Source organism: Chlorogloeopsis sp. ULAP01 (genome assembly GCF_030381805.1).
Classification (GTDB): Bacteria; Cyanobacteriota; Cyanobacteriia; order Cyanobacteriales; family Nostocaceae; genus Chlorogloeopsis.
Genome location: NZ_JAUDRH010000007.1, coordinates 288,358 through 346,028, shown reverse-complemented (window position 1 = coordinate 346,028; position 57,671 = coordinate 288,358). Strand labels below are relative to the sequence as shown.

The window sequence follows — 57,671 nt, the reverse complement described above, 5'->3', positions numbered from 1 at the left end:
AAATCAATACAAGAGCGAATCGCAGGTTCCGATTTTTTTCCTGCCTTTTGTAATTATCACAAAGATAATCATCAAATTAAAATCTTTTTATTAGGAGGAGTTAATGGTGTTGCTGCAATAGCTCAAGAGCGAATTAATAGTAAGTTAGAAAGGAATATTGTTGTAGATTCTTACTCTCCATCCTGGGGATTTGAGAACAATGAGCAAGAGTGTCAGAAAATTATTGAATTGATTAATAGCTCTGGTGCAACAGTATTAGCAGTTGGAGTTGGCTCACCAAAACAAGAAAAATGGATTTATAAATACAGAAATCAACTACCAAATGTCAAAATCTTTATGGCAATAGGTACGACTATCAATTTTGAAGCAGGCAAACTTAAAAGAGCTCCAAAATGGATGAGAGAAGTAGGATTAGAGTGGTTATATAGATTAATTTTAGAGCCAAAAAGATTGTGGAAGAGATACTTGGTAGATGATATACCCTTTTTGTGGTTGATTCTCAAACAAAAACTGAATTTATATAAAATGCCATTTGTTCAAAAGCACATTTCTGAATTATATGAAAGCTCATAGAGAATAGATAATTATTACTTTGACTCATTGCTTGATCAAGCATTGAACTAGGGAGAAATAGACACAATTACAGTGGTCAATATGAATTCTAAACAAGAAGCCTCTGCCTTAGTAATCAGTGAGCGTAGTGATAAATTACAGCAGCAAAGATTAGCCAATGTAGATGATTTTGTTGATGCAAATAAGCGGGGATTAGATTTGCGATCGCTCGGTCGAATGTTACAACGCAATATTCTTTTGATTGGTAGCATTGCCAGTTTTGTTGCTGTTATCACTTTGTACTCAATTCTGGTTTCTCCTCGTAGTTACGAAGGTAATTTTCAGATTTTAGTAGAGCCTGTATCTTCAGAAGGTAAACTTACTGATCCTTCGTTCATATCGCGCAATAGAGAAATTACACCTCAGACACAAGTTGAAATAAACTATCCGTCTATACTGCAAATTTTGCAAGGGAATGAATTACTAGAGCGAGTAGCTCAAAATATTAGAGTTAAATATCCCAATGTGAACTATGAATCAATCAGAAAAAATTTAGTAGTTCAACGTATTGGGGAAAATATGCTTGACTCAACTAATATCATAGAAGTAACCTACAAGGATTCTGATCCTGAAAAAGTAGAATTCATTTTGTCAGAAATTGCAAAAGAGTATTTGAATTTTAGTCTTGAGGATAGAAAAGATCGCATTTATGGAGGTGTTAAATTTATTGATGCTCAACTTCCTCAATTGCAACAGCGAGTCAGTTTTTTAGAAGGTAATTTACAAAGACTGCAACAACGATATAATTTGAGTGATCCTGAAAGTCAAGTTGGAGAACTATCTAAACAAGTTCGCGAAATAGAAGCTCAGAAGCTAAGTGCTCAAAAAGATTTGCAAGAAAACAGGCGACTTTATGAAGACTTGCAGAAACAACTGAGGTTAACACCTGATGAAGCACTTGCTACATCCACTCTTAGTCAAGAGCCTCGTTATCAAGAACTACTTGCCCAACTTAAGAAAATAGAAACTCAAATAGCGATTGAGTCGGCAAAATATACCGAAAACAACCCATCTTTAATTACGCTGCAACAACAACAGCAAAATCTATCTCAGCTTTTGAATCAGGAAGCCCAAAATATTCTGGGGCAAAAACTCACAGCTACAGTAAATCCTCAACTATTGAATTTCCAAGATCCCACTCGCTTGGGGCTAATTAAGCAACTGGTTGATACTGCTAATAATGTTCGAGTCTTAGAGAGCCGCCTGAGTGCGATCGCTCAGTCTGAAGATTATCTAGATCGGCAAGTAAAGCAGTACCCAGCTACTATGCGCCAGTATAACGAGCTGAAACGACAGCTAGAAATTGCTACCAAGACACTCAATCAATTTTTGTTACAGCGAGAAACACTTAGAGTTGATGCAGCACAGAAGGAAGTACCCTGGAAAATTGTTTCTCAGCCCAGGATACCGCGTGATGAACAGGGTAATTTAATCGCCAAGAGCGGCAATCTCAGGAGGATAGTAATCGGGCTAGCTGCGGCTACTGTATTAGGATTGGGGGCTGCTTTCCTCAAAGAGAAATATCGTAATGTCTTCCATAGCCCTGAGGAGATTGAAGATGGAATCAACTTGCCGATTTTAGAAGTAATACCAGCAAATCAAACTGCTGTCACTGATCCCAATTCTTTGAAGGTTGTCGGTGCGATCAAAGAGACTCAAGAAGATGCTAAGTTTTTATCAGCTTTCGATTCTCTTTACGCTAGTATTCGTTTTCTGGCTGGTTCTCCTAAAGCTCAATCTATCATCGTAACTTCACCTGCGCCCGGAGATGGAAAATCTACTGTTGCCATGTATCTTGCTCAAGCTGCGGCTGATATGGGTAAGAAAACCTTGCTTGTAGATGCAAATTTTCGTAATCCTAGTCTTCATAAAAAGTTTGGCTTAGACAATATACAAGGACTAAGCAATTTAATTTCTCAGGATGTTTCGTCTCAATCATTTCTCATTCAGGCATCACCCTTACAAAAAAATCTTTTTGTACTTACCTCTGGCAAAATTTTACCATCCTCTACCAGAATGCTTGGCTCTGCTCAGATGCAGCATTTAATGGAGAAATTTCACCAAGCTTTTGATTTAGTTATTTACGATACTAGCCATCTGCTAGGATTTGCTGATGTTCCTTTACTCGCAGAACATGCAGATGGGATATTGATGGTTGTGGGAGTTGGCAAAACCAAACGTCCATTAATTACACAGGCTCTGTTACGATTGCAAATGTTGCAATTACCTGTTTTGGGTATAATTGCCAATCATGCCAACACAAGCATAAGTAGTCTGCCTAGCTCTCATAACCTCCATCCAAAGGCAAATCAGCGGGTACTTCCTGCTTCTGTAAAAAATAAAGCTAAAGATTTCGGATTCGATCGCTCGGAATTATAACTGATTCTCTATTTCTGTAGTGACATACCCATCTTTAAATAAATAAAGGTTCAACAGTTGTGATAGTTCATCACTTGGCAATCCTATTTGTTGAGATTGTCTTATTTGCGATCGCACTGGGACTTTTGGTTCCGGTTTCTGTTTTCTCTATAGAATGTATTGCAGCATTATTTCCTGAGTTTCAAATTCAGTCGTATTACGCGCTGGTACCTCGCCCTAGAGTTGATATTTTAGTTCCAGCTCACAATGAAGCAGCTGGAATCAATACCACTTTGCAATCATTGCTGCCGCAGTTAATAGAACAAGACCGTCTCATAGTCATAGCCGATAATTGTAATGATGACACAGCATCTGTAGCCCACAAAGCTGGTGCAACAGTGATTTCGCGTCAAGATCCTGAGCGTCGGGGGAAAGGCTATGCTTTAGACTACGGTTTGCAATTCATAGCCAACAATCCTCCTGATGTGGTGGTAATGGTAGATGCAGATTGTATCGTTCATTCAGGTGCGATCGCTCGGATTAGTCGTCTAGCACTAGCTACAGTACGCCCTGTTCAAGCTATTTATCTGTTGACACAACCCCCCAATCCTCAACCAAAGGATATAGTTTCAGCACTAGCATTTCTAGTTAAGAACTTAGTTCGCCCCAGGGGATTAGGAAGACTGGATCTACCTTGCTTACTAATGGGTTCGGGCATGGCTTTCCCTTGGGAAATCATTCATCAAATTCCTTTAGCCAGTAGCAATATTGTTGAAGACATTCAACTATCTATGGATCTTGCCATCAGTGGGTATCCTCCTAAATTTTGTATGGATGCTCTTGTGATGGGAACTCTCCCACAACAGCACCAAGCAGCCAAAAGTCAAAGAACACGCTGGGAACATGGTTATTTACAAACTATGCTCAAGCAAGTACCCCGACTTTTAAAAGCTTCTTATGCACAAAAGCGTTTTGATTTATTAGCGATCGCTTTCGATTTGTGTGTTCCACCACTTTCGCTGTTGGTAATGCTCTGGGCAGCAGCCATAACAGTAGCTACCTTAGCAGGAGTATTTGGGGCTTCATGGCTGCCAACTATCTTACTAGCAGTAGAAGGGCTACTGATTTGTATCTCAATTGTTGCAGTTTGGGCTAAGTTTGGTCGTACCAATTTCCCTCTGCGAACGATGCTAACCATTCCACTGTACATTCTGTGGAAGATACCCCTATATTTAGCTTTTCTATTTCAACCTCAGACAGAGTGGATTCGCACCCAACGAGATTCGGCGATCGGGGAGTAGGTAGTAATGTGAATTAGTTCTACATAAATCATGAATGATCACAACCCGAAAAAACTTCTTTCTTGGTTTCCCTATAAAGAGTCAATTGCACAGTTATTAGTGGGTTCAATTCCACTCAAAGTTGGTGTACTCCTGCGCAGAATTCTATACCGTCATATTTTTGCCCAATTTGGTAACTCAGTTACTGTTCAAACCAATGCTGAGTTTATCCATACTTTTGCAATTGCACTTGGAGATAATGTCAAAATTTCTCGCGATGTTCGCTTAGATTGCGGTGCTTCTAACAGTAAAATTACCATTGGTAATGACACCTGGCTAGAGCGTGGTGTTGATATTAAAGCCCTCGGAGGCTCTATAGAAATTGATGAATCTACTTATATTGGCCCTTATATTTGTATAGCAGGGCCTGGACAGATTAAAATTGGTAAAAACTGTCTGATTGCATCACACTCAGCAATATATGCTAACTGCCATAATTTTACCGATCCGACAATTAGAATTCAGTTCCAAGGAATAAGCCATAAAGGCATTGTGATAGAAGATGACTGTTGGATAGGTATTGGAGTCAGAATCCTAGATGGAATCACCATTGGGCAAGGAAGTGTAATTGGAGCAGGAGCAGTCGTAACTAAAGATATTCCTCCTTACTCGATTGCTGTAGGTGTGCCAGCGCGAGTAAAGCACAATCGGAAGGGCAAAACAGTGCCGCCACCCACACATAATCAACAAGATATTTACCTAGAAGCCAATAATTATTTGACTCCGCTAAGTACAAACCTAGTAGCAATTGAGCAATCAGCAAAACTCAATCGTCAATATTCCCCAAACAAAAATGATTCTGCTCTGGCTGAGTTTTTCTTAGAAAAATTGCTGTACATCATACTTGAGTACATTCGTCGGCTGATGTACGTTGATACTGGTACAGTGCTGGTAAAAACTGAAGCTCAGCAAGAATTAGCTATTATCGCCACTACTTGGATTGGAAGAAGAAAAGTCAGAAAATATTCGTATTCCCATCGGTAAGGGTTTCGCCGGGCAGATTGCGGCTAACTGCACTCACATGAATATTGGTGATTTATCTGAGGTAGAAGTTGTAAGCCCAATTCTCCGAAATAAAGGAATTCGATCAATACTTGGTGTGCCGATAATAGTTAAAAAGCGAGCGATCGGAGTTTTACATATCGGTACATTTAATCCCCGCCATTTCACTGAAAAAGAAACCGAGATACTGCAAATTTTTGCCAATCAAATTGCATACCATTTTTTTTACTGAAATTTTCCAAATTTCATTTTCAACTTCAACTGTTGTATTACACATAGATAAATTTTACCTGTTGAGTCAATATTAGGCTCTCGTTCAAACACTATCGATAAAACTCTTAGCCAACACAAACTTGTAAAAATACGAGTGAAAAACTTAAATACTAAATTAAATGAAAAAACTACTTTCTATTTGTATTCCAACATTTAATCGTGCTAAACAACTGAATAAACAGCTTGCTTGGCTTGCTCAAGATATTAAGGGCTTTGAAGATGATTGTGAAATTATTGTTTCTGACAATTGTTCAAATGACGAAACACAGAGTGTAATAAAAAAATGGCAGTCGGTATTGATACAAACAACATTTAAATCAAACAAACATGATGAAAATATCGGCTGTATCAGAAATATTACTTATTGCTTAAATGTTTCGACAAGTCGATTTACTTGGATAATTGGTGATGACGATTTAATCTTTAATAACACACTTGCTTACGTCATAAGTAAATTGAAAAGCATCCCAGATTTAGCATTACTATACCTAAATTTTTCCGATCTAAACAGGAAAACAGGTGAAGTGATATCAGAACACTGGTTTGATACTAATCTTGACAACAATAAAAATATTTATGATGGGAAAGTAACATTTCAGCATTGTATAGAAAAAAACTTTGGTAGCGTAATTTTTTTGACTGCTACTATATACTGCACAGAGCTAGCACAAACTGCTTTGCAAAAATGGTCAATTGGCATGGATAACTGGGGTTATTTGGCATATTTAGCTGGGTATTGTGCTGCTCAAGGAAATATTTTAGTAACTAAAAATAACTATATAGAATGTACTATGGGTGTTAGCTATTGGCAAGAAGACCCAAGAGCCTGGTTTAAAATTTTACATAAAGATATACCTGAAATTTATTTGAAACTTCAAGAAATAGGTTATCCTCATAAATTTTACAGGCAAATGATTTTAAACATTGTCAAAGAAGATTTAACAAAAAATAATTTATTCATAAGATTTAAATACTATTTATGGTGTTTTATACATTGGCCTTTATGGTCTATAAATATAATAATTTATTTTTTATTTTCTCTATTTTCAGCAATTTTCAATTACAAGTCTCTTAAAATTATTACTAATTTTAGACAATATCATACTGTTGTTAAATAATTAAGTGTTTTGTATGAAATTAGTTTTGTATTTTTATCGATTTTTAGAATATGCTATGACCAACTCTAAAAAAAATCAAATCAAAAATTTAGTCCTCTCAACTTTTATCTCATTTTTTCTACACATTAGAATTGATTAAAGTATACTAAAAATAAACCTAAACTTGCTTCTAATGAACAGTTAATTGTTAAAATTTGTAAGCATGAAAATTTTATATTTTCTTCTAGAAGAATTAGGTTTTACTTCCACGCCACAACTATTAAAGGCTGTACTGTCAATTTAATTTTTCACCAAATAGTAGCTAAAAAAAATGAAATTCATAGAGTTTTTTGAGCGTATTTACGTCATCAACCTACCCTATAGAGTAGACCGACGCCAAGCAATGGAAAAAGAACTGGAAAAAGCAAGAATACCATTTACTCCAGGGAAAGTTGAACTTTTTGCTGCAATTAGACCGGATAGTGCGGCTCCATTTGAAAAAATAGGATACAAGGGAGCATTTTTAAGTCATTTATCTGTACTAAAGCTAGCAAAAGAGCAAAATCTCAAAAATGTTTTGATCATGGAGGATGATTTAGCATTATCAGAATATTTTCCACAGTATGAGGATGTGCTGATTGAGCAACTACATCAAATGAACTGGGATATTGTCCACTTTGGATACTTTTGCGATCAAGTTATGAATCCAAATCAAAATACTTTCGGAAAACTTCAACCATTATCTATAGGAATAATTGGAGCTCATTTTTATGGGGTCAATAATAAAATATTTGACAGAGTTATTGATTTTTTTGAGTTATCACTTAAAATGCCTCTCGGTCACCCTGATTGTGGCCCAATTTCACCAGATGGAGTTTATAACCTCTTCCAATCAAAAAATCCAGATGTTGCTAGACTAATTTCAATACCAAGTTTTGGAGGGCAGCGGAGTTCGCGTAGTGATATTACTCCACAATGGTTTGATCAACTGCCTGTTCTCAAACAATTTGCAAGTTTAACGAGGACTTTGCTGAAAACTTAAAAATTGGTTTCATACGGGGTATAGACGCAAAATAGGTAGTAGACCAAGCGAGATGTCTGATAAAGAGTTACTTGATAATTCATGATGCTAATCATATGAATCTGTTTGTATTGTCAGAACTTTACCCTGGAAATAAACACGTTGGTTGGTCAGTACTTTATCCACTTGAAGAAGTACTATCATCTACCTTTAATGCTACATTCATTTACCCCTTACCCAACCATAAGATTCAGTTTCTAAAACGCTACAGACACCGAATTTTTAAGTCATGGTACAAAATTGATGACTTACCTACTCTCAATCAAGGGCCAAATATTCTTTTAGCTATTGGTTTAGGGCCTAGATTTCTTTTATCAATTCATGCTCTTAATTCTCTTCTCAAGAAATTTGACATACGAATAGGCTATATACTGGATGGTTTTTATTCATCTCATTTGGATAGAGATGTAATTCCATACTTAGATTACTTATTTGTAATTTGTGCTGATCTTGCTGATGCTATCAATAGAAGTACTAATTTAAGTACAGCATTTTTACCATTGGCAACTGATGTACTAAAATTAGGCTCAAATTCGATTCATCGTAGTATTGATATCGTCAGTTATGGCAGAACTGATCCCAAAATACATAAGTTTTTGCAGCGAAACTTCAATGAGGAGCACAATAACCGAATCTATTTGCACTCTACATTCTCTCAACCTGAGGTTTTTAATATCCAAGAACACACAAAACTGTTATTTAAGATTTTAAGTAGATCGAAAATTAGTTTATGCTTTGAAGCAAGTAATGTAGAACGTTTTCAAGGATACTCGCCAATTCTCATGCGCTGGTTTGAGTCTTGGTCATCTGGTTGTACTGTTGTAGGTAAAAAACCTTTTGGTAAAGGTGTGGCTAATTTGATAAACTGGCAAAATAGTACAATTGAAGTTCCAGATAATCCAGCAGATTGGTTGCCATTTTTTGAAGAATTATTGAGTGATAATGATACTTTGATTGCTAACTCACAGAGAAACTATCGCGAATGTCTAAATAGACACGATTGGCGCTATCGCATCAAGGATATGTTTAAAATTTTAGAGTTACCAATCAAAGATAATCTAAAGAATGAAATTGCTTTCTTAAGGCAAAAATCTATTGTGAACACCATGAAGTTTATCAATAAATAATTCTTAATTTGAAAAGGGTGCTTTTAACAAGCGCCCTTCATAATTTTGACAAATTTTGTAAACTTATTAAGTGCCTTTAGCTACTTGAGCGTGGCTATTACAGAATTGTCTTCAAGACAGATTTCAGTGCAGTTCCCCAGCTTTTTGAGATGTCATAAAATTGTTCTTGTACCTGCAAGCAAGCCTGACACTTTTGTTCATAAAATTTGCGATCGCTACATAACTTCAGTAATGCATCACCATAGCCTTCAACATCATCAGGCTGAACTTCAACAACAGCATCAGATACATATGATAAAGCCGGAATAACAGATGAAGTCACCACCGGACGAGCAGCTAAAACTCCCTCAGCAACCACCTGACAAAATCCTTCAATAAAAGCTGTTGTAGTTGGTACGATGACAATATGTGCTCTACTCAACATTTCACGCATCTTTGGTTGATTACAATAGCCATGACACACAAAAAATGAATCAACTTTAGATTGTTTAGCAGCAAAACGTAAAGTTTCTAGAGCCGATCCTGTTCCACAAATTTCAAATTTTATATCCTGCCTGCCTTCAGATAAAAAACGTTGAGCAATTTTCAGGAGATCAAATACACCTTTACATGGTTCGATGCGACCTACAAACAAAACTATAAACGGCAAATGCTGCTCACTTGGAGAAGCAATACCATCAAAAACTGCTCTACGGTACAGAGGCAGAAACTCAAAGATTGGTCGAGATTGGCTGCCAGCACACTCCTGAACCTGCTTAGAAATATCTGTTGAGGCTGCCAAAATAGCACTACATCCCCTCGCAAAAAAATGTCTATTTAGTCTCGCAATAAGTTTCTCTGTAGTTGTTAGGGGTATGTACTTACGCCATAGAGTACAGTGTAAAGAAGGTACTACTTTGACTCCTAAATAGGGTAGGATAGACAAAATAAACCAATGCGTTGTACCTTCATTCACAACTGCTACATTAGCCTTCCAAATCAAAGCAGAAGAAATCAACCCTATCCCATACCAAACTTGATTTAAGTGATACAGTATACCTGATGTATTCTTAAATTTTATTGGTCTGTGTTCAATCGTGAATTGACCATCACGTAAGAATTCTTTCTGACGAAATGATGAAATAATGTAAGCTTCTGCATTTAAAGTGCGACAGATATCATAAAACTGCCCAGAATAGGTAACACAGACTTGTGAGGGATCATCCTGTCCGTTCAGCCAATATTTGTATGTTCCGATGACATTGCCAGGCCCAGCTGCATACAGAATGCGAAGCGATTTTGAGCTTGAGTTAGCCATAAATAATTAACTTAGATAAATTCAGAAAAAATTATCTACTTAGATTCAAAATTCTCGATAATCTCAATATTTAGAAAATTAATAAACTTATATTCTGGCTACCAAAATAGTTGTATTCAAGGATGGGTAATATAAAAAATACTTGACATGGATTTTTGCAATTCAATCAACTCAACCTTATCCATGCAGCAACAGAGGAAAGCATCCTAAAAAATCAGAGCATGATGATGCACTCTTATAATGCTTCCTCAACTTGACATTCGTATACTCTTAATCAACTTCGGATCCTACTACAAAAAAATAAGAAACTAATAAGAAATGAATAAGGTTACAGAAAGTTTGTATGGTATCGAAAAAAATCAGTAAGTCATATCTTAATCAACTCAAATTTCTCCATTTTCTGCATCTAAAAAATAACTCTTAATCAAATCTTTATAAATAAATATGATAAAATAATCCGTAAGCTTTTGGTCAGAGGTTAATAATACTTGCAAAACGCTTTGGCAATTGAATTAAGATTAGATGAAGGTTGTACCTAAACATCGCTTTATTTTTGATTTTCTTTTTAAAATGGCGTGTGTGGGTTTTAGTGATAACTTCTTAAGAGTATAAGACCCTGTTGTCAAGTCTGAGTTTATACGGTCATAGCGAAAATTTCAGCTAGAAATTTCCCAAACTTTATTACCATTAGTAAATTGTGGTGCGGTAAAAACCAAAATTATGCTCTATTAATAATTTCTATTTAGTGGAGCATAGTAAATGAACAATAAACCTTTTGAGCTATTTGCAAGACTCAGTATTTGTTTTTTTAGTATTTTCTAGCAAGACAACCCAATATTTTGAGCAATTGCAAAATCAAGATGTCTTTAACGATCGCCTACTTAATAAATCAGTATCCCAAAGTCAGCCACAGCTTTATTCGCCGAGAAATCAACAGCTTGGAGAAACACGGCATCAAAATCCAACGATTTGCAATCCGTTCTTGCGGTAATGAACTGGTTGACGAAGCAGACATACAAGAGTTGGAGAAGACTCAGGTAGTTTTAGGAATCGGAAAAATAGGATTAGTTATTAGTTTAATTCGCGTTGCGATCGCAAGACCAATTCGTTTTTTACAAGCCTTATGGTTGGCACTGAGAGTTGGTTGGCGTTCCGAGCGGGGTATTTTGTATCATTTAATCTACCTAGCTGAAGCTTGCGTACTTTTAGGTTGGTGGGAAAAAGCATATGTAGAGCATGTTCATGCTCACTTCGGCACAAATTCCACCACAGTAGCAATGTTGTGTTCGGCAATGGGTGGCCCCCCTTACAGCTTTACCATTCACGGGCCTGAAGAATTTGATTGTGTCCAATCTTTATCTTTAGTAGAAAAAGTCAAACGAGCTGCTTTTGTAGTTACAGTTAGCTCCTTTGGTAAGAGCCAGTTATATCGCTGGTGCGATCGCTGCGAGTGGTCAAAAATTCATGTTGTTCATTGTGGTGTAGACGATGGATTTCTAGATACTACACCCACCTCCATACCATCAGAGCCACGCTTTGTCTGTGTTGCCAGATTGAGTCAAGCCAAGGGACATCTACTTTTATTAGATGCCGCAGCTCGGTTAGCACGCGAAGGCTTACAGTTCAAGCTGGTATTGATAGGCGACGGACTCTTGCGGAACGAAATTGAAAATGCGATCGCTCAACTTGGGCTGCAAAATTATGTTGAACTCATCGGTTGGGCTAGCAATGGAGAAGTTCGCCAACAGATCCTTGCTTCGCGAGCCATGGTATTGCCTAGTTTTGCCGAAGGTTTACCAGTAGTACTTATGGAAGCACTGGCACTATCTCGTCCAGTCATCAGCACTTATATAGCCGGGATTCCTGAGTTAGTCGAACCAGGAGTTTGCGGTTGGTTAGTACCACCTGGCTCAATCGAAGCATTAGTGACAGCAATGCGGGAGGCATTACAGTTACCGATAGAACAGCTAGAACACATGGGTAGCAAAGGTCAAAGCCGGGTCGTTCAAAAGCACAATATCGCTATTGAAGCTGGCAACTTAGCAGCACTCTTTCAATCTAGCAACGAGAATTTAAAAACCCAGGAGATTGATACTCCATCAACTGTTGACTATCTAAATAATCCTAATGTCGAGGTAAAGATGTTGCATTAAAAGCTAATAAGTCTTTCTACTGCTGAATTAACTCTCCTCAAAAAAACCATGACCTCATTAAAGAAGCTTGCCATTAGTGGTGCTGTTTGGACATTCGCTGGCTATGGAGCGAGCCAAATCTTGAGATTCGGCAGTAACTTAGTTCTAACCCGCTTACTCTTTCCAGAGTTATTCGGACTGATGGCACTGATTAATACCTTCATCATTGGCTTAAATCTGTTCTCAGACATTGGTATTGGTCAAAGCATCATCCAAAATGAGCGAGGAGATGAAACAGCTTTTCTCAATACTGCCTGGACATTACAAGTAATTCGCGGCTTTGTTTTGTGGCTATGTTGCGCTTTGATTGCTTGGCCGATTGCTAACTTTTACGGAGAACCTCAACTGTTATGGCTACTGCCAGTGGTTGGTTTGAACACCATTATCTCTGGCTTTAACTCCACTGCTCTGTTTACACTGAATCGGCACTTAGCTGTACGTAAACTAGCAATTTTTGAACTTAGCGTACAGACAATCTCCCTAACAGTGATGATTATCTGGGCTGCTTTGAGTCGGAGCATCTGGGCGCTTGTCATTGGTGGGCTAGTGAATGCTTTGCTTTGGATGATTGGAAGCCATCGATTGAATTCTGGGACACCTAACCACTTTGTCTGGGATCGAAATGCAGTCAAAGCCATATTATCTTTTGGTAAATGGATCTTTGTTTCGACAGCTCTATATTTTCTGGCTGAACAATCAGATCGGCTAATTCTTGGCAAATTAATTCCCATCGAGGTTTTAGGTGTGTATGGCATTGCTTTTGCACTTGCTGACATTCCGCGTCAGGTACTTTTGGCAATCAGTAGTAAGGTATTTTTTCCTGTGTTTTCTAAATCTGCTGACCTGCCCCGCGAAATTTTTCGTGCCAAAATCAAAAACAACCGCAAGCCTGTTCTGATTGCGATGGCATTGGGCTTGACAGTTATGGTTAGCTTCGGAGATTTCCTGATTTTGACCTTATACGACCAAAGATATATGCAAGCAAGTTGGATGTTTCCACTGTTAGCCTTTGGTATATGGCCTCGCATACTTACCCAAACAATTGATACATCTCTTTTTGCTATTGGCAAAGCTAAATATGCAGCGATCGCCAGCCTTGCCAAGTTTATTTTTATGATTATTGGCTTGCCTCTTGGGTTCCATCTTATGGGTATAGCCGGAGCTGTGATTGTAGTTGCACTCAATGACCTTCCTTTCTATGGAATAGTTACTTATGGTCTTTGGCGAGAGAAACTTGCCTGCTTAAAACAAGATATTCAGGCTACTTTTATATTTCTAACTTCACTCACTTTCATTATCTGTAGTCGCATTATTTTCGGATGGGGACTTCCCATCAAGTTACTATTTACTTCCTAGTTGTGATGAGTTGTTGAAGAAAATGACTATCTGTGAAATTTGCCATAATTCGCTTGATAACAAATCTTATGTTGTCAGAGAAATGATGTTTGGATTTAGAGATGAATTTGAATATTTTGAATGTGGACAATGTGGCTGCTTACAGATTAAAGATATACCCAATGATATTTCCAAATATTATCCTGACAATTTTTATGCGTTTCAATTACCTAGCGTTGAGAAGGAAAAAAATCTTAAAACTTTTCTCAGACGTCAGAGAATGAAATACTTAATTTCTGGAAATACTAATCTGGAGATTTTTTTAACAAAAATCTTGAGAAAAATGTATAGATTACCTATTTACAATTATTATGATTGGCTGAGAAAACTGAAATTGCCATTAACAGCAAAAATTCTAGATGTAGGTTGTGGAGTTGGCACATATCTTCTCAATATGCGAACTGATGGATTTATTAATGTTACAGGCGTAGATCCTTTCATAGAGAAAGATATTTTTTACGAAAATGGAGTCAAAATTTTAAAAAAATATCTAGATGAAATAGAAGGACAATTCGATTTAATATTTCTCAATCACTCCTTTGAACATATGCCCAAACCTTTAGCTGTACTTCAGAAACTATACAGTTTGTTAAATACTCAGGGTTATGTGGTCATTGGAATTCCCATAATTCCCTCTTTTGCTTGGCGAAAGTATGGTGTTAATTGGGTACAAATCGATGCTCCACGTCACTTCTTTATACATACAATTAGAAGTATGGAAATTTTGACAAGTCAAGCAGGCTTAAAATTTTTAGATGTCGAATATAATTCAAACTCTTATCAGTTTTGGGGCAGTGAGCAGATAATTAAGAATATACCGATAATGGATAGCTCATCTCATGCTTTTAATTCCAAAAAACCTATTTTTTCTCAAGAGCAAATGACGAGTTTTGAGAAAAAAGCTATAGAGTTAAATAGACAAAAAGATGGCGATCAAGCTAATTTTTATCTCTACAAACCCTAAGTAAATTAGCTCTTAAATTTATATTAGATAATCATACAGAGGAACAATTATGTATACAAACACAATGTTTTACATTGAAGCAGACTACTTAAACAAGTTAGCAATTAAATATCGAGAAGCTTACAATGAGGTAGAACCATTTCCACACATTGTTATCGATAACTTTTTGCCTGAGTTTATATTAGAAAGTATTCTTGATGAATTTCCAAAAGTAGATAAGATTGATTGGCAGAAATTTGATGCTTCGGCTGAAAAGAAATTAGCATCAAAAAATGAGTTACAAATGGGAGATACAACACGATTTCTGTTGTATCAATTAAATTCTTCAGTTTTTATTAATTTTTTAGAAACTCTTACAGGCATTGACGGGTTAATTCCCGATCCTCATTTTGAGGGAGGTGGACTTCATCAAATAGAAAGAGGTGGTTACTTAAAGATACATGCAGACTTTAATTGGCATAGAAAACTGCGACTGGATCGTCGATTAAATCTTTTACTTTATCTCAATCAAAATTGGCAAGAAGAATATGGTGGTCATCTAGAATTATGGGATCAGCAGATGAGCCACTGTGTAAAAAAAATATTACCAGTATTTAATCGATGCGTGATTTTCAATACAACAGACTCTTCTTATCATGGACATCCGGAACCATTAAATAGTCCGCAAGGGCAGACACGGAAATCACTGGCGCTGTATTACTACAGTAATGGACGACCGTCTACAGAAACTTCTAGTCCTCATTCAACTATGTTCCGGGTTCGTCCAGGAGAAAATCAATTACTAGAAAAAAATAAAAATTCTTTAGGTTTGGCAGCCAAAACTACTCTCAAAAAATTACTTCCTCCAATCTTGATTGATGCAGGAAAATACCTCAAGCACAAGACAAGAATATAAACTAAAGACTAGAAAAATATGAACCCTTTAGTATACGTTGTTATTTTCGGCTGGATTCCATTTGTACTTTTTCTGTTTAGGTGGATGCCAACTCAGAAAGCTGTGATTCTGAGTTTTATCATTGCGTGGCTATTCCTACCTGTAGTAAGTTTTGAACTGCCGGGAATACCAAACTATACTAAAATCGCTGCAACTTGTTACGGCATTCTACTGGCAACTATTGTTTTTGACATTAAACGCTTCAGTTCTTTTCGTTTTAGCTGGCTTGATGTACCAATGTTAGTTTGGTGCTTATGTCCTTTGCCATCATCAATGACTAACGATTTAGGTTTATATGATGGACTATCAGGCGTTTTTTACCAAGTTGTGACTTGGGGATTACCTTACTACTTAGGTAGATTATATCTCGGCACTTTAGATGGATTACGCAGGCTAGCTACTTATACTTTCATCGGTGGTTTGATTTATATTCCTCTATGTCTTTTTGAACTCCGGATGAGTCCGCAGTTGCATCGAGTGCTTTATGGCTTTCATGCACGTAGTGATTTTACCCAAACAATACGATATGGAGGATACAGACCAACAGTTTTTATGGAACATGGGCTGATGGTTGGTGCATGGATGATGGCGGCTGCACTAATTGGTATTTGGTTATGGAAAACACAGGCGCTCAAACAAGTTTGGGGTATTCCAATCAAGTGGCTTGTGATTGTATTGTTATTGGCCAATATATTAGTCAAATCTACAGGTGCAATACTTTTACTACTTGTTGGGTTGTTCATCCTTTTCTTTTCCACTAGGCTTCGTACCTCCATCTTGGTGTTAATGGTAATTGGGGCTATTTCGTTGCATCTATATTTGGGAGTGACTGGTAACTTTCCGGGAGAGCAGATAGTAGCTGTAGTATCTACTACCCTAAATGAAGAACGTGCACAATCAGTGCAGTTTAGATTCGATAACGAAAAAATCCTCTCAGAAAGAGCGCGGGAAAAAATAGTGTTTGGCTGGGGAGGATGGGGACGAAATGAGATTTATGACAAATGGGGTAAAAGACTCACAATTACCGATAGTTTGTGGATTATTGCTTTTGGTATTAGGGGTGTAGTTGGCTTAATCGCTGTGATGGCATCGCTATTATTACCAGCGATCGCCTTCATGCAACATTACCCTGTAAGTATTTGGAATCATCCGAAAGTCGCACCAGCCGCCGCTCTTGTCTTACTTTTAATTTTGTATACGATAGACTGTCTGCTCAACGCTTTAATCAATCCAATCTACATACTCGCCTGTGGGGGTGTAGCGGGATTAATCATCAATCAAACACAAACAAAAAATCAAATAAAACCAAATTTAGTTCAGATTCGCACTCAGCGAACTTTAAGAGATTAATATTATGTCTGATGCAATTTTATTAGAGAATCTGACTCGTCTAATTGTAGTCATCCTGAATTATCGCACTCCCAGTTTGACAATTGAGTGCTTGCGTTCGTTAGTGAGCGAGGTGCGATCGCAAAAAGGTACCCGTGTCATCGTTGCTGACAATGCTTCTGGTGACGGCTCAGTTGAACAAATTCAAGCTGCAATCGATACTGAAGGTTGGGGTGAGTGGGCATCGGTGTTGCCACTAGATCGTAATGGCGGATATGCCTTTGGCAATAACGCTGCCATTCGCTTAGGGCTGCAATCTACTCATCCGCCATCCTATTTTATGTTGCTCAATCCAGATACTATCGTTCGTCCTGGTGCTCTCAAAGCTTTGCTAGATTTTATGGATGAACATCCCGATGTAGGAATTGCAGGTAGCCGCTTAGAAGATCCTGACGGTACTCCCCAATGCTCGGCTTTTCGCTTCCACACTATTTTTAGCGAACTTGATTCTGGTTTGCGTCTGGGAGTGGTATCGAAATTACTATCAAAATGGGTAGTTGCACCTCCTGTTCGTGAAGACACCTATCAAACCGATTGGGTGTGTGGAGCAGCGATGATTATCCGCCGCCAAGTCTTTGAGTCGGTGGGTTTGCTGGATGAAAAATACTTTCTGTATTTTGAAGAAGTGGACTTTTGCTTGCAGGCAAAAAAAGCAGGCTTTCCTTGCTGGCACGTTTCTGCGGCTAGAGTTATGCATTTAGCCGGGCAAAGTACAGGAGTAACTGATACTAAACGCCCACCCAAGCGTCTACCTAAATACTGGTTTGATTCGAGGCGCAGATACTTTCTCAAAAATCATGGTTTACTCTATGCTGCTGCTGCTGATGCCATTTGGTTGTTCGCTTTTATTTTGTGGAGGTGGCGAAGAGTAATTCAACGTAAGCCAGACAAAGATCCCCCCCAAATGATGATTGATTTTCTGCTCAATAGCGTGTTCTTAAAGGGTAGTCACGTATAAGTACTCAAAAAGGGGGTAGCAAGTGCCAAGCTTTGCCAGAAAAATTGGAGTAGTTGTAATTGGGCGTAATGAGGGCGATCGCTTAATCCGTAGCCTGGATTCTGTTGTCGATACAGCCTGTGCAGTAGTTTATGTTGATTCCGGCTCTACTGATGGCAGTTGTGAGGTTGCTTCTGGGTGTGGAGTTGAGGTGGTAAATCTGGATATGTCTGTGCCGTTTACTGCTGCCAGAGCTCGCAATGCTGGTTTTGAGCGACTGCGCGAAAAGTATCCACAACTAGAGTATGTCCAGTTTGTTGACGGTGACTGCGAAGTAATCGAGGGATGGATGGAAGCAGCTTGTGAAACTTTAGATGCCAACCCTGATATTGTGGCTGTGTGTGGTTGGCGGCGCGAACGTTATCCCCAAAAAAGTGTCTATAATCGCATCTGCGATGTTGAGTGGCGGATTGGCTCAGTTGGAAATATTTCTAACTTTGGCGGAGATGTGATGATTCGCGCCGTGGCATTGGCAGCTGTGGGAGGTTACAACAGCAGCGTGATTGCTGCTGAAGATGATGAGTTGAGCGTACGCTTGCGCCAAGCCAAGGGAAAAATTCTGCGTCTTGATCGCGAGAGCACTTGGCATGATGCCAATATGCATACACTGTCGCAATGGTGGCAGCGTGCCAAGCGCTGTGGTTATGGGTATGCTCAGGTTTGCTCTCTGCATGGAGAACCGCCTGAGTGCAAGTTTGTCAAAGAAGTACGACGCGCCTTGATTTGGGGAGCGATCGCACCTTTGGGCGCACTGTTACTATTGCCTTTCACCTACGGGATTTCCTTGCTAATCTTCGGGCGCTATCCACTAGCAGCACTACGGACGATTTATCAGACTCGACAACAAGGCTTCTTGTGGGCTGACAGGGTAGCTTGGGGTTTATCTTGTGGAGTATCAGTGTTTCCCGAAGCAATAGGTGTATTTAAGTTTTACCGCGATCGCCTGACTAACAAACAATTTCAAATCATCGAGTACAAAAATTCTCAAACACCTGTATTAAAAGGAAACGGGGAAAAGGGAACAGGGAACAGGATATTGGAGATAGGGATTTAAACCCCAACACAAACTTGCAACTTATAGAAGATGGGTTTTATACCCCCATAAGGGAACAGATCGAAGCAATTCAAGCAACTGGGAGATAAGTCAATGGCTGCTAGTAAAGCACATACTAATCCTGTCACTGTCGGTATTCTTGGTGCTGGTTACATTAGTGACTACCACTTCCGAGCGCTGCGCTTGCTGCCTCACCTAGAGGTGCGAGCAGTCTGCGATCTCAATAGCAGATTAGCACAACAGTTTGCTCAGGCAAAGGGGATACAGAATGTCTACAGCGATTTCGATAAGATGTTGTCCTCTGAGCAGCTGGACGTTGTTCACATTCTTACACCACCCCATATTCACTTTACAAATGCCACTCAAGCGATTGAGGCTGGCGTTGATGCCTTGATTGAAAAGCCCCTTTGCCACAAGGTTAGTTACTGTCAACAGTTACGCAAACACAGCCAAGCTGCGGGTAGAGCGATCGCTGTCAGCAATAACTTTTTGTACTTTCCAGTGTATGAAAAATTGGTATCCGACTTACGCAGTGGTAGGTTAGGACAGATTGATCAGATTGATATTGTCTGGAATAAAGAACTTGGACAACTCAAGGGCGGACCTTTTGGGGCATGGATGCTCCAGTCTCCAAAAAATATTCTCTTTGAGGTAGCTCCCCACTCATTTGTTCACCTCATCCATCTCCTCGGACAGCCCGATGAAATTTCTGTCGATGTCCATGATAAATTGGAACTACCACGCGGGCTAGAGTTTTATCGTCGCTGGGAAATTCGAGGCTGGAAGAATAATACCAGCATCCGGCTGCGGTTTTCATTCATTGATGGATATCCAGAGCATTACATCCACGTCCGTGGCACGAATGCAGTGGCAAGAGTTGACTTTGAGAACAACACTTACATCTGTCAGGAGCATACTCCTTACCTACTTGATATTGACCGTTATGCCAATGTGGTTGCAAGCGCTCGCGATTCCGTACTGCAAGCCAGTGGCACCTTAGCGAGTTTCGTATTATCAAAAATGGGTTTATCCAAAAACTCAGGCCCTTTTCCGTACAGCATTGCTCGGACAATCGAGAGTTTCTACAATTCTAGAGGAGGGATACTTGATGAAAGAATAGATCCTGCCATCAGTGAAGCTGCGGTAGCATTAGCTGAGTGGATAGCACGTGAGGCTGATTTGCCCATCTCTTATCAGATGGTATCTACCGCTAATCAATTTGCTAACACTCCCACTCCAAAATCTACGGTATTAGTAATTGGTGGTACTGGTTTCATTGGGCAAGCACTGGTTCGCCGCTTGCGTCAAGAGGGATATGGCGTCCGCGTTCTTGCCCGCAACCCTAATAGCTGCCCATCTGAATTGCACAATCTGGGAGTTGAGTTTGCCAAAGGTGACTTTGCTGATGTCAACGCGGTGGAAGCTGCACTGGATGGCGTTCGCTATGTCTATCACCTTGCACGCGGTAACGGAAAAACATGGAGCGATTACTTAGAAACTGATGTCAAGCCCACGCGCCAGGTTGCCGAGTTGTGCCTGAAACATGGTATTGAAAAGCTATTTTATGCATCTTCGATCGCAATCTACTATGCTGGAAAAAATACCTCAACAATTACGGAAAACACTGAACCTCACCAAGGCATTATGCGCGTCGCTCCCTATGCCAGATCAAAAGCAGAAAATGAGCGATCGCTACTAGAACTTCATCACAAACAAGACTTACCTGTAACAATATTTCGTCCCGGCGTTGTACTAGGGCGTGGTGGAAGTCCTTACCACTGGGGAATTGCGGCTTGGCCATATAGTTCAGTATGTAGCCTCTATGGTGATGGAAATAACCCTCTACCAATTGTGCTTGTAGATGACGTTGCTGATGCGATGGTGCGAGCGATCGAAGTACCAGGGATTGAGGGTAAGTCTTACAACCTTACTAGTACACCTTGTATCACAGCTAACGAATATCTTGATGAGTTTGAACGCCAAGCTAGCATCAAGTTACGACGCGTACCTACATCGCCCAGGAGTTCCTACATAGAGTCCCTCCTCAAATGGGCAATCAAAAGCATCGGACGCGATCCTCATGCTGCATTTCCTAGCTATGCTGATTGTGAAGGTCGTAGCTTTGCTGCTAAATTTGACTCCTCAAAAGCCGAGCATGAACTAGGTTGGACTCCAGTTCAAGATCGCGAAACAATTATTCGTGAAGGTATACAGATTCCTGTTGCAGAGTTTTTTCAATAGTAAGTAGAAGGCAGTCCCAATGAAACAAGTTTCACCGCCAGGCATGAAAAACCTCATCCCGTCCTGTCGGACACCCCTCTCCTTAGCAAGGAGAGGGGCAGGGGTGAGGTGACTTTCAAGTCAGAGGGCAGATGGCAGATGGCAGAAGGCTCTTTTTGCCTACTTTCTAAAAGTTGCCATTTTATATTTAACTATGTCTACCTACTTAGAGTATTACTTTCAGGACTTACGCAAAAACTCTCTCAAACTCTTATTCCTTCATGTTCTTTGTGTTCTACCCTGCGGGAAGCCGCTGACGCGTCTATGTGTCCTTTGTGGTTCGTTCTTTTAAATCATATTGAGGGGTAAATGTAGTAAATCATAGCGACGAATATGGCTTATGTCTTTTTTTAATGTATTAATCACCAAGTTATATCATTGTAAAAGTGTACTCAACAGGTTATACATTCAAAAGAAAATCTTGATTTATTTCTGTCTAGCTTTGCTCAGTTTTTCAACAATCCTTAGTAGTTGTTTGCCATTAAATCAACAAACGGTTGTTACTGCTAATACAGAAAAAAGTGTTGTTACTACTGTCACTGCTAGTCCCAAAAAAACCGTTGTTACTACTGTCACTGCTAGCCCTAAAAAAAGTATTGTTACTTCTACTCCAGCCTTGGGTATTGGTCTGAATGGTATTGCTGATTGGTCAACACAATTACCTTTTTTAGATGCTTTTAAATCTTCTCGGCAATGGATTACTCAATGCGTGAATACAGAACCCGGCTGTAATGGCGAATGGGATACAAATGAATACAATTTATTGAATTTAGACAAAGATGGTTGGGTTAAATCTCTGCCAGCACCTGGTGATGCTCCCAAATATACCAGAGTTAGTACTCTATTATATAGAGAAATACCAGGTCATTATCCTTCTGGAAAATATATTGTTTTTTATGAAGGTGAAGGCGCAATCTCATATGGCTTTGATGCTCAACAAGATAAAGCTGCTTCAACTTTTGGTAGAGATGTAATTAATGTAAATTCAAAAGGAGGCGGAGGTATATTAATTACGATTTCCTCTACTGATCCAAAAAAGACAGGCAACTATATTCGTAATATTCGAGTTGTCAAAGCAGAAAACCTATCCCTCTACAATCAAGGTGAAATATTTAACCCTACTTTCATAAACAAAATTAAAAACTTTAGAGCATTTCGTTTTATGGATTGGATGCAAACGAATGGCTCAAAGCAAAAAGAGTGGTTTTCTCGGCCTAAAATAACAACTGCCTCCTATGCATTAAAAGGAGTGCCACTAGAGGTAATGATTGCTCTAGCCAATCAAGTCAATGCGGAACCGTGGTTCAATATGCCGCATATGGCTACCAATGAATACATGACTAAATTTGCCCAAATTGTTAAGCAGAAACTGAACCCAAAGTTAAAGGCTTATGTAGAGTTTTCTAATGAAGTTTGGAATGGGCAATTTCCTCAAGCTGATTACGCCTTACAACAAGGAGAAGCTAGATGGGGAAAGGATAAAGAACATATTCAAATGCAATGGTACGGTATGCGTACTGCTCAAATGTGCGATATCTGGAAAAATACCTTTGACAAACAAAAGGATCGTGTAGTTTGCGTGCTGGGTAATCATACCGGATGGCAAGGGTTAGAGAATGCGGCTTTAGATTGCCAATCTTGGGTAGCCCAAGGCAATAAACCCTGTTATCAACATGGGATTGATGCTTATGCGATCGCTGGCTATTTTGGTAGAGATTTGGGTACACCAGAAAATTCTCAAAAAGTAGAGTCTTGGTTAAATGATTCAGATGGTGGTTTTGGTAAAGCAATCCAGCATCTAAAAACAGGAAAGTTACTTGAGAAATCTCAAGATAGCTTAGTAGATAATTACAACAGCTTTCTTTATCACGCCAAGGTAGCCCAAAAAAAAGGATTGAAGCTAGTTGCTTATGAAGGTGGACAACATATTGTTGGGCATTCTGGAGTAGAAAATAACGAAAAACTGACAAATTTCTTTATTGAATTAAATCGCCATCCAGCCATGTATGACTTATATTCTCAATTACTAAATAGTTGGAAAAAAGCTGGAGGTGGATTATTTATGCATTTTGTTGATATTGGCTCACCCAGTAAATGGGGCAGTTGGGGTGCTTTAGAATATTTAGAGCAAAAAAGTTCACCTAAGTACAAGGCATTAATCGACTTTAGTCAAAATCATACAAAATCATAGTTGAATACAAATAATTTTTGAGGGTAAAGTAGCTGCAAAAAATAACTAAATGATGCCATGCATATAATATCCTCATTACCAGGCTCAACCTAGTAACGAGAACTAGAGACTCTCGCTCTCTGAATCTGATGGCAAAGTTTGAGAATTTAGTAGTAGCTATGATGTTTTGTGGAATATAATAGTTGCGAGGTAAGTGTCATGACAGGGACATATTTAAATGAAATAAGTCCAAATCAAAAGACCAAAAGTTCCTCCAAATTTTTAAGGTACATACATAACTTTCGTGGCTTTGCAATTCTTACAATTGTAGCTACACATATTATTGCGTCTTTACAGTGGAGAAATGAAACAATAGAAAAATTGGCTTACATATTAATTGGGAATGGAACTGTATACTTTGTCTTTATAGCAGGCTTTCTTTTCCAATTTTTATCTTCCAAATATGAGTACAAAAAGTATCTGAGTAAAAAGCTGCAATACGTTATTTTACCTTATTTGTTTCTATCAATACCAGCTATCAAACTTTGCTTGATTGAAAAAATTTATACTCCACCAGATTGGTTTCAGTACCATTTTTCTAATTGGTCAATTCCCGGACAAATCCTGATGTATTTATTGACCGGAGCACATTTACCACCGTTCTGGTTTATTCCAATGATTACCATTTTCTATCTAATTTCACCCATACTAATATGGGTAGATAGACACCCCAAAAACTATTGGATACTTCCAATACTACTAGTAACAACTGCAATTATCCCTAGAGCACAATATAATGCTAATCCTATCCAATCATTTGTTCATTTTCTTTCTGTTTATATGATTGGTATGTTTTGCTCACGCTATCGAGACACGATATTTTCGATCCTGAAGAAGAAATATTTCTGGTTATTAATAGGCTTTGTCGTACTGACTATTTTGGAACTTACAATTACACCAAGACCGACGGCAATTAATTCATGGAGTAAACTAATTTTGTGTGTACTTATTATTTACTTTTTGTGGCTATTTGAATTACGCCTACCAAAACAGTTTCATGATATAATGGGTTTCTTAGCAGAACTGAGTTTTGGGATATATTTTCTCCACGGCTACTTTATTATTGCTTACTCTGGTGCAGCTAACAAATTTGGATTTAACCAGTTTTGGACTCAAGCCAATCCATTTACTTTTTCGTTAGTTTTCCTCCTTTCAGTGGGAGCAAGTATCGTTTCGATCCTAATTATCAAGAAGATTTTTGGGAAAAAAAGTCGATTTATTGTTGGTTGTTAGAGAAGTGACTAGTATATATCCCCGACTTCTTTAAAGAAGTCGGGATTTTAAATAGAGTAACATACCAAAACCTGTGGAAGGTGCATTACACTTCGCTAGTACACCCTACGTATTAAATCAAAATATTAAAGTTATTGCTATTTCAGCACACGACAGACAGCTGAAGATAATAAAACCATCCATAATCCATCAAATAATAGGTCAATTCCAACAAAAATTGCTAGGAATAATAAGTTCTCTGCATGAATGTAATTCCACATGATCATACCAAGAATGACACCTGTGATGCCGCTCAATAATACCCAACTCCAGTTAGGTAATGGTCGTAGCTGTAATGCCAAAGTTACCTGAAAAATACCTTTGAGTAAAATAGAAAACCCCAATGCTGATGCTACACCTTTTAGAGAGTTTTGCAGCAAGATAACTCCTACTATTAGATAAAGAATTCCTACTAATAGCTTGAGGGGAAAATTCCCAGCGTGACGAGTTTGAAAAGCGTAAATTAATAAGAAAATTCCACCAACAATAAATAACCATGCAAAAACTGATATTAAGCTTAAAGTGGTGAAGAATGGTTTACCGATCGCTACCAAACCCAAAATTATCATGACAATACCTAAAGCGATCGCCCATCCTAAATTCTTCCGTAATTCCTCTCGCACTTCAGGTGTAGTGGCAAGTCGAATTTTATTTACTCCGTAATTTTTCCGAATCTGGCTTCTGTTGTGAATAATGCCATTGTGATTAGAGTACAAAGCCCTACGTCTTGCCGCTCGTTGTTTCCGTGCCGAGGGCTTCCAAATCAAAGTAATCCCCATAGGAGTACGAAGCCTTATGTCTGGCTGATCTTTGGATCTTCTAAACATATGAATGAGTTTAGCGATCGCTCAATTAAAGCCGCTTTGCCTTATTCCCCTTTAAAAACGCGATCAAATCGTATAAATTACTAATTGCTTCACTCATGGCTTCTTGTCTCCTTCGCAAGAATTTATGTATCTCTGGCGGCTCGACAATAATCATCCCTAATAGGCTTGCCGAAAAATGTATAATCTGCTGTCTCGTATTGATAAATACGAAGTCAGAATATAAAAAGTAAAGGTAGAAAAAAAGAAAGTTTTTTATCAGTTTTGGTTTGTGCAGTTTATAATAGTTACTTCTTAAATAAAGAAATAAACTAAAAAGATAAGATATTGATAAGAGATATATAAAAAAATCACACGAAAATTCCTTAAGTATTCATCCAAGAATACTTCTATAAAAGTTTCAGAGTACAATCAAGACAATCACTCTTTTTGGTTCATCTGTCAATTTGACACCAAATTAAAATTAAAAAATGATTAAGGGCAGATAGATTTACGAAAATCCAAAACAAAAGGCTATTTCCAATTCCATTTTTCAAAATCCAAATGGTATGAGCTTAGTGCCTTTATTAAAAAAGTCTTACTATAATTGTTTTCTACTCGATTTTAAGCCATAGAGTAGCTTTACTCTGACTTGAAGTGCCATATCATAAGGTGAAGGATAATTTAATTAAATTATCTTATCTATTTTGTCTTCTTGGGAAGAATTTATCACCAATTACCACTGTGAAAAGGGACATTTAACTAAGTTACTATTAAAATACTTGGGATCTTCGGAAACTTCTGTGTCAATCCAGTCTGGTAATTCAATTTGTTGTGCTTCATCATTTAGTTCAACTTCTGCTAATATCAGACCTTTATTCACACCATCAAACTCATCTATTTCCCAAATCAAATTACCCCACTCTACTCTGTATCTGATTTTTTCTATAAAAGGGCTTTGACATAATGTTTCAAGCATTTCCTGAGCATCTTCAATCGGAATAGGATACTCAAATTCAGCTCTGGAATATTTAACACTAGGCCCTTTAATAGTTAAGTATCCTTTTTCTCCTACTATGCGTACCCGTACCGTCACTCCATCTTGCGTGGCAATATATCCTTGACGATATACACTGCCTTGAGCAAGCCCTCTCCAATCATTTCCTTTAACTAAATATTTACGCTCTATTTCTTTCGCCATTTTATGTACGCTGTGAATAGAAAATTAAATGCTGTGATAAGTTGTACTCTTAATAACAATTTAAATTTCTTACATTTTATAATCCAAAGAGGTTAATATTTAAAGTTTTTCAAACTAGCTTAAATTCTTGATGCTCAAGGTTATCTTTTACGCTTTTGTCATGTTCGGTAAATTTTGCTTGAAAACAAATATTTACAAATACTGGTTGAGTTTGAATTTGGTAATCATTACCAATGCAATTATTATTAAACCATTACAAGCACAAGTTATTCCAACAAAGCGATCGCCCTTTCAGCCCAGCGCTCAAAATCCTATCTTTCCAACCACTCCTCGGCAAACAAAACCACCTTCAACCCAACCGCTACCCGAACCTTTACCACCACAACCTCTGCCACCTCCAGAAGAATTACTCCCACCTCCAACAACACCTGCAATTCCAGAACAAACTCCTCCTGGTGCGAAAATTCCCCAAACTATTATCGTTAAAAAATTTGTAATCACAGGTAGTACTGTGTTTAGCCCGGAAGATTTCACAAAAGTTACCGAACCTTACACCAATCGTCCTATTACTTTAGCCGAGCTATTCCAGGTACGAACAGAAATTACCAATTTTTATGTAAATAGGGGATATATCACATCTGGTGCATATATTCCACCACAGAAACTCCAGGAGGGTGTAGTAGAAATCCGGGTAGTCGAAGGAGGATTGGAAGAAATTCAAGTTACAGGTACTCGTAGACTCAATCCTGGTTATGTGCGAAGTCGTCTGGCGATCGCTGCAAAAAAACCTCTAAATCGCGATCGCTTACTAGAAGCATTGCAACTATTACAACTTAACCCTCTAATTCAAAATCTATCAGCAGAACTATCAGCAGGTACAAATCCGGGGCAAAGTTTATTAGAAGTGCGAATTAAGGAAGCAGATACTTTTAACGTACAGTTAGCTTTAGATAACGGGCGATCGCCCGCGGTAGGTAGTTTTCGTCGCCAAGTACAACTAAATGAAGGTAATCTCGTCGGATGGGGCGATAGCATTAGCGCAGTTTACACTAATACTGATGGCAGCAATGCTTTTGATGTGTACTATACTCTACCTATTAACCCCCGTAATGGCACTGTATCATTTAGCTACGGAACATCTGAAAATAGAGTAATTGAAAGACCCTTCAACGTTCTCGATATTCAGTCTAACTCTAAGTACTATGAATTAACTTTTCGCCAACCGATAATCTTAACACCAACACGGGAATTTTCCTTGGGTGTAACAGCAACTCGCCGCGAAAGCGAAGCCAGCTTTTTAAATGGAGAACTTCCCTTTCCGGGATCGGGAACAGATGATGAAGGAAGAACGCGAGTTACGGCTGTACGCTTTTTTCAAGAATGGACTTCTCGCAGTAGCCAACAAGTATTTGCCTTGCGTTCCCAGTTCAGTATTGGAATCGATGCCTTGAATGCAACTATCAACGAAAATCCACCGGATGGACGTTTTGTTGCTTGGAGAGGGCAAGCACAGTGGGTACGTTTGTTAGCTCCTGATACTTTATTATTACTACGGGGTGATGTGCAACTAGCAGATCGCCCGCTTGTTCCCTTTGAACAATTTAGCTTAGGAGGTATAGAAAGTGTTCGGGGTTATCGGCAAGATGCCCTACTCTCAGATAATGCCATTTTTGCCTCAGCAGAAGTGCGAATTCCCATTGCTCGCTTGGGAGAGCGTAATAATCTTTTGCAACTAACTCCTTTTGTAGATATTGGTAACGCTTGGAACGAGTCTGGCAGAGACGATTCTCAATTAGAGCTAGATACAAATACTTTGGTATCTGTAGGATTAGGACTGCGCTTGCAACTTCAAGATTATCTTACTGCCCGCTTTGACTGGGGTATTCCTTTAGTTTCCATTTCTGGGGAAAAAGACTCATGGCAGGAAAACGGTGTGTATTTTTCGATTATTGCTAATCCTTTCTGAAGGAGTGGTTTATGTCATTAATTTTAATAAGTTTTTAATAAGTTGTGAAAGTTTGTAGTTAGGGCTTTAGCCCTTGAAATTGAGCGATAAATTGCCTACTACGAACCCCTCAGAACTAATGTTGTGAACGTAGTACTCTTCTACGCAAGTAATGAGAGGTTATAGATCCCCGATTTTTTTTAAATCGGGGATCTGAATGCCTGTAGTAAATTTTAGTTGGGTGATCGCACAGATATTTAGGAAATAAGCTCAAAACCTAAAGCTCTAATCAACTCATAATAAATAATAGAACCGCCACCAGAATTATTCTGAGTTTTTCTCTATAAAATTGTTATTTCTACAAACGTTATGCATTTAACATACTTAGACAGTAATAGCTGGCTGATTGAAATCGGGGAACAACGCGTACTACTAGATCCTTGGCTAGTTGATTCTTTAACCTTTAGTAATTTAGATTGGTTTTTCAAAGGTTTTCGGACTTCACAACGCCCGATACCAGAAAATATTGACCTGATTTTACTGTCTCAGGGATTAGAAGATCACGCTCATCCACCAACCCTCAAACAACTCAATCGCAACATTCAAGTTGTAGCTTCTCCCAATGCTGCCAAAGTAGTACACCAGTTAGGCTACACCCACATCACAACACTTGCTCACGGTCAATCCTTTATCCTCAACAATAGCGTAGAAATTAAGGCAACTACTGGCTCTCCCATTGGCCCCACTTTAGTAGAAAATGGCTATTTGCTCAAAGAGTTGCAAACTGGCTTGACTCTCTACTACGAACCACACGGATATCATTCTCCGTCGCTAAAAGATGCTGCTCCAGTAGATGTTATCATCATTCCGCTCGTTGACTTGGCCTTACCATTGGTTGGGCCGATAATTAGGGGTAGAAAAAATGCCCTAGAAGTAGCGAAGTTATTGCAACCTCAAGTCATGCTACCTACAGCAGCTGGGGGAGATGTAATGTTTGAAGGATTACTGACAAAATTCCTGCGTCAAGAGGGAAGCGTTGAGGAATTTCGCTCCTTACTTGAGAAGAACAATCTTGCCGTGCAGGTGATTGAACCATTACCAGGTGAACGCTTTGAATTGCAATTAAAAAAACGAGCATTGGCAACCTAAGTTGTCTTGAAAAAGGCAGAGGGCAGAGGAGGCAGTGCGTTGCGGAGCCACTGCGGTGGTGAGCCAGCGCGTTGGGCGGCTACCCGGAGGGTAGCCGCTTCGCGTCTAGTGCCGACTTGTAGCGACTGGCGAAAGGGTTTCCCAGCATAAAGCAAGTGGCGTCACCTGGCGTCGGGCTCCCCGCGTTGTAGCAACTGCCGTGGCAGAAGGAAAGTAGGAAAAAGGGACACGGAAGGGGAATTTTTTCTCTCCGCGTCACCGCGTCTCCCCCTCTCCCCCACTCTTTCTTGCACCCTCACAACAATCAACAACGCTCAGGATTTCAACTGGAAAATATGCAAAGCCGTAGAAATAAGTGTTAAGAAAATCATAAACCCAATGGCATCCAACATTGTTGTCACCAAAGGGCCACTCATTAAAGCTGGATCGAGCTTGAGCCGCTTTAAGCCCATTGGCAGCAAAGTACCTAGAGTTACAGCCACAAATGTATTTGTTGCCATGACGCATCCAGCAATAAGTGATACCCAACGTTCTTGGGGAGGCGCCCAAATCAAGGAAAGACAAATCATCGTCAGCCCTAAGGTTAAAGCTGTACCCATTCCTGCCATCAGTTCTTTACGGAGGATTTTGAGAGTATCCTTGGGTGTTACTTCTCCGACTCCCAGCCCGCGAATTGTGACGGTTAATGCTTGGATACCCACAGTACCACCTGTGTTGGAGAACAAGGGCATGATTACAGCTAGTACTGGCACCATCGCAATCGTAGATTGAAATGGAGCGATCGCACTTGATGCTCCTATATACAAGAGCATGATTCCCAATAACCAGGGCAGGCGCTTTTTGATTGTCACTAAAGGAGGTGACAATGCAGCTTCATCTCCATCACCAACACCTGCCAGTTTTTGAATGTCTTCTGTGGCTTCTTCTTGGAGGATATCAACCACGTCATCAATTGTGATAATACCCACCAATCGCTCTTCGCGATCAACTACAGGCAAGGCGATTAAGTCATAGCGCTGCATCAGGCGGGCGACTTCTTCTTGAGGAGTTTCTGTTCTGACTTTGACAACGCGATCGCTCGCTATATCCCCAATTAAAACATCAGGAAAAGTAAACAATAGTTGTCTTAGAGAAACAACACTGACTAACTTGCGGTTGTCGTCTGTAACGTAAGCGTAGTAAATTGTTTCTTTGTCCTGATCTTGCAGGCGAATCTTACTCAAAGCTGTACCGACAGTTAAACCTTGGCGCAACCGTACATACTCCGTTGTCATCACCCTGCCGGCGGTTCCTTCGGGATAACCGAGAATAGTTGCTGTTGCTTGCCGTTGTTCTGGGCTAAGTTCTTGCAATAACCGCTTGACGACTTTTGCAGGTAACTCATCAAATAATTCTGCCCGATCATCGGGACTCATGGTTTCTACAATTTGCACTACCTGCAAATCATGCAGAGAATTAATTAACTCTTCCTGCACCTCAGGAGGTAGATATTCAAAAACATCAGTTGCTTGATTTTTGTTGAGTAAACGAAATGCGATCGCTCGCTGTTGACTTGGTAATTGTGTAATGTAATCTCCCACGTCAACAGGTTGCAAACGATTTAAATCGCACTTCAATTGATTTAAGTCAGCAACATCAACGCCTGCATTGCGAATGTCCTGTGCGAGCATAACAACCTCCCATTGTCTCCCCTACGCTGGGAGACAAGCTCACCAGCTTAGAGGAGGATAGTACTGCCGTCTTGTGGACTTTTGTCCATAAAATCTTCAGAAACTCAACTCAATATGTTTGAGTCAAGATATCACTAAGTTAGAATCCTGACTCCTGGGTTTTTCATCGGGTATATATTAAGCTTCAGTGTTGAAATGTTGTCACATTACACACTATCAAGCTATTAACTGCCCTGATGTTTTTATCATTATTTCACTAGATTCTACTACTATTAGCACCTGTGTCAAGTTTATCTGGGGGTTCATTTTTAATCTTCACAAAGTGATAATATTTACTACTTTAGAAGTAATCTTGCTAGGAGATAAGACAGGGGATTTGAGCCATACTACTTCAATCAGAAGCATTTTCCATATTTTGCTTCAGAAATAACTTTCAAAAGTCTTCTGTAAAGTATGTAATTTCGATAACTTTTGACTTCTAAACAGAACAGAGAATAACTGCGTAATCTTTTTATCTAAATATTAGTAACTTTTTTGACTGTCTTTCTTGCGATGACGAAGAGAACGCGAATATTTAACTAGTTTTGATAATTTGTGTTGTACTTGAAACACAAACAATAATATCAATTTTGTATTTATGTTTCAATAATGTTAAGAAAACCCATGCTGGTACATATACTTCATGCTCAACAAAATATTGAGTATGATTTGGTTTTAAAAGCTAAAGGTAGTACGAATAGTTCCTACATAGATGGGATCATTGCCAGCATCATTTTCTGGATTAATTAATAAAAATGCACCCGGTGTGATAGCAATATTGTCATTGATTTGCAAACGGTAAAAGGCTTCCAAATGTAATGCGGCATCTGACTCGCGATCGCTATACTGATTATGCGTCACTCGTAGCGGTTGACCTGCAACTATCCCCAGTAAATTTCCTTCTCCTGCCAAATCTGGAAAGCCCAGCAGCACAGCCCAGGTAAAAATATCGGCTTGAGGATTGTCGCTCAAATCTTTTGCGATTGCCTGAATGTATCCAACTCGTCCACCGATTGTAAAGTTGGGACTGACATTCACTGAGGCTTCCGCTCCAAAGGAATTAGCAATGATAGCATCAGAATCATCGTCAAACGGATCGCCTGCTAACTCGCTGCTAGTACCTGTATCAAGACCATTAAATGATCGCACATATGTTAGACTGAATCGAGAAAAATCTGTTGGTTCGACGGTGACTTGAGCAACTGCGGCGTAGGGACTTTGGGCAATTCCAACTTCCGGATCGGTGGCTTGTGCGGCTATATATCCCAGTTCTAATAAAATATTGTCAGTTAGTTCATAAGCTAATCCTATACCGGGAACGCTGCCTTGCCGTCGAATCGGATTCTCGCGGGCAAAAAGAGAAACCGCTCCATCTGCGCTACCACTGAACAGAGGATTAACCGTAGTGACATAATCGCCCAAGCCACCACCCACAACACTGATGACAACAAGTGCTCGATCGCCAATTTTAGTTTCGTAGTCCAAGCGATCAACTTCGATACTGTTGCCAGTGTTGCCATCAAATCCGAGGTTTGCCATTTGGGTTCCAGTCGCATCTTCCAGCTCTGGAATATTGCGAGCTTGCAAACGCATCCGCAGTCGATCAGAGCCACTAAAGCTAGTTCTAAGTTCCAGCCGAACTCGCTCACTAAAGACAATGTTGCGCTCAATAGATTCACCACTACCGTCTGCTTTGCGATTGCCACCTACTCCAGCCAAAGCAAAAATCGCTTCACCGTTGAATCTTGTTGTGGTGGAAAACTGCTGCGCTGTGAGGTTAGCGGTTCGAGCTTCTAAATTATCCACCTTTTGCTGTATGGTTGCTAGTTCGGTTGCAAAGTCGCTTTGAAGACGTTGCACTGTAGCCAGATCGTCCGAGTGGATAGTATCAATTGTGGATTGCGCAATTTGTTGATTGAGTCGAGCCAAACAGGTAGACAAAGCGGCAGCAAATTGATAGCGATTCACAGAGCGATCGCCAGAGTAAGTTCCGTTGGGATATCCGAAAATGCATCCATATCGATTGGCTAAAGATTGTAATGCCTGAACAGCCCAATCATCAGGAGTGAGATCGGATAGCTGCGCAACAGATGGACGGTTGCTGTGACTCAGAGTTTCGCGACTGATTGGGTTTGAGGAAGACTCCACAAATTGAGTTGTTTGCTCATTGGCGATCGCTGGTGGCATACACAGGGCTAGAATTGCAGCGATCGACAAACTTACTTTTCTTATAGTCATTGCAGTTCAACAGCACAGTCACACGGATTTAAGCAATGAATTTTCCAGCCGTTGTTCACATAATTCTAAAATCGTTTCTGTGAAAGCTTGGCGATTGAGAAATTGGGTACTTAAATAGATGTGTCGGACTAGTGTCAGGGTTGTGTAAACTTCTATAGAGTGATGAAATTTTTCACCACTGAGTAGGATAAATTTGTCGGTTAAAGCGTTTTGTTGGGCGAGTAGAGCATCTGGATTGCCAAAGGAGCGTAATCCTTGTTCAATCAGGTGTCCGTTAAAGTTGCCAACATCTAAAGCTGGATCGCCGCCGGCATAGAGATCGAGATCTAGTAAATAAAGCCGCGAGCCATCTACCAAAATTTGATCTGGATAAAAGTCGCGATGAATGCCACAGAATTTAGGAGCGGCAACCGTGGTAGCAAGGCGATCGCATCTTGCCAACATTCGCTCTAATCGTTGTTCCCACTGCGGAAACTGTTGGGCGACTTTAGCAAGGCGATCGTTTAAAATATCGAGTTCATCGTTTATGGTGTGGCAACGCTGCGGTAAAATCCAGGCTTGGTGGAGTTTGTGAACCGCCTGTGCAATTCGCCGCGATAATTCTAGTCCTTCAGTTGGAGTCAGTAAGGTTGTTGCGGTGATGCCAGGGACTTTACACTGAAGCCACATCTGCCAGTCTGGAATAATACCAATTGGTTCGGGGACAGAGATACCATCTGCGCTATCGCTTTGAAAGCCATGTTCCCAAAGGATTTGTTGCAGTTGATAAGTGGACGGATTTAGTCCTTTGGCTCGGACTTTTCCAATCCATGTTGTGTGCCAAATGCGACCAGCTTGCTCCATGACTACGTCATACTCAATCAAACACCGTCGCTTTGGTTTATATCGAATCACGCGAATCGCTTGTAATTGAAATTTTTGATTGCGGTTAAACCGATAGCATAACTGAGTTTGAAATTGCTGTTGTACTTGCTGTGGAGCAAGGGCAGGCGCTAAAAAACTCAGCGTTGGATCGTTAAGGACATTGAATGGATCGCTGACAGAAACAGACATAGAAAATATTAAGCTGGACAACTAGAATGAAACCGATCAAATGGGAGTCGATTCATGAGTTGCTCAATGCGACACAGTATGGCGTCGATTTTTTCTAACCAGTCAAATTCACAATAGCGAAATGGATCAGATCCTAATCGAAGCAGTCCAATGGCGGTATAAAGTTGAATCTGATCGTCTGAAATTGGCTCAAGTGCAGCAGTACGATATCCGGCAATCAAAGCTGCTGCAATTTGTTCGCGTTGCTCGGCAGACAACACTCCCCGCAATTCATCTTGGATTAACTTAGCGATGAATGAGCCTAAATCAGTTGCCGGATCGCTGCAAACAGCACGATCGAAGTCAATAAATGTAATGTCATTTGTATTTGGACTTAATAATACTTGTTCTGCATTGAAGTCACCGTGAATAGGAAAGTTAATTGGGCGTGCATTCAGCAGCGCCGTGGAAAGTTGCACCGCGATCACTTGAATCCGATTTTTCCACTGAGGGTAAAGCCAGCTTAAATCGGAGCCAAGGATCAGCAAATTTTTGGCTTCATCACTGCGAGACAAAGAATTAAGGTGCTGGGGATGCTGTTGGTGCAGTTGAGCTAGAGCAATTCCCGTTTGCGTGATTTTTTCCCATGTCACCTTGGCAGTGCTAATTAAAGCCGATAGCGGAGAACCGTCAATCCAGGGAAAGACAAGAAACTGATCGCGACTGGAATGCCCCAATTCTGGCACGATTTGCAGTGGGGCAATTGATTCAAAAGCATTGGCATTGATTAGCGCTTGTTGATAGTTGCCACTGGTGTAGGCTTTAACGACGGCTTGCCCTTGTTCTCCAACAGAGAGTTGAGCAACGTAGCGACGTTCGGGCTTATATCGCAGCGCCCTTAAGGTGGCTTGTGATAAATCAGGGCGATCGCTCAGTAGTTTTTGCAGCCATTCCTGACGGAATTGTGGATCGAACAAGTTCGGCAATCGCTTTAGGGCGTTATCATTGGGCAACACGGAGAAAATAATGCCTTCTCGTCTGAAAACGGTGCGTCCGATGCCAAAATCTTGAATAATTCCTGGGCGTTGACTGTATTTATCTAGTTTTTTAGCGCTGGTGACGGCTTTGGCGTATGCCAACACAGTTTTTTGGGCGATCATCAATTCATAGCTAACGATACAACTTGTAGCAGGCTTGTAACGAATGTAAGTTCTTTTCACCTGACTCAAATTGACATGAGGAAACTGAGCCACTATTGCCTCAGCAAAGGCATCTGTGTCCAGCATTAGACGCAATCCTAATAGATCGATATCGCGACGAATCAAATGATAATCAGCAGGCGATAACATCAGAATTCTCCTTTGGCTGGTGACGAGAATCTTCGGAACGCTTGCGTTCCGTTGCTTGCAGACGGTATAGCGCTGCATAGCGATCATTTAATTGCATCAACTCATCATGCGTTCCCCGTTCTACCAAGCGTCCTCGTTCCAAGTAGAGAATAAAATCAGCACTGGCAGCAAGATCTAAATCGTGAACAATCAAGAAGGTTGTGCGTCCCTCAGAAAGCCGCTTTAATGCGTCTAGTACTTCTTGTTCATTCTCTTTATCTAGTCCGGTGGTGGGTTCGTCCAAAATTAAAATCGGCGCTTGACGAATGGCAGCACGAGCGATCGCGATTCTTTGTCTTTGTCCACCGGAGAGCGTTACTCCTCGTTCACCCAACACCGTGTGATAGCCTTGGGGCATATTAGTAATAAAGTCATGGGCATTGGCTAGTTTTGCGGCGGCGATCGCCTCTTCCTCAGTGGCAGTAGGTGAACCATAGGCGATGTTGTCCCACACACTAGCAGCAAACAGCAGACTATCTTGCAACACTACACTAATTTGCGCCCGTAGTGATTCTAGGGTGTAATTGCGAATATCCTGGCCATCAATTAAAATGCTACCTTTGCTGGGATCGTAGAGCCGCAACAGCAGGTTGGCTAACGTAGATTTACCACTGCCGGAATGTCCGACAATTGCCACTCGTTGTCCGGGTTGCACCACAAAGTCAATGCCTTGCAGCACCGGATGTCCTGATTTGTAGGCAAAACTCACTTGCGCAAACTCGACAGATCCAGCAAAGTGGGAAGCGGGTTTAGCTCCGGGCAGATCGTAGACTTCAGGCGTTTGATCGAGCAAATCGAGGATGCGATCGCCCGCAGCTGAGGCTTTTGCCAATCGTCCGGTATATTTGGCAAAATCGCGCACGGGTTTGAAGGCGTTTTTTAGATAGGTGAGAAACACCAACAAATCGCCCGGTGTGAGAGCATTGCTCAATACTAGTTCTGCTCCACGCCACAGTACCAGGGCGGTTGCACCTCCAATCAGCACATCTACTGTCCGCTCCAGGTTTGCTGCTAGTCGCTTGACTTTTACGCCTTCTTTCAGACTCTTTTTATTTTGTCCAGTGAAGACAGACGCAAACTTATCCTGCAACGATAACGCTTGCACAATTTTGATGGCAGCCATCGACTCAGCAGTAGTAGCTGCCATTGCTCCTTCGCGGCGACGCTGTTGCCTAGAAACTTCTCGGATGCGACGAGTCAGCCGAATTGTGGAGAACCAAAATAGGGGAATCATTGCCAGCGTTAACAGGGCAAGTTGAACATTCAGCCAGAACATGACGGCGATCATGCCCACCAAAATGAGAGAATTGGCAAGTAGGGGCAGCAATGCCGTCACAGCAATTTCCTGAAGTAAGCCTACATCACTGATGACGCGCAATGTCAAATCACCACTGCGAGCGTTATTGTGGAACGAGAGGGAGAGGGTTTGGAGATGGCAATAAAGCACACTGCGAACTTCAGTCAGAACACGATTGCCTACCAATGCAAAACCCACCGTATTCCAATAGGCGGCGATGCCTCTTAATCCAGTAATGGCGAACACGGCGATCGCCGATCCAATCAGCAGCGTTCGCGTATTTAGCACCTCAACCAGGAAAGGAAAATTACTCAACCCTCCGTTTGATTGCTCTGCAAAAATTTCATCAAAGACAAACTTGAGCGGTAAAGGTTCTAACAACCGCAACCCGATTTCGCAGAATAGTGCCAGCATCGAAATTACAATCAGCATCTGCTGTTTGCGGATGTAGGGCGAAAACCGTTGTACAATCCGCCAAAGCCCCGGTATAACCTCTTTCAGCTTTTGGGGACGGCTCATCAGGCGCTTACCTCCAGCTTGCTCACTTGTGCTGTGAGGCTTAAAATCCTCTCTACGGATTGTTCCCAGGTGTGCGATCGCAACACGGTGGCACGGGCATTTTGTCCCAGTTGAGTCCGTAACCAAGGATGTTGCCACAGATGATCTAACCAATTTGTTAACTGCTGGCTATTGCCTGGCTCATACAATATGCCATTGACGCCATCGTTAATCAGCGCTTGGAGTTGCCCAATCCGACTGGCTACCACCGGTAAGCCTGCCGCCATGTACTCATAAACCTTAAGCGGCGAGAAATAGAAATTCGGATCGTTAGGATAGGGTGCAACAGCGACATCCATTGAAGCAAGCAATCCTGGCACGTCGGATGGCAGTACTTTGCCGGTAAACTCCACCGCATCCCGAATCCCAGCATAGATGAAATCGGCTTCCAGTTGCGATCGCTCCGGCCCATCACCGACAATTAACAGACGCGTGTGAGGATGGTGATCGTGTAATTGAGCAAAGGCATTTACCAGTGTTGGTAAGCCGTGCCAAGGCTTCATAGTGCCGACAAAGCCGATTGTAAAGTTGTTGCTCGGTAAAGCAGGGGATTGATGTAGGGGGAAGCGCTCCGGGTTAACGCCATTGGGAACGATATGCACTTTGCCTTGAGTCTGGGGATAACGCCGGAGATAATCCGCAACGCCCTCTGAAACTGCGATTATTACTGTCGCTGTACTAAACACGCGCCGAGCAACTGCTTCTGCCTCCTGCCAATGAATTAAACTCCGATGTGTTGCCTGTTCTTCAATTAGTGGCGCATTCACCTCCAGCACCCCAGGAATACCCTGAGTGTGAGCATATTGCATCGCTGTGAAACTCCACAGAGAATAGCGTTCATAAACTAGATCGAATCGTCCCGCTTGTTCTAGAGCCAGCCGTAAATCTAGGTTATGGGCTAACAGCGCTTGTTCTCGCAAGGCGCGATCACCGGTGGGTGGTTTGGGCAGTTTGTGTATTTTTACAGACGCCAAATCAGAGGGGGGATTGCCTCCCCAACGTACAGCAAACAATTCTATCTGATGTCCTTGTTGGATCAGAGTGCGGATGACTTCCTGAACATGAATCGAACATCCTTTACAGCCAAATACCGGAATTCCTGGATCGGCACAAATATAAGCAATTCGCATTCCCCTACCTCCTAAGCTGCAACCGTATTCACCGACGCAGCAGCACGAAATACCGTTCGCAGTTGAGCCGCATTGCGGTGAATATCAAATTCTTGTTCAATTAGTTGTCTGGCTTGGGTTGCCAGCCGCACTCGCAAATCAGGATTTTGCAACAGTTGGGCGATCGCATCTGCCAGGGCAAACGGATTGTGTTGTGGCACCATTAATCCTGTTTCTTGGTGACGCAGTACTTCTGGAATTCCAGTCAAATCTGTGGAAATGCACGGCGTTCCCAATGCCATTGCTTCTAGTAAGACTGTCGGTAAACCATCTCGATTACTGTCTGCTGCCACCACACAGGGAGCGGCAAAAACAGCAGCCGACTTTACCAGTTCTACCACTTCGCCCTGCGGACGCAGACCAATCAATTTCACCTTCTGTTGTAATCCCAATGTCTCAATTTGAGTGTGCAAATCAGCTTCCTGCTCGCCCGCTCCCACAATTTCACAGGTGAAGGAAATGTCGCGCTCAACCAAAACTTTACAGGCATCAATCAACACTGCAAATCCTTTCTTCTCCACCAATCGTCCCACTGCCACGATTTTGTGAGGACGATGCTGCGCAGATGTAAACGGAAATCGCTGCAAATCTAAGCCGTTATAAATACGCTGCACTTTTTTGGCTGCTGCACCATAAGTTTGCTGAAGATAGTGCAGATTGTAGTCGCTGACGGTGATTGCTGCTGTGGCATCAGTCAATTTGCGTTCATATTCCGCCGGAACAACGCTTTCATGAAAGATATCTTTGGCGTGCGTAGTAAAGGTATAGGGAATTTCTGCAAAATGACTTGCCAAGCGTGCTACAACTGTCGCTGATGTCGCAAAGTGGGCGTGTAAGTGGGTGAAGTTTTGTTGTCGAGCAATACAGGCAAGCTGAATCGCTTTATGCACTCGATGCACATCTTCGCCTTGGGCTAATTCCAGCTTGTTCCACAAATTGGGAAGGATTTGACTAGCTGCTTCTAAAAGGCTCCACAGGGTACTGCCCCTGAGATCGTGGGAAAATAAATAGGTAACAGGCGATCGCACCTGAGCAATAATGTCTTGAAAATGTCCATCTAAGGGAGGATGGAGCGCAAAAATTTGTATGTTTAAACCAGCCGCTTCGTGTGCCAGAATTTCAGAAACAACAAAGGTTTCAGAATAGCGGGGATATCGCTTGAGCACATATCCCACTTTGGCAGCATCGGCAACAGATATAAATTTATTCATCCTTGCTTTTATGAAACGCGACAAACAACAGATTTTGATTGAACAGTTGAATTGGTTAATACTTCCATAACCAGTTCTGGCAATCGATTTAAACCGTTCAGATCAATTGGCGTTCGCGTTTTTGATGAAGGAGCTTGGCATTGTCTTAGCCAATTCGCAATCGCATTGGGAGTGAGATGATCCGGGTGTAATACATCAATCCAGCCAAGTTCTTGCAACCGTTTGGCGCGAATCCATTGTTCTAATCGAGGGGTGACGCGGGGAACAATTAGCGATCGCTTGCCAAATGACAGCAGTTCGCAGGTGGTATTATAGCCACCCATCGACACCACACAATCTGCCTGACTCAGCAGTTGCGTCGGTTCTTGCAGATATTCTAGAACGCGCAAGCGAGGATGCATCTTGACGTGATTGTAAAGTAGCTGCCGGATATTCGACGGCATGAATGGGCCAGTTAAAATTACTCCATTCATATCTGAAGGCAGTGTCGCTTGAGCAAACATCTGCCCCAAAAGTGCTCCGTCTTGTCCGCCGCCCACCAAACACAACGCCAGTTTACCGGGAGGTAATTTCAACTGCTCCAGCACATTCTCAGTAGAGTCTACATATTGGAGGCGATGACACTGGTTGAAATAGCCTGCATAGCGAACTTTGGCGGCAATTTCCGGCGAGAAACGATATTTCTGAATCGGATCAAACACGTCCGGGTCGCCATAGACCCAAACGGCATCATAATACTTAAGAATGGCTTCTTCATTGCGGGCGCGTCGCCATTCACGTTGAACCACTCTGGGTTCATCTAAAACATCTCGCAGCCCTAAAACACAGCGAGTTTGCCCTTGGGTACATAATTGCTCTAGAGTCGGATTGAGTTCTCGGACAGCGCCGCGTGGCACATTGTCCACGACGAAGAGATCTGGGGCAAAAGTTCCGATCGCAGCTTGAATTACCTGTGAGCGAATCGCAATCAACTCTTGCAGCGATACCTCTAACCGCCGAGGTTGATAATGTCCATCGACCTCTTTTTGTAGTGCAGGCAAGGACAAATAATCAACGTTGGCAGGCAGGTTAACACTACGTCCCTCCTCCATACCGCTAATTAAAAGAATTGACGAATGGGGGAGCGATCGCGCCAAGGTTTGAGCAATGAGCAGATTACGCCGTTTGTGTCCTAAGCCCATCGTGTCATGGGAATAAAGAGCAATTTTCAAGGGATGCGGTTGTGGCTTTACCCCCTGCGATTGCACAATTTGCCCACAATCAACCAATCGACTGTGGACGCCTTCTTCATTTGATTTAGGCGGTGGCATTTCACTACACTTGATAGTTTTGTTATATCTGATGTGCAATTTCATCACTTCAGTATCCTGAAAAAATGAGTAATATCACTTGCACACGCGACAAAGCAGGTATTTCCTTTTCAAGGGAATAGAAAAACCTAAGCAATCTACCGACTCTAGATGCTTTGAAATAAAATGTAAGTATTTAGTAAAGATGAGATTAAGTAGAGGTTAAAAAAAATTGCTCTGTGTTGCATGAAACTTTGATAAGAAAACATGAGAAAACTTTCATTTTTCAAAGAAATCTCATCTCAAAATAGCCGCCTTACAAGGTTAAGAACCCACCTTCAGATAGCCTCAATCAAGAAGGTTATACCAAATGGCGTAGGGAGTCTTGTTTCAAAATTCTGCACAAGCCTAGTAATTAATGGTTTTAGTCCACAATCCAAAATTGGTATTACACTTGCAGCCGATAGCCCATGCCTCTAACAGTTTTAATTAATCCCCGTCCTATTTTTTTCCTCAAATAGCCCACATACACATCAACGATATTGGAAGTGGGATCGTAGTCGTAGCCCCACACCTGATCTAATAAGTCTTCTCGTGTCCACACTTGCCCGGGTTGACGCGCCAGTATCTCTAGTAGCGTAAACTCACGGGTGGATAGCTCGATGGGTTTTTCCTTAAATTGAACCTTGCGCTGCCGCAGATCGAGGACTAAATCTCCTGCTCTTAACACAGTTTTTTCTGATGTGCGTGGTGATCGCTGATGCCGCAGTTGTACACGGATACGAGCAATTAGCTCCTCCAACGAAAAAGGCTTGGTTAAGTAATCATCTGCCCCGGCTTCCAAGGCTTTAACCTTATCTTTAATATCTTGAATGACGGTGAGAATAATAATGGGCAGAGATTCTCCACGCCCTCGCAACTCTTGAATCACCAGTGTTCCATGCTTGGCTGGTAAACCCAAATCGAGAATCAACAGTTCAAAATCATCACTTCGAGCCAAATAAGCTGCCTTCACTCCATCATCTGCGACAGTGGTGGTAAAGCCATGAGCTTGTAAGCCTTTCTGTAAAAAAGCAGCTATTCGCGGTTCATCTTCTGCAATCAAAATTCGAGTCATCGAGCGAGCGTATCTTGCGGTGGATCGAGGGGAAGAATGAGACTAAATCGCGAGCCTTTGCCAAGTTCACTAGTGACTGTTATTTGTCCCCCATGTGCTTGTGCGATCGTCTTCACAATCGACAAACCCAAACCAGCCCCTTTTGATTTACGACGGCTAGTGGTTGCACGGGCAAAACGTTGGAAAATTCGCACTTGATCGGCTGGAGTAATACCAATTCCAGTGTCCTTTACCCAAAAACATACTCCATCTCCAACTAACTGTGAACCAATTTCAATGACATCATCAACATTCGTGTGTTCCACAGCATTTTGTACCAAATTCATCACCGCCTGAGTAATGCGTTGCCTGTCTGCTACAATCCGAATGGAGGCGACTGTCGCAAGCTGCCAATTTCGTGAAGCCAGGGCTGTTGCTTTAGCAAATAATTCTTGCGTGAGTTTCCTTAGATCTAATAATTCTAAGTTCAAAAAATCCGGTCGTTCTGCTCTGGCAAGAAACAACAAATCATTGACTAATCGGCTCATGCGATTTAGTTCGTCGTGAATTAAATCTAGAGTTTCATAGTGTTCTGCTAATGATTGCCCCAGTACTTCCAAATTGCCGCGAATTACCGTAATCGGGGTTTGCAGCTCATGACTGGCATCATTAATAAATTCACGCTGACTGGCAAATGAAGCTTGTAATCGATCCAGCATTTCGTTAAACATAGCGCTTAACTCAGCAATCTCATCTACCCCTTTGATTGGAATCCGACGATCTAGCGACTGATCAAAATCTTTAATTGAACGCGCAGTATCTGTCAATAACTCCAAGGGAGATAGCACCCGTCCAATCGCAATCCATGCTAAAATCAGCGCGATTAGCAGTATACTAACTATTACCTGAGCTGCTACCAATACAGCTCGATCAATTTCTCTTTTTTGATTGCTCAAAGAATTCGCCACCACAAACACACTCTGCTCTGTTCTCGATTTTTTAATCGGATGAGCTAAATATAAAATCGTTTCTCTACCTATAGATACTTGACCGTATGTAAGGCGCTCAACTTGACCTAGCGATCGCAGTAAATTGGTGTCTGTACTCAATGCACTTGGTAAGGCAATGGGACTAGTTTGATAGACTTCACCATTCAACAATGTAATAAAGAATTCATCATCTTCAGGCACGCTGCGGGACATAAATACATCAAAAATTGCCGCCACATTATCGCCAAATGGTTCTCCTGTCGCGGGGTTGCGTCCATTTACTAGTCGTTGAATCTCTTCGACTTCTTGCTCAAGCGATCGTTGTACTCTTTGCAACAACTGTGTAAACAAAATTTGCCGAATCGCAAAGATAGAAATAACCGTTGAAAGAGAAATCAGAACAACTAACCAAACTAAAATTCGCGTCCGTGCGCCAAGAAAAAATTTGCGCCATCTCATGGCTAAACTTGATTTTGCAGCAAACATTAACGAACAGCGACTACAAAATTATTTTTTATTATAAATAAGCAATCAGGACAATAAATACATTCAGAATTAAAAATTATCACTTGCAAATTATTACTCTAATTAGCCGATAACCTTATTAAGCGTACCATCGGCATATAATTCTAGTGGTACTAACTCAGTTTTGCCATTTACTTTAATTCGAGAGTATACAAGTTTTATCAACGGTGATTGATTGTGATTGTAACGCAAAGACATAATAATTCTCCTGGTTTATCTTTGATTTATATTTAAGTTTTGAGTGCTTAAAATGCGCTGAATAATTTGTGGTTTATCTTGTACTTTTAAAAAGTTACTATTTGTATCAATCATGAATAGCGATATAAATTAAAAAGTAAAAAAATATACAAAAACAATAGGATAATTTGAATAGATTTACGAAAGTAATGAGGTGCTAGCAAGCAATGATTAACAATATAGCCATGAACACGAGATAATAAGAAACTCACCCCTAACCTAAACTGCTATGTAATTAACGATTACAAAACTAGTTCTAACTTTGCCTTACATCATTCACTTCATAGCTACGGGCTAAAATTCCGCAATCCGCTTTCGAGTTAAATCATGAAAACCGCCTCCCAATTACAAGCTCGTTTAGAGTTTTATTATCAGCAAATAAAGACAATCATCTTGGCGCGTCAAAATCCAATTACTGGTTTGCTACCTGCCAGTACAGCAATTACAGCCCACGGTGATTACACAGATGCTTGGGTGCGTGATAACGTTTACAGCATTTTGGCAGTTTGGGGATTGGCGCTAGCATACCGCAAGGTGGATGAAGACAAAGGACGAACTTACGAGTTAGAGCACAGTATTGTTAAACTGATGCGGGGCTTGCTGTTCGCAATGATGCGACAAGCGCACAAAGTAGAGCGATTTAAACACACCCAATCACCCTTGGATGCATTACACGCCAAGTACAACACCACAACTGGGGATATCGTTGTCGGTGATGGAGAATGGGGGCATTTGCAACTTGATGCTACATCAATATATTTACTGATGTTGGCACAAATGACCTCATCCGGATTGCACATAATTTACACCCTTGATGAAGTAAACTTCATCCAAAATTTGGTTTACTACATCGGAAGAGCTTATCGCACTCCAGATTACGGAATTTGGGAGCGGGGTAACAAAATCAATCATGGAAGTGCAGAACTAAACGCCAGTTCCATAGGCATGGCAAAAGCTGCTTTAGAAGCAATTAATGGACTGGATTTATTTGGTGTGCGCGGTAGTCATGCATCGGTAATTCACGTGTTACCCGATGAAATTGCTCGTGCCAGAATCACTCTAGAATCCTTATTACCTAGAGAATCTGCTTCTAAAGAAATTGACGCGGCACTATTGAGCGTGATTAGTTTTCCGGCGTTTGCAGTTGAGGATGTGCAATTGCGCGATCGCACCCGCAATGACATTATCACTAAACTTGAAGGCAAATACGGCTGCAAGCGTTTTTTGCGCGACGGGCATCAAACCGTTTTAGAAGACACCAAGCGCCTCCACTACGAACCTTGGGAACTCAAACAATTTGAAAATATTGAGTGTGAATGGCCTTTATTTTTCACCTATTTGGTACTTGATGGAATATTTCGCGGTGACAAAGAACAAACCGAATATTATCAACAGCGTTTAGAATCTTTAGTTGTCGAACGAGATGGCTTGCCTTTGTTGCCAGAACTTTATTATGTTCCGGCTGAATACATAGAAGCAGAAAAGCAAGCACCCCATACTCAACCACGCCTGCCCAACGAAAACATTCCCTTAGTATGGGCGCAGAGTTTGTATTATCTCAGTCAAATGCTAAGTGAAAAATTAATCGCCGTTGGCGATATCGATTCCTTAGGGCGGCACTTACGCATGGACATACACCGAGAACCTTTAGTACAAATTGCCTTACTAGCAGAAGATGAAGATTTACAACTCATACTAGAAGTTCACGGCATCGAAACCCAAACACCCAAGCAAGTAGAACCGATTCAAGTTCGCCAACCCGATGACTTTATTGCCATTTATTCCCAAATTGGACGAAGTGATAAACTCGGTTTAACAGGACGTCCACCTCGTCGTCCCCGAAGTTTAACAACATCCAGAATTTTTCGCATCGGTAACGAAACTGTAGTATTTTTGCCCTCGCTTTTAGACTCTCAACAGTTCTACTTAACCCTCGATTACCATTTTCTCGTCGCCCAATTCAAAAGCGAACTCGCCTACATTCAAAAATATTGGAGTGATTTAGGGCGTCCTATCCTCACTTTAATGTTGACACACACAATGCTAGAAACAGGTTCCGAAGCATTACTTAATCTGATGCAGGAACTCAAAGATGGAGTGTGTAACGGTGTGCGGGTAAAATTGGGACGGGTAAATCAGCAGATGCTCACTGCTGCCATTGAACGAATTGATTTCTTGCCAGAGTTTGAATTCTCGCAGTCTTCTGTCAAAAATGCAAAACCCCGTTGTGCTTATCTTGCCTTTCATCCAGAAAAAAACTGGCTGCTTAGACATACCCAAGAATTTCAGGTAGAATGCGAAACTAACTTGAATTTACTCTTGAGTTCTTTGCGCTCTTCGGAAAATATTTACGAACAAATAGAATTATTGCAGACACTAACTCGTTTGCAAGGGCTGGAGTTTAACACTGGTTTTGGTGGGCCTTTACATTCCGTTACAGTCGGTGATTTACTTGATGAAGTCTACACCAAAGCTGCCGAAATAGGGATTTGGGCAGTTGTGCGTCGGGCTGCGGGTTTGCGGCAGATGGCATACACAGCCTTATCGGATGTAGTGACAAGTATTGTTGTGCGGGGAAAGCAAATAGCAGTTGGTAAAGCTTACAGCGAAGACTCCCTGATTACCGTACCTTTATCTCACAGCGAAATTGTCGAGAAAATCAATCATTTTTGTCGGGAAGATATACGCGATCGCGTTCTCACCCAAGAAATTCTGATTTATCTGAGTACCTTAATTAAATCAGAACCAGAACTGTTTCAAGGACTACTAACACTGCGAGTCGGCTACCTAATTTTGTTAATTACCAGCGAATTAGCACAGGAGTTGAAAGTTACTCAAGATGAAGCCTACGAAACACTCATGCAACTTTCTCCCTTGGAAGTAAAAACACGGTTGCGTCAGGTATTAGCTGAATATGCAGGCATGAGTAAATTACTGCGTCAGCAAGAGTCATTGCACGTCAAACAAAAAGAAAGTGATATTGCATGGGTGTTGCAACCATTAGTTGTTGAAGATATAGAAATGCCGCTAGGTGGTTGGCGACGCTTTCGCCAAGCCGAGGGAGCAACAGGGCGCGTGCCAAAAGACTTTTTTCAGCAAGTTTGGCTGTTGATGCATCATTGTAAAGGCTTGGTAATTGGCGATAAACTAGAGCGCCGCAACCGCTTGGATAGTGAGGTGATGATCTCCGAGATGACGGCGGGAGAAAAGAACTTTGCCCTGCAAGTAGAACATCTGTTAAATAAAATTGAGGCTCCAGAATACCGACAAGTTAATATTGAAACTTTGATGGAATTAGCAGCGATCGCTTCCAACAACCCAAGTTTGCAAATCGAAGAATATATAGTCTTGGATGTATTAATCGGTCATGCCGTGAGATTAGCATGGTTAGACGGACATCCCCAAAGAGGCGATCGCTACGACGAAGATAAAGCTAGTGCATGGCGATCGTTCTACAATACTTCTCCTAGAGAGTGCGCTAGTTATGTTGTCAAGGCGTTCCGATTCTTGACGGAATTTGAGAAAGACCTTTAAACGCAAAGGAGCGCAGAGGGAAGCGCAGAGGTTCGCGGAGTTTAGTGACATTCTTCTGTATTTGAGAATTTTCTTTCAGAGGATATAACCTATGCAAATTTTGGGCAAATTAAGATTAGTTAATTTTTAAGACGCACAAATTCAAGAGCAATGACAGAAAATGAGTTGAGCGGGGCAATTATTGGTTGTGCGATGAGAGTGCATACGGTTTTAGGAGCAGGTTTGTTAGAGTCAGCTTACGAAGAGTGTTTGTATTATGAACTAAAGAAAACAGGATTGAATGTTGGTAAACAAATTCCTTTACCTTTAGTTTACGAATCAGTACAGTTAGATTGTGTGTATCGATTGGATTTGAAAGTAGAAAATAAAGTCATCGTAGAAATTAAATCTGTAGAATCCTTAAAACCCATTCATTCCGTTCAACTTCTAACTTACCTTAAACTAGCCAACTGTAAACTTGGTCTCATGATTAACTTTAACGTTCTCCATCTCAGAGAAGGAATAAAACGCGTAGTTAATAACCTTTAACTCTGCGTCCCTCTGCGTTTTCCTTTGCGCCCCTCTGCGTTTAAATATTACTACTCAACTGCTGCACAGCCCTTACCAAATCATTCGGCGTGCCAATATCCAAGTAAGTACCATCCGCAAACGCTTCCGCTTCTACATGAAAACCCTGTTTAATCGCAGCTTGAATTACATCTCCAATCGGTACTTCTGGTAGCACTGAAACATCAGGAGCGGCTTTGAGCGGAATCAGATACTCGTGCAAAAACTGGGTAAAAGCTGGTGTCCAAACGGCAATACCCCACATATAACGCAAATCTGACTGAGGGGGTTTTTCAACAATCAGGTGAACTTTGCCTGTATCGTCAAATTCAACCATCCCTGCTTTCTGGGGTTGATCGGTTGGGAATAACCCTAAAACTACATCTGCTTTACTTGCCTCCAAGCGTGCCAGTATCCGCACATAAGCATCCTCTGGCTGAAACAAAATATCGGGAAAACCCAATGCTATGACTGCATCTTGCACAAAGGGATAAGCTTGATCCAAAGTAAATGGAACACCATAAGGCAAACCCATAATTAGATAGCCCAAGCTCATCGAAAGCATTGTGCCATCCCCAAAATAAGCTGGGATATCCCACTTTCCTGGACGCAGTATAAAATATGCTTTATCAATGCCTGCCAACTGCATTTTTTCCAGTAGATAGTGACAAACTACCTTCGGCCTCCAGTTAGATTTTTGACCAAAATTTTGAAAACCTACCGGGTATAGTTCTTTGCTCAGTGGTAAGGGAGAAATTCGTTTTGCTTGCCCTCCCGCAGGTAATAGTGCAACTATTTGGCGCTTAGTCATAAGTAATTAAATGTAGCTAGTATAAAATAATTTACAATTTATCATTCAAAGTTTAATAACTAATGACTATTGACAAATGACTAATGACCAAATTCCAAAAAATATCCCCCTTCTGAAACAGTGTACTTGTGAAGACAATAGAAGGGGGTTGTTAAATTTTATTTCGCTTTATTTCGCGATCGCCACTACTTGACAGAAACAGCATCAACATCAATAGTATCGCTAGCAGAAGTAGAATCCTCAGTAGTATCAGCAACTTGAGCTTCTACTTTACCTTTACGCGCTTTAAATCCTTCAATTACTAACCCAGATACTTCCGTCATCAATAGTGTTAAAAGAAAAACATCATCGATTTGTCCCACAATCGGTAAAATGTCTGGGACTATATCAATTGGGCTAACAAAATATAATAGCGTTCCTAAAATCACCCACCAACGGTACTTAGGATTGCGAATTAAACCACGATACCAGTTATAAACAGATTGGAGCGGAACTTTCATGACCATCACCTCTAGTTATTTATAATTCTGGCAAATGATGCTCTAAACTTCCTGTGGGAATAACCGCCCTATTATGTCTGGAAGATGCTACCGATTTTCTGTAACCCTATCCTTTTCCATAAAATTTAAACAAGTATAGAAGTTATGTATTCATCTCTAAGTATTAAAATGCTTGGGGATAGTTGCTCCAGCAATGGACGGAGGAAACCAAAAACAGTGGATATATTAGATATTTTTCGTAAAGTTGGGCCAGTAATCTGGCCGTTGCTTTTTTTCTCAATTTTGTCCTTAAGTGTGATTCTAGAACGTCTTTGGTTCTGGTTGCGAATTTTAAATCAGGAAAAGGAAATTGTTGCTCGTGTTTTAAATGCAGCTGGTGAAAAAAATTGGGGGTTGGCAACAGAGATTGCTAGACGGGCAACAGATCAGCCCATAGGCAGGTTTTTATATGCTCCCTTAAGCCAACCGAAAAGCGATATGGAACTTTTCCGATTAGCGCTAGAGTCAACCGCAGAAACGGAATTGGCTCAGATGCGACGCGGCGAAAAAGTTTTGGAACTTGTAATTGCTGTCGCCCCTTTGCTGGGATTATTTGGTACTGTTTGGGGTTTGATCGGTTCTTTGGAATCTATTCGGATTGGAGATTTAGGCACAGAAGCCACAGCAGGAGTTACTACCGGGATTGGAGAATCTCTCTACAGTACAGCTGTTGGCTTGGGTGTTGCTATTGTTAGCTTGATTTTCTATAGACTATTTCAAGCTCTTGTCGTTAATCAAGTCAAGGTATTTCGTAAGGCAGGTAATGATTTAGAAATACTTTACCTACAATCAGCGCCTGATCTGAGTAATAGTAAATCAGACATAGTCATCCCTCAGACTATTGTCCGAGATACTCCACGAGAAAACTTCATTCCTCCTCCGCCCCCACGCAACTTAGGACAAAACAAGTTTTCTCAATCTCCCGAAAATCCAGAAACCAATGCTTCTGATTCTTAACAATTAGTTAAAATTATCTCCTGGCTTGCAAGCAAGACAATGAAAATTAACCTGCACACTCCCATTGAAGAAGCTCAAGTTCAACTTATTCCCTTAATTGATGTTATTTTTTGTATACTCACGTTTTTTCTTTTGGCATCTTTACAACTCACCCGGCAGCAGGCAATTAATGTTGATTTGCCCAGAGCTAGTTCATCAACGGCAACCGAGCTAAAGCCACAGCGACAAATTTTACCCGTGACTATTGACGCCGTTGGACAAACTTATGTAGAGAAACAACCAGTTAGACGGGAGCAGTTGGGAGAAATTTTAAGTAAGTATCTCCAAGCCAATCCTACAGGCACAGTGGTGCTATATGCTTCCCGTTCCGCAACTTATAACGATGTGATTGAATTATTAGATTTGCTGCGGCAAGTTGGGGGCAATCGCGTATCTTTAGGTATTATCCCAGGTTCTTCAGAACAACCTAAGAATTCTCCCTCACCCATTACTCCTCCGTTCCCAGTTAATCCTCAGAGTAACCCTAACCTCTACCAACCTTCTAATCCTGGTCTAAATCCTTTTCCAACTGTACCCGGTCAACCGCCCATAGGAACAGGCGTTACTCCTATTAACCCTGGTAGTGTTCCCCAACAGCCCATAGCACCGAGAACTACCAATCCTACTCCGCAAAGGTGATCAGAAAATTATCGTGTAGAGAATCTAACGATTTACAGACGCGTTAAACTGCGCGTCTTTTTAATGATTTTGAATAAGAAATAAGCACCCGCAAAGGGCGCTTATGACTATTCGTTAGAGGTTGGGGGAGTAGCTGTAGTACCTGATTGTTGAGTACGCTGTTCGCGTTTTTTGCGATCGGCTGAGAGCAAATCTGCCATGACTACCAGTGCTTGGGTCATTTTATCTAGATTGGAAAGGTAAAGTTCCAAATCTTTATTAAGTTTGTCATCAGATAAATGCAAGCCAGCAGCAATGGTTTTGATTGCCTCAGTACGTTTTTTTTCGTCTTTGACCATTTCTGGCTCTGACAGTTCTAGTAATGAGAATAAACCGATCGCGAATAAGCGACTGTATTTAAAATTGGCATTGCTGGCGATCGCTTGCAGCGATGCTTGAAAATCAGCATCGTGATCAAGTTGATTTTGTTGGCTCAACCACGCTATTAAATCTTGGCTTGACAGACTTGTTGCCAAATTTTGCAAGCGTTGGGCATCTTGCCTATATAATTGCGGATCTGCCTCTACAGATCGTACCAGGGCGTTAAAAATCGACTCCTTATCTAATTCTGGTTGATAGCCTTGCATAAAACGGTCAAAGGAGGTGACGACGCCCAAGGCATAAATTGGGTTGTAGTGGAAGTCAACATTAACCTGGAGCAGGTGCATTTCCACCATCAATTCTTCTACAACCCGCCGATAAATAGTGTTGATCGGACGGGTGTGTAAGGTGTGGAAAGCTCGCTTTGTATCAGATAAAGTACGGACGTTGTTCACAAAGAGAATTTTTAAACTTCTAGGGCGACGTATGTTTATTTTCTCGCTTCCAGGCAACTTTGCCAAGTTTAGCTCTTTGTTGATCACGCCAATCTTACTAAAAAATCATCTATCAAGGGCTGTAACCCCCTTCCTTACACAAGTAGGCAAAATTTATAATATTGTGTGATTGTGTTAATAATCTATGAATTTCTCACCAGAGTTGCTAACTCTCGCGAATTATTTGGCTGGTGAATTTGAAAATCAACAACAAGCTCTTGCCGAGCCTACTTGGTATGTTCACCTGCGTCTGTGGCAAAGGTCTATACCTTTATTTTCTGAAGACAGTCTGACTCTGTTTGCTGAACAAGCCAACATTCTTAATTTAGATCAACCCTATCGTCAGAGAATCATGCGACTGACGGAAGCTAACGAACCTAATGCAGTGTTGAAAGTCCAATACTATATGCCAAAAGACCCATTAGCTTTACGTGGTGCTGGTCAGAACCCTTCGTTACTTCACAATCTTACACCTGAACAATTAGATTTGCTGCCTGGTTGCATTCTCAACGTGACTGCACAAATACAAGCTAGCGATCGCTACAAGTTTGTTGCTAGCCCTCCTTCCGGGGCTACTTGTTGCTTTAATTATGCTGGTAAAACAATACAAGTTGCCTTAGGATTTGAAGTTACTGACAAAGAACTCACAACATATGACAAAGGAATTGATCCTACTACTGGTGGGGCAATGTGGGGAGCGATTTTGGGCCCTTATCGCTACACTAAGCGAGAACAGTACTGAATTATGAATTATGAATTATGAAGTGTCTTTTTTTTGGACTCTTCACTTTTAAGATTAAAATTTGATTTAGCTGGCAATACTACGAGGTACACCCTCTAGAGCTTCCTCCTCTGTTTCAAAGATTTCAAAGACTGTGTCCATCATTGTTACCTCAAACACCAATTTGGCTTCTGGATGGACATTGCTGATCCGAAAACTACCGTTGACTTTATCAGCATCACGCATTCCTGCCACCAAGGAGGTAAGACCAGAACTGTCGATAAAGTTGACTTGACTAAGATTTACAACTATGTGACTGCTCAGTTTAGAAATACACTCTTGCAATTTCAAGCGAAATTGCCAAGCTGTAGTTATGTCCAAACGACCTATTGGCGCTAGGACAATAACGCTGTTGCCGTCTTGGCTTGTATAAGTTTTTTGTTCGATATGAATCACTTAACCTCCTCTTGGCATCTTTAAGCTCAACTAATTTGAAGTTGATCATCGTTAGATGTTAGTCGCTGGGAGTTCTGTTTACTACCAACTACTAATCCCTGTACGGGCGGGTTTGAACTTTCTAGGATAACGAAATATCTCAACAAACCCGCACGGCAGTCGCTACAACGGAGCGGAGCCAGAGAAGCTCCGCCTCCGGGGAACCTTCCTCCAGATTCGCCACTTTGCTTATACCGGGAAATCCATCCACCGCAAAGCGCTGCCTCACCTACTAACGTCCTTATTGCCATTCATCTTTACTATTGAAAGACAAAAGGCAAAATTGCTGAATTTTAAACTGTAATCTATCCAGCACTAGGTTACTTGTTTTACTTCTTACACAGGATTAATTGATTCTGTAGTTAGAGATTAACAAGCAACACAGATAAATGTCACCTAATTGCTGGATATTTAAATAGGTAGCTTAAATCACACTTTTTAAGCGTGATTTGGTACCCAGTTTACCCAATCTTGTGGTTTGAGAAAAGTTTCATACAATTCAGCTTCATGAGTACCAGGTTCGGGATAATACCCATATTCCCAGCGTACAAGAGGAGGTAGGGACATCAAAATTGATTCTGTACGTCCGTTAGTTTGCAAGCCAAAAATTGTACCTCGGTCATAAACCAAGTTAAATTCTACGTACCTGCCCCGGCGATATAGTTGAAAATTTCGTTGGCGATCGCCATATTCAATCTTATGCCGCCGTTCTACGATGGGTACGTAGGCGCTTAAAAAGGCTCCACCACAGCTTTGCGCAAAGGCAAACAAATCTTCCCAACCGCGTGGTGTAATTGCTCCTATTTGGTTACTGTATTTAGCTGCTTCACCATCAGGATTTGGGCCACGATATAAAGTGCCTCGACCGTCTTGGTAATCAAAAAACAGACCACCAACACCCCGTGTTTCGCCGCGATGCTTTAAATAAAAATATTCATCACACCAGCGTTTAAATACCGGGTAATACTCTGGGTGATGGGCATCACAAGCCTGCTTCAGTGTGGTGTGGAAATGGGCTGCATCTTCAGCGAAAGGATAATAGGGAGTCAGATCCGCACCACCGCCAAACCACCATACAGGCCCCGCCTCAAAGTAACGATAATTCAAGTGAACAGTAGGCACATAGGGATTACGGGGATGCAGTACCAGTGAAGTACCTGTGGCATAAAACTTGTGTCCTGCTGCCTCTGGGCGTTGGGTCAAAATAGAGGGCGGCAAATGGGAACCCCAAACTTCAGAAAAATTTACACCAGCTTGTTCAAATATTGCGCCTTCACGCAGAACGCGCGATCGCCCACCACCTCCCTCCGGACGCTCCCAAGAGTCTTCTTGAAACTGAGCCACTCCGTCCAATTTTTCTAAAGCTTGCGTAATTTCGTCTTGTAAATTTTTCATAAACTGACTGACTCTAGCTTTAGCATCAGTCGGCGGCAAAGAAGTCAACGACTCTGTTGACAAAGTTGGGCTTTGGGAGTTAGTCACCATAAAATCAATAACCTAAATTACAATTTCCAAAAAGCAAGAAAAATTTTCACTGAAAATAAAAGGCAACAGGAGTAAACAAACCAGTTAAAGTTACCCAGCTTGCTTTGTCTTGAAGTCAAGCACATGACTAGAGTTATTTTCCCTCAAATGCGTGTAGGCTTGTACACTGATTGATTTTTTTTCAACTTCTTTTCTTTATGTAAATTTTTTGCTATGAATGTTCAACTTCCAGCAAATTAGTCTATTAGCACTTGTGCAATTGGGCAGTAGATAGGAATAATATCAGACACTGATTAATGTTTTTATCAAAAATGGTCTCTGTTGCAGGGTTGTCATCTACGACATCAGAATGTTGACGAAGCTAACAAAAAGTAAAATTTAATAACTATATTAAAAGCTTTAAACAGCAGCTGCCTTTGTATCAAATCCAGACTTGCTGTACATCAGTCAAAGTGCCGACCATGCCAGAGTTACCAAAAAGCGTGTAGCGAGGAGGATTAGGAAGATGCGAGCTTGGTTGTCCAAATTCATCCACCGCAAACGTCGTCGGTTTTGCGCTTCTTTGGTGCGAACTTATCGTGAGATTAGTTCTGCTTCTGTTGATGAACTATGGCAAAAGCTAGTTAACTTGGCTGATGTGTCTTGGCATCCATTACTAAAAAGTACTAACGTTCCTTACGGACTGGTACCCAAACCTGGATTGATTTACCAGGCTGTAACACGTTGGTCACCAATTCCCATCCGGATTTTTGTCGAGCGCGTTAATCACCAAGAGTTATTGAGCGTGAGAGTGTTAGCGATTCCTGGTGTCGAAGAACGGGTTACTTACACAATAGAGTCTACAGTTTGCGGTACTTGTTTGTCATATTCTGTAACATTACGTGGTTGGTTATCACCCTTAATTTGGTCTTTGTCTCGTCCTTATGCTGATCGCGTGGCCAAAGCATTAATCCAAGCTGTTGAAGAAAATACTCTGTCAACAGTTTCAGGTAAAAGTAAACCTCTTAAGGATGGTTGTTTTGATTTTTAGAATTAGGGATTGAGTACTAGGTACTGGGAAAGAAATTCTTTCTAGTCCCCAGTCACCTGTCCCTAGTCCCTAATACCCCTAAAAGATAAAATCCAAGTAGATAATCATTGCTGTTTATTAAAAAAAATTGCGGCAGTCAGGGTAAAAAGCAAGGGTAAAAAACATTATGAATGATGTCCTCGATTCTCGCTCGGTCTTAGAAGTGTTGCGACCGGTACAAGACCCAGAACTCCGCAAAAGTCTGGTAGACATGAACATGATTCGCAACATTAAAATCACAGAAGGTAAGGTCAGCTTCACCTTGGTGTTGACTACACCCGCCTGCCCTTTACGTGAATTTATTGTTGAAGACTGTCAAAAGGCTGTTAAAAAGTTACCAGGCGTTACGGATGTATCGATAGAAGTTACAGCAGAGACACCCCAGCAAAAAAGTTTACCTGATCGTAATGGTGTTCCTGGTGTTAAAAATATCATTGCTATTTCCAGTGGCAAAGGTGGTGTCGGTAAAAGTACGGTGGCTGTAAATGTTGCCGTTGCTCTGGCTCAAACAGGAGCAAAGGTGGGTTTGCTTGACGCCGATATTTATGGCCCCAACGATCCCACAATGTTAGGACTAGCTGATGCCCAGATAGTAGTACGCTCCTCGGAAAAAGGAGAAGTACTTGAACCTGCTTTTAATCATGGTGTCAAATTAGTATCAATGGGCTTTTTGATTGACCGCGATCAGCCAGTGATATGGCGAGGGCCGATGCTAAACGGGGTAATTCGTCAGTTTCTCTACCAAGTGGAATGGGGAGAATTAGATTATTTGATAGTAGATATGCCACCAGGAACGGGGGATGCTCAGTTAACATTGACACAAGCGGTGCCAATGGCGGGGGCTGTAATTGTAACTACACCCCAAACCGTAGCTTTGTTAGATTCTCGCAAGGGCTTACGGATGTTCCAACAGATGAATGTTTCCGTCTTAGGAATAATAGAAAACATGAGTTATTTTATTCCCCCAGATCTGCCGGATAAGCAGTATGACATTTTTGGTTCCGGTGGTGGCTCTAAAACAGCAACCGAGTTGGGAGTACCTTTGTTAGGATGTATACCATTAGAAATTTCCACCAGAATTGGTGGTGACAATGGTGTACCAATAGTTGTAGCCGATCCAAGTTCAGCCAGCGCTAAAGCTTTTAAAGCGATCGCTCAAACAATCGCAGGCAAAGTATCGGTTGCAGCTTTGGCATAGGGAATAAGGACTAGGGACAGGTGACTGGGGACTAGGAAGAATTTCTTTCCCAGT

The 57,671-nt window shown here is 41.1% G+C and carries 47 protein-coding genes and 1 pseudogene (1 of these 48 running past the window's edge); 28 read left to right on the top strand and 20 right to left on the bottom strand.

Translation table 11 applies throughout. From position 1 onward, the window contains the following. From QUB80_RS16355 to QUB80_RS16320, 8 genes and pseudogenes are all read left to right on the top strand, one after another. On the top strand, positions 1 to 573 hold the 3' portion of the coding sequence (locus QUB80_RS16355) for a WecB/TagA/CpsF family glycosyltransferase (protein ID WP_289790568.1). Its footprint begins 210 nt before the window's first position; 573 of the gene's 783 nt are visible here — the last part of the coding sequence; its start codon lies beyond the left edge, outside the window; the stop codon is at positions 571 to 573. 81 nt (positions 574 to 654) lie between these two features. Next, entirely contained in the window at positions 655 to 2,991 is a 2,337-nt protein-coding gene (locus tag QUB80_RS16350) for a GumC family protein (RefSeq protein WP_289790567.1), read from the top strand. Between the two features lie 59 nt (positions 2,992 to 3,050). Continuing rightward, positions 3,051 to 4,271 (top strand): glycosyltransferase family 2 protein, encoded by a 1,221-nt coding sequence (locus QUB80_RS16345; protein ID WP_289790566.1) that lies wholly within the window; start codon positions 3,051 to 3,053, stop codon positions 4,269 to 4,271. A gap of 30 nt (positions 4,272 to 4,301) precedes the next feature. Then, positions 4,302 to 4,949 (top strand): annotated as a pseudogene (locus QUB80_RS16340) (acyltransferase); the annotation flags it as partial. A 301-nt stretch (positions 4,950 to 5,250) separates the two neighbouring features. Beyond that, positions 5,251 to 5,544, top strand: a complete 294-nt coding sequence (locus QUB80_RS16335) for a GAF domain-containing protein (protein WP_289790564.1) — start codon at positions 5,251 to 5,253, stop codon at positions 5,542 to 5,544. A 160-nt stretch (positions 5,545 to 5,704) separates the two neighbouring features. Beyond that, positions 5,705 to 6,703 carry a glycosyltransferase family 2 protein gene (locus QUB80_RS16330; RefSeq protein WP_289790563.1) on the top strand — a complete coding sequence of 333 codons (999 nt, stop codon included), beginning with the start codon at positions 5,705 to 5,707 and terminating at the stop codon, positions 6,701 to 6,703. Between the two features lie 310 nt (positions 6,704 to 7,013). Next, positions 7,014 to 7,724 (top strand): glycosyltransferase family 25 protein, encoded by a 711-nt coding sequence (locus QUB80_RS16325; RefSeq protein ID WP_289790562.1) that lies wholly within the window; start codon positions 7,014 to 7,016, stop codon positions 7,722 to 7,724. 95 nt (positions 7,725 to 7,819) lie between these two features. Then, positions 7,820 to 8,890, top strand: a complete 1,071-nt coding sequence (locus QUB80_RS16320) for a glycosyltransferase (RefSeq protein WP_289790561.1) — start codon at positions 7,820 to 7,822, stop codon at positions 8,888 to 8,890. Positions 8,891 to 8,987: 97 nt separating this feature from the next. Here QUB80_RS16320 and QUB80_RS16315 read toward each other — a convergent pair whose 3' ends face one another. Then, the gene (locus tag QUB80_RS16315) at positions 8,988 to 10,187 is read right to left on the bottom strand and encodes a glycosyltransferase family 4 protein (RefSeq protein WP_289790560.1); all 1,200 of its coding nucleotides are present in this window, start codon (positions 10,185 to 10,187) and stop codon (positions 8,988 to 8,990) included. A gap of 860 nt (positions 10,188 to 11,047) precedes the next feature. Here QUB80_RS16315 and QUB80_RS16310 point away from each other — a divergent pair. From QUB80_RS16310 to QUB80_RS16265, 10 genes are all read left to right on the top strand, one after another. Then, positions 11,048 to 12,340, top strand: coding sequence for a glycosyltransferase (locus QUB80_RS16310; RefSeq protein ID WP_289790559.1), 1,293 nt, complete (start codon positions 11,048 to 11,050; stop codon positions 12,338 to 12,340). A 48-nt stretch (positions 12,341 to 12,388) separates the two neighbouring features. Next, complete coding sequence (locus QUB80_RS16305) at positions 12,389 to 13,735, top strand: oligosaccharide flippase family protein (protein WP_289790558.1); 1,347 nt, start codon at positions 12,389 to 12,391, stop codon at positions 13,733 to 13,735. 22 nt (positions 13,736 to 13,757) lie between these two features. Further along, complete coding sequence (locus QUB80_RS16300) at positions 13,758 to 14,738, top strand: class I SAM-dependent methyltransferase (protein WP_289790557.1); 981 nt, start codon at positions 13,758 to 13,760, stop codon at positions 14,736 to 14,738. Positions 14,739 to 14,787: 49 nt separating this feature from the next. Next, entirely contained in the window at positions 14,788 to 15,633 is an 846-nt protein-coding gene (locus QUB80_RS16295) for a 2OG-Fe(II) oxygenase (RefSeq protein ID WP_289790556.1), read from the top strand. 18 nt (positions 15,634 to 15,651) lie between these two features. Continuing rightward, entirely contained in the window at positions 15,652 to 17,022 is a 1,371-nt protein-coding gene (locus tag QUB80_RS16290) for an O-antigen ligase domain-containing protein (RefSeq protein ID WP_289790555.1), read from the top strand. A 4-nt stretch (positions 17,023 to 17,026) separates the two neighbouring features. After that, entirely contained in the window at positions 17,027 to 18,019 is a 993-nt protein-coding gene (locus tag QUB80_RS16285; protein WP_289790554.1) for a glycosyltransferase family 2 protein, read from the top strand. A gap of 22 nt (positions 18,020 to 18,041) precedes the next feature. Then, positions 18,042 to 19,112 carry a glycosyltransferase family 2 protein gene (locus QUB80_RS16280; protein ID WP_289790553.1) on the top strand — a complete coding sequence of 357 codons (1,071 nt, stop codon included), beginning with the start codon at positions 18,042 to 18,044 and terminating at the stop codon, positions 19,110 to 19,112. 93 nt (positions 19,113 to 19,205) lie between these two features. Next, positions 19,206 to 21,353: an NAD-dependent epimerase/dehydratase family protein gene (locus tag QUB80_RS16275; RefSeq protein WP_289790552.1), complete on the top strand. Its 2,148-nt coding sequence runs from the start codon at positions 19,206 to 19,208 to the stop codon at positions 21,351 to 21,353. 514 nt (positions 21,354 to 21,867) lie between these two features. Continuing rightward, a complete protein-coding gene (locus tag QUB80_RS16270; protein WP_289790551.1) occupies positions 21,868 to 23,583 on the top strand; it encodes a cellulose-binding protein in 1,716 nt (571 codons plus the stop codon). A gap of 198 nt (positions 23,584 to 23,781) precedes the next feature. Then, positions 23,782 to 24,855, top strand: coding sequence for an acyltransferase family protein (locus QUB80_RS16265; RefSeq protein WP_289790550.1), 1,074 nt, complete (start codon positions 23,782 to 23,784; stop codon positions 24,853 to 24,855). Between the two features lie 137 nt (positions 24,856 to 24,992). Here QUB80_RS16265 and QUB80_RS16260 read toward each other — a convergent pair whose 3' ends face one another. Then, complete coding sequence (locus QUB80_RS16260) at positions 24,993 to 25,721, bottom strand: HdeD family acid-resistance protein (protein WP_289790549.1); 729 nt, start codon at positions 25,719 to 25,721, stop codon at positions 24,993 to 24,995. 712 nt (positions 25,722 to 26,433) lie between these two features. Beyond that, complete coding sequence (locus QUB80_RS16255; protein ID WP_289790548.1) at positions 26,434 to 26,898, bottom strand: CYTH domain-containing protein; 465 nt, start codon at positions 26,896 to 26,898, stop codon at positions 26,434 to 26,436. A 160-nt stretch (positions 26,899 to 27,058) separates the two neighbouring features. Here QUB80_RS16255 and QUB80_RS16250 point away from each other — a divergent pair, with 160 nt between their 5' ends. The 3 genes from QUB80_RS16250 (at position 27,059) to QUB80_RS16240 (ending at position 30,142) form a co-directional block, all read left to right on the top strand. Then, the gene (locus tag QUB80_RS16250; protein WP_289790666.1) at positions 27,059 to 28,864 is read left to right on the top strand and encodes a ShlB/FhaC/HecB family hemolysin secretion/activation protein; all 1,806 of its coding nucleotides are present in this window, start codon (positions 27,059 to 27,061) and stop codon (positions 28,862 to 28,864) included. A 348-nt stretch (positions 28,865 to 29,212) separates the two neighbouring features. Next, positions 29,213 to 29,992 (top strand): MBL fold metallo-hydrolase, encoded by a 780-nt coding sequence (locus QUB80_RS16245; protein WP_289790547.1) that lies wholly within the window; start codon positions 29,213 to 29,215, stop codon positions 29,990 to 29,992. Positions 29,993 to 29,998: 6 nt separating this feature from the next. Next, positions 29,999 to 30,142: a hypothetical protein gene (locus QUB80_RS16240; RefSeq protein ID WP_289790546.1), complete on the top strand. Its 144-nt coding sequence runs from the start codon at positions 29,999 to 30,001 to the stop codon at positions 30,140 to 30,142. Positions 30,143 to 30,306: 164 nt separating this feature from the next. On the opposite strand, the gene mgtE is transcribed toward QUB80_RS16240, so the two are convergent. The 11 genes from mgtE to QUB80_RS16185 all read right to left on the bottom strand — a co-directional run bounded on the left by mgtE (position 30,307) and on the right by QUB80_RS16185 (position 44,691). Beyond that, on the bottom strand, positions 30,307 to 31,662 hold the full coding sequence (gene mgtE / locus QUB80_RS16235) for a magnesium transporter (protein ID WP_289790545.1): 1,356 nt from the start codon (positions 31,660 to 31,662) through the stop codon (positions 30,307 to 30,309). Between the two features lie 714 nt (positions 31,663 to 32,376). After that, complete coding sequence (locus QUB80_RS16230) at positions 32,377 to 33,939, bottom strand: iron uptake porin (protein WP_289790544.1); 1,563 nt, start codon at positions 33,937 to 33,939, stop codon at positions 32,377 to 32,379. 18 nt (positions 33,940 to 33,957) lie between these two features. Continuing rightward, positions 33,958 to 34,992, bottom strand: a complete 1,035-nt coding sequence (locus tag QUB80_RS16225; protein WP_289790543.1) for a phosphotransferase family protein — start codon at positions 34,990 to 34,992, stop codon at positions 33,958 to 33,960. Between the two features lie 8 nt (positions 34,993 to 35,000). Then, complete coding sequence (locus tag QUB80_RS16220) at positions 35,001 to 36,320, bottom strand: aminoglycoside phosphotransferase family protein (RefSeq protein ID WP_289790542.1); 1,320 nt, start codon at positions 36,318 to 36,320, stop codon at positions 35,001 to 35,003. After that, on the bottom strand, positions 36,304 to 38,175 hold the full coding sequence (locus tag QUB80_RS16215) for an ABC transporter ATP-binding protein (RefSeq protein ID WP_289790665.1): 1,872 nt from the start codon (positions 38,173 to 38,175) through the stop codon (positions 36,304 to 36,306). The genes QUB80_RS16220 and QUB80_RS16215 overlap by 17 nt, the downstream gene beginning before the upstream one ends. Then, positions 38,175 to 39,344, bottom strand: coding sequence for a glycosyltransferase family 4 protein (locus QUB80_RS16210; RefSeq protein WP_289790541.1), 1,170 nt, complete (start codon positions 39,342 to 39,344; stop codon positions 38,175 to 38,177). Before QUB80_RS16210 ends, QUB80_RS16215 begins: the two co-directional genes overlap by 1 nt. An 11-nt stretch (positions 39,345 to 39,355) precedes the next feature. Next, positions 39,356 to 40,594 (bottom strand): glycosyltransferase, encoded by a 1,239-nt coding sequence (locus QUB80_RS16205; protein ID WP_289790540.1) that lies wholly within the window; start codon positions 40,592 to 40,594, stop codon positions 39,356 to 39,358. Between the two features lie 8 nt (positions 40,595 to 40,602). Continuing rightward, complete coding sequence (locus QUB80_RS16200; RefSeq protein WP_289790539.1) at positions 40,603 to 41,904, bottom strand: glycosyltransferase family protein; 1,302 nt, start codon at positions 41,902 to 41,904, stop codon at positions 40,603 to 40,605. 427 nt (positions 41,905 to 42,331) lie between these two features. Continuing rightward, the gene (locus QUB80_RS16195; RefSeq protein ID WP_289790538.1) at positions 42,332 to 43,000 is read right to left on the bottom strand and encodes a response regulator transcription factor; all 669 of its coding nucleotides are present in this window, start codon (positions 42,998 to 43,000) and stop codon (positions 42,332 to 42,334) included. Next, entirely contained in the window at positions 42,997 to 44,427 is a 1,431-nt protein-coding gene (locus QUB80_RS16190; RefSeq protein ID WP_289790537.1) for a sensor histidine kinase, read from the bottom strand. Before QUB80_RS16190 ends, QUB80_RS16195 begins: the two co-directional genes overlap by 4 nt. 129 nt (positions 44,428 to 44,556) lie before the next feature. Then, the gene (locus QUB80_RS16185) at positions 44,557 to 44,691 is read right to left on the bottom strand and encodes a hypothetical protein (RefSeq protein ID WP_289790536.1); all 135 of its coding nucleotides are present in this window, start codon (positions 44,689 to 44,691) and stop codon (positions 44,557 to 44,559) included. Positions 44,692 to 45,057: 366 nt separating this feature from the next. Between QUB80_RS16185 and QUB80_RS16180 the strand changes: the two genes are divergently transcribed. Both QUB80_RS16180 and QUB80_RS16175 read left to right on the top strand, forming a co-directional pair. Beyond that, positions 45,058 to 48,264 (top strand): phosphorylase b kinase regulatory subunit alpha/beta, encoded by a 3,207-nt coding sequence (locus tag QUB80_RS16180; protein WP_289790535.1) that lies wholly within the window; start codon positions 45,058 to 45,060, stop codon positions 48,262 to 48,264. Positions 48,265 to 48,414: 150 nt separating this feature from the next. Continuing rightward, on the top strand, positions 48,415 to 48,792 hold the full coding sequence (locus tag QUB80_RS16175; protein WP_289790534.1) for a GxxExxY protein: 378 nt from the start codon (positions 48,415 to 48,417) through the stop codon (positions 48,790 to 48,792). A gap of 40 nt (positions 48,793 to 48,832) precedes the next feature. Here QUB80_RS16175 and QUB80_RS16170 read toward each other — a convergent pair whose 3' ends face one another. Then, positions 48,833 to 49,621: a nucleotidyltransferase family protein gene (locus QUB80_RS16170; RefSeq protein ID WP_289790533.1), complete on the bottom strand. Its 789-nt coding sequence runs from the start codon at positions 49,619 to 49,621 to the stop codon at positions 48,833 to 48,835. 185 nt (positions 49,622 to 49,806) lie between these two features. Then, a complete protein-coding gene (locus tag QUB80_RS16165; RefSeq protein WP_289790532.1) occupies positions 49,807 to 50,121 on the bottom strand; it encodes a YkvA family protein in 315 nt (104 codons plus the stop codon). A gap of 216 nt (positions 50,122 to 50,337) precedes the next feature. Here QUB80_RS16165 and QUB80_RS16160 point away from each other — a divergent pair, with 216 nt between their 5' ends. Together QUB80_RS16160 and QUB80_RS16155 are read left to right on the top strand one after the other, a co-directional pair. After that, complete coding sequence (locus tag QUB80_RS16160) at positions 50,338 to 51,117, top strand: MotA/TolQ/ExbB proton channel family protein (protein WP_289790531.1); 780 nt, start codon at positions 50,338 to 50,340, stop codon at positions 51,115 to 51,117. Positions 51,118 to 51,156: 39 nt separating this feature from the next. Further along, positions 51,157 to 51,795 carry an ExbD/TolR family protein gene (locus tag QUB80_RS16155; protein WP_289790530.1) on the top strand — a complete coding sequence of 213 codons (639 nt, stop codon included), beginning with the start codon at positions 51,157 to 51,159 and terminating at the stop codon, positions 51,793 to 51,795. Between the two features lie 107 nt (positions 51,796 to 51,902). Here the strand turns inward: QUB80_RS16155 and psb29 are convergent, their stop codons facing one another. Then, on the bottom strand, positions 51,903 to 52,610 hold the full coding sequence (gene psb29 / locus QUB80_RS16150; protein WP_289790664.1) for a photosystem II biogenesis protein Psp29: 708 nt from the start codon (positions 52,608 to 52,610) through the stop codon (positions 51,903 to 51,905). A 184-nt stretch (positions 52,611 to 52,794) separates the two neighbouring features. Between psb29 and QUB80_RS16145 the strand changes: the two genes are divergently transcribed. Beyond that, positions 52,795 to 53,391, top strand: coding sequence for a chromophore lyase CpcT/CpeT (locus QUB80_RS16145; protein WP_289790529.1), 597 nt, complete (start codon positions 52,795 to 52,797; stop codon positions 53,389 to 53,391). A gap of 66 nt (positions 53,392 to 53,457) precedes the next feature. On the opposite strand, the gene QUB80_RS16140 is transcribed toward QUB80_RS16145, so the two are convergent. The 3 genes from QUB80_RS16140 to hemF all read right to left on the bottom strand — a co-directional run bounded on the left by QUB80_RS16140 (position 53,458) and on the right by hemF (position 55,350). Next, positions 53,458 to 53,826 carry an STAS domain-containing protein gene (locus tag QUB80_RS16140; RefSeq protein ID WP_289790528.1) on the bottom strand — a complete coding sequence of 123 codons (369 nt, stop codon included), beginning with the start codon at positions 53,824 to 53,826 and terminating at the stop codon, positions 53,458 to 53,460. A gap of 26 nt (positions 53,827 to 53,852) precedes the next feature. Continuing rightward, on the bottom strand, positions 53,853 to 54,116 hold the full coding sequence (locus QUB80_RS16135; RefSeq protein ID WP_289790527.1) for a hypothetical protein: 264 nt from the start codon (positions 54,114 to 54,116) through the stop codon (positions 53,853 to 53,855). A gap of 187 nt (positions 54,117 to 54,303) precedes the next feature. Continuing rightward, complete coding sequence (gene hemF, locus QUB80_RS16130) at positions 54,304 to 55,350, bottom strand: oxygen-dependent coproporphyrinogen oxidase (protein WP_289790526.1); 1,047 nt, start codon at positions 55,348 to 55,350, stop codon at positions 54,304 to 54,306. A gap of 505 nt (positions 55,351 to 55,855) precedes the next feature. On the opposite strand from hemF, the gene QUB80_RS16125 reads away from it, so the two are divergent. After that, the gene (locus QUB80_RS16125) at positions 55,856 to 56,380 is read left to right on the top strand and encodes an SRPBCC family protein (protein ID WP_289790525.1); all 525 of its coding nucleotides are present in this window, start codon (positions 55,856 to 55,858) and stop codon (positions 56,378 to 56,380) included. Positions 56,381 to 56,546: 166 nt separating this feature from the next. Continuing rightward, positions 56,547 to 57,617: an Mrp/NBP35 family ATP-binding protein gene (locus QUB80_RS16120; RefSeq protein ID WP_289790524.1), complete on the top strand. Its 1,071-nt coding sequence runs from the start codon at positions 56,547 to 56,549 to the stop codon at positions 57,615 to 57,617. Positions 57,618 to 57,671 lie beyond the last annotated feature (54 nt).

Coding starts and splice junctions, on each gene's coding strand:
- QUB80_RS16350 (WP_289790567.1), top strand. CDS start 655: ATGAATTCTAAACAAGAAGCCTCTGCCTTAGTAATCAGTGAGCGTAGT.
- QUB80_RS16330 (WP_289790563.1), top strand. CDS start 5,705: ATGAAAAAACTACTTTCTATTTGTATTCCAACATTTAATCGTGCTAAA.
- QUB80_RS16325 (WP_289790562.1), top strand. CDS start 7,014: ATGAAATTCATAGAGTTTTTTGAGCGTATTTACGTCATCAACCTACCC.
- QUB80_RS16320 (WP_289790561.1), top strand. CDS start 7,820: ATGAATCTGTTTGTATTGTCAGAACTTTACCCTGGAAATAAACACGTT.
- QUB80_RS16315 (WP_289790560.1), bottom strand. CDS start 10,187: ATGGCTAACTCAAGCTCAAAATCGCTTCGCATTCTGTATGCAGCTGGG.
- QUB80_RS16310 (WP_289790559.1), top strand. CDS start 11,048: ATGTCTTTAACGATCGCCTACTTAATAAATCAGTATCCCAAAGTCAGC.
- QUB80_RS16305 (WP_289790558.1), top strand. CDS start 12,389: ATGACCTCATTAAAGAAGCTTGCCATTAGTGGTGCTGTTTGGACATTC.
- QUB80_RS16300 (WP_289790557.1), top strand. CDS start 13,758: ATGACTATCTGTGAAATTTGCCATAATTCGCTTGATAACAAATCTTAT.
- QUB80_RS16295 (WP_289790556.1), top strand. CDS start 14,788: ATGTATACAAACACAATGTTTTACATTGAAGCAGACTACTTAAACAAG.
- QUB80_RS16290 (WP_289790555.1), top strand. CDS start 15,652: ATGAACCCTTTAGTATACGTTGTTATTTTCGGCTGGATTCCATTTGTA.
- QUB80_RS16285 (WP_289790554.1), top strand. CDS start 17,027: ATGTCTGATGCAATTTTATTAGAGAATCTGACTCGTCTAATTGTAGTC.
- QUB80_RS16275 (WP_289790552.1), top strand. CDS start 19,206: ATGGCTGCTAGTAAAGCACATACTAATCCTGTCACTGTCGGTATTCTT.
- QUB80_RS16265 (WP_289790550.1), top strand. CDS start 23,782: ATGACAGGGACATATTTAAATGAAATAAGTCCAAATCAAAAGACCAAA.
- QUB80_RS16260 (WP_289790549.1), bottom strand. CDS start 25,721: ATGTTTAGAAGATCCAAAGATCAGCCAGACATAAGGCTTCGTACTCCT.
- QUB80_RS16255 (WP_289790548.1), bottom strand. CDS start 26,898: ATGGCGAAAGAAATAGAGCGTAAATATTTAGTTAAAGGAAATGATTGG.
- QUB80_RS16250 (WP_289790666.1), top strand. CDS start 27,059: ATGTTCGGTAAATTTTGCTTGAAAACAAATATTTACAAATACTGGTTG.
- QUB80_RS16245 (WP_289790547.1), top strand. CDS start 29,213: ATGCATTTAACATACTTAGACAGTAATAGCTGGCTGATTGAAATCGGG.
- mgtE (WP_289790545.1), bottom strand. CDS start 31,662: ATGCTCGCACAGGACATTCGCAATGCAGGCGTTGATGTTGCTGACTTA.
- QUB80_RS16230 (WP_289790544.1), bottom strand. CDS start 33,939: ATGACTATAAGAAAAGTAAGTTTGTCGATCGCTGCAATTCTAGCCCTG.
- QUB80_RS16225 (WP_289790543.1), bottom strand. CDS start 34,992: ATGTCTGTTTCTGTCAGCGATCCATTCAATGTCCTTAACGATCCAACG.
- QUB80_RS16220 (WP_289790542.1), bottom strand. CDS start 36,320: ATGTTATCGCCTGCTGATTATCATTTGATTCGTCGCGATATCGATCTA.
- QUB80_RS16215 (WP_289790665.1), bottom strand. CDS start 38,175: ATGAGCCGTCCCCAAAAGCTGAAAGAGGTTATACCGGGGCTTTGGCGG.
- QUB80_RS16210 (WP_289790541.1), bottom strand. CDS start 39,344: ATGCGAATTGCTTATATTTGTGCCGATCCAGGAATTCCGGTATTTGGC.
- QUB80_RS16205 (WP_289790540.1), bottom strand. CDS start 40,594: ATGAATAAATTTATATCTGTTGCCGATGCTGCCAAAGTGGGATATGTG.
- QUB80_RS16200 (WP_289790539.1), bottom strand. CDS start 41,904: ATGCCACCGCCTAAATCAAATGAAGAAGGCGTCCACAGTCGATTGGTT.
- QUB80_RS16195 (WP_289790538.1), bottom strand. CDS start 43,000: ATGACTCGAATTTTGATTGCAGAAGATGAACCGCGAATAGCTGCTTTT.
- QUB80_RS16190 (WP_289790537.1), bottom strand. CDS start 44,427: ATGAGATGGCGCAAATTTTTTCTTGGCGCACGGACGCGAATTTTAGTT.
- QUB80_RS16185 (WP_289790536.1), bottom strand. CDS start 44,691: ATGTCTTTGCGTTACAATCACAATCAATCACCGTTGATAAAACTTGTA.
- QUB80_RS16180 (WP_289790535.1), top strand. CDS start 45,058: ATGAAAACCGCCTCCCAATTACAAGCTCGTTTAGAGTTTTATTATCAG.
- QUB80_RS16175 (WP_289790534.1), top strand. CDS start 48,415: ATGACAGAAAATGAGTTGAGCGGGGCAATTATTGGTTGTGCGATGAGA.
- QUB80_RS16170 (WP_289790533.1), bottom strand. CDS start 49,621: ATGACTAAGCGCCAAATAGTTGCACTATTACCTGCGGGAGGGCAAGCA.
- QUB80_RS16165 (WP_289790532.1), bottom strand. CDS start 50,121: ATGAAAGTTCCGCTCCAATCTGTTTATAACTGGTATCGTGGTTTAATT.
- QUB80_RS16155 (WP_289790530.1), top strand. CDS start 51,157: ATGAAAATTAACCTGCACACTCCCATTGAAGAAGCTCAAGTTCAACTT.
- QUB80_RS16145 (WP_289790529.1), top strand. CDS start 52,795: ATGAATTTCTCACCAGAGTTGCTAACTCTCGCGAATTATTTGGCTGGT.
- QUB80_RS16135 (WP_289790527.1), bottom strand. CDS start 54,116: ATGGCAATAAGGACGTTAGTAGGTGAGGCAGCGCTTTGCGGTGGATGG.
- hemF (WP_289790526.1), bottom strand. CDS start 55,350: ATGGTGACTAACTCCCAAAGCCCAACTTTGTCAACAGAGTCGTTGACT.
- QUB80_RS16125 (WP_289790525.1), top strand. CDS start 55,856: ATGCGAGCTTGGTTGTCCAAATTCATCCACCGCAAACGTCGTCGGTTT.
- QUB80_RS16120 (WP_289790524.1), top strand. CDS start 56,547: ATGAATGATGTCCTCGATTCTCGCTCGGTCTTAGAAGTGTTGCGACCG.